This is a genomic window from Oligoflexus sp. (assembly GCF_035712445.1).
Lineage (GTDB): Bacteria > Bdellovibrionota_B > Oligoflexia > Oligoflexales > Oligoflexaceae > Oligoflexus.
The window spans coordinates 57,672-115,342 of sequence record NZ_DASTAT010000097.1; the positions used below are offsets into that span (position 1 = coordinate 57,672).

The window sequence follows — 57,671 nt, forward strand, 5'->3', positions numbered from 1 at the left end:
TTGGATGATGATGATGGAAATCTCATAGAGCAGCCACATGGGGAAGGCCATGATCAGCTGACCCACAGGATCCGGAGTCGGTGTGATGATGGCGGCGACTATGAAGAAGGCCACAAGCACCACCCGACGATTTTTCTTAAGCGATGCCGCGCTGATCACCCCGACCATCGAAAGGACGATCAGGATGATGGGCGTTTCAAAAATAAGTCCAAAGCCCAGCATCAGAAGGGTGAGCAGCGACATGTAGTCGCTGACCGTGATGATGGGCGTGGCCACCGTTTGCCCCAGGCCGATCAGATATTGCAGCGACCACGGCACCATGATGAAGTAGCAGAATCCGACTCCGGTCACGAACAGAAGAACGGCGGATACCAAAAAGGGCAGCGCATATTTCTTTTCGTGGGCGTAAAGAGCGGGCTCGACGAAACGCCAGAGCTGATAGAGCCAGATCGGGCAGCCAAGGACCATGGCGACAAAGAGCGCGAGTTTGCACTGGGCCATGAAAACATCCATGGGGCCGGTAAAGTGCAGGGCATTCGCGCCTTTCGGCAGAACGTCAATCAAAGGCTGTTTTAAAAAATTAAGAATGTGCTCCGAAAAATAAAAAGCGCCGATGAAGAGGAGAAGGATAGCCAGGACGGATTTGAACAGGCGTGAACGCAGTTCGTCCACATGTTCCAAAAGCCCCATGACCTTGAGATTTTCACCGCGGGTAGCCGCTTCCTCGCCGCCGTCCAACTTTCCTTGTTCTGTCATCTTCAGTGCGCCTCTAACCAGTTATCGCCAAATCCGACTTCAACTTTCAAAGGAACGCCGAGGTCCATGGCATGCTCCATCTCGTCCTTGATGAGGCGCATGACCGGCTCGACTTCCGTCCGTGGGCATTCAAAAACCAATTCATCGTGGACCTGAAGAAGCATTTTAGCATGGTATGGTGATTCCTCCAGCTTCTTTTGGACCAGAATCATGGCCTTTTTGATAAGATCAGCGGCACTCCCTTGAACAGGTGAATTCACCGCAATATTTTGCGCATTCGCCAATCCAGCCCCGTCCTGGCTGTTGTTAATTTCCTTTAAAGGCCGGCGACGGCCCAGAAGCGTGCGCGTATACTCATGCTCACGCGCAAAGTGAATGGATTTCTCAATATAACTCCGAATCTTCGGATAGCTCGTAAAATAACGATCAATAAATTCCTTGGCTTCCTTCATGGAAACCCCGGTTTCCCGGGCGAGGCGCTGGGGGCCCATTCCATAAATGATACCGAAGTTGATGGCCTTGGCCTGGGACCTTTGATTCGGGGTCACCTCGGCAGCTGGGACGCCCAGAATTTTGGCAGCCGTGGCCGTGTGAATGTCCAGACCCTGGGCGAAGGCGTCTTTCAGGTTCTCATCCTCGGCAAGCGCAGCCAGAATGCGCAGCTCGATCTGCGAGTAGTCCGCTGAGACAATGACCCAGTCTTTTTGTGAGGGACGGAAGGCCTTGCGGATCTCACGCCCGGCTTCGGAGCGGATCGGAATGTTCTGCATATTGGGGTCGGACGAACTCAGGCGGCCGGTGGCCGTGCCCGTCTGATGAAAGTGGGTATGAATCCGGGTCGTACCGGAATGGATCAGCTGCGGCAGACTGTCGACATAGGTGTTCTTGAGTTTGGTGACCATGCGATAGGTGAGCAGCGCCTTGGGCAAGGGATGGCCTTCCATCTGCTCCAAAACCGAAACGTCGGTGGAATAGCCGGACTTGGTTTTTTTGATCCTTTTCAGGCCCAAAAGCTCATGGATTTTCAGCTTTTCAAAGAGGATGACCTGCAGCTGTTTCGGGGAATTGATGTTAAAGGTCTCGCCGGCCTCTTTGTAAATCTCCTTTTCCAGAGTGGCCGCCTGATCGGCGAGCTTATTGGAAATCTCGCTCAGGATATCGGTATCCACGTTGATGCCGCGATGCTCCATCTTCGCGAGGATGGGTACCAAGGGCATTTCCACCGTTTCGAAGATGGTGGTGAGTTCCATGGCTTCGAGTTTGGGACGCAGGGCTTTGTATAGGCGCAGGGTATAGTCCGCGTCTTCGCATGCATATTCGGTCAGCTTTTCCAAAGGAGCGCTGAGCATCGAGCCCTTGGCATCCAAAAGCTCGGATGTGGGAATCTTGCGGTAATGAAGATAGCGGAGACAGCAGTCGTCAAGACCGTGGCTGCGTTCAATCGGGTCGATCAAATAAGCGGCCATCATCGTGTCGGCCAGGGGGCCTTCCACCGTGATACCGATATTCGCAAGCATCTGCAGATCGAATTTTTGATTGTGGCCGACCTTCAGAACGCCGGGACGATTCAGAACCTCGGAAATCACCGCTTTCACCCGCTCCTCGGGCACGAGCCGATGGGATTCATGCAGCGGCAGGTAATAGGCTTCGCCTGTTTCCACGGAAAAACTCGCGCCGATCGGCACATCGGAGCAGCGGTCGAGGCCCGTGGTTTCCGTATCGAAGGAAATCGCATCAGCCTGGCTCATGATCTCCACGAAATTTTTCAGCTCGGCTTCCGTGCGCACGACCTGGTAGTTCTGGGCGGCGCGCTCGGCTTCCTGGGATGGCGTCAGCAGCGCCGTGGCCGGCAAGCTTTGCAGGCGCTTTCTGACTTTATCGATATACTGCTTGAATTCCAGCTCTTCCATAAGGGCTAAAAGCTCAGGATTGCCAAGCGCCGTATCGGGATTGCAGCGGAGTTCATCCAGTTCGTGATGAAGCTTATGCTCGGTATGGATGGTCACCAGCTGCTTCGACAGGAAGGCCATGTCGCGATTGGTTTCTAGGTTTTCCCGCTGTCTTTTGTTGCTGATCTTGTCAAGGTTCGCGTAGATGCCGTCGAGGGAATGAAATTCCTGGATGAGCTTGGCCGCGCCCTTGTCCCCGATGCCATGGACGCCGGGAACGTTATCGGAGGCATCGCCCATGAGAGCGAGGATGTCGATCACCTGCTCGGGTTTGCAGCCGAATTTTTCAAACACGCCTTGCAGTTCGATGATGGAATTTTCCCCGCCTTTTTTCGGCTGAAGAAGGCTGATGTGTGGTCCGACCAGCTGCATGAAATCCTTGTCGCCCGAGACGATGGTGACATGGAGTTGCGACGAGGCCTTCTGCACAGCCAGTGAGCCGATCAAATCGTCCGCCTCAAGACCGGGTTCTTTCAGAATAGGCGCCTGCATCGCTTGAAACAGCCGGAACAGCAGCGGGATCTGTGCGGCAAGCTCTTCGGGCATCTCTTTGCGGTTGGCTTTATAGGCTTCATAGAGTTTATGGCGGAAGGTTTGCTCCTTGCTATCGGTGGCAAACACCAGGTAGTCTGGTCTTTCCTTTTCAATGAGGCCCCACAGGAAAAGCAGGGAACCGTAGACAGCGTTCACCGGCTGACCGCTGGAGGTGCTGAGGGAACGGATGGCATAAAAGGTTCGAAAGGCCATAGCCATGGTATCTATGATAAAGAGGCGCTGTTTACTCATTTCAGGCAATCCTTCGGGTGAATGTCTTGCACTCGGCAAGCTACAGGTTTATCTGATTTTTGAGCCGTCGGGTAGGCGCCTTTTCTGCATCCAGGAGGTGACTCGCTTTGTCCACTAAATATTGGCTTATGAAAACCGAACCCGAGACATTTTCGTGGCAGGACCTTTTAAAGCGGCCACGCCGCCGGGAATCCTGGGATGGCGTGCGCAATTATCAGGCGCGGAATTTCATGCGCGATGAGTTCGCGGAAGGGCAGGAGGTTTTCATCTATCACAGCAGCACCGGCGAACCGGCGATCGCAGGCGTGGCGCGGGTGGCGCGTGCGGCTTATCCGGATCCGACAGCGCTCAATCCGGATTCGGAATACTTCGATCCCAAATCTGCCAAGGACGGCAAGTCCAGGTGGGTCATGGTGGACGTGGAGGCTGTCGCGAGCTTTGCGGAGCCGATCACGCTCAAGGCTTTGCGGGAGCACCCGAAACTGCAGGAGATGGCGCTTTTGCAAAGGGGGCAGAGACTTTCCATTCAGCCCGTTCGTCCCGAGGAGTGGAAGATCATCTGCAAAATGGCTAAACTCGTTCCCGTAGGGTGAGGATGGTCTGACAGCCAAGGAGTCGGCATGAAAGCGATAATTTCCAAGCATTTTGTGCTTATTCTGAGCCTCGTTTGGGGCGGCTGTCGGCATACGGAAACAGCTTCGACGCCGCTGTCTCAAGGCGAGGCCACCGTTCATGTGAACCCTGAAGTCCTTGCCACGCAGAAGCTTGATTGGACGGCGAAGAGTCAATACGTCGACATGAAAGTGCCTTATGAACCCATCGCGCAGCTGAAGAAAGAGATCGAAGCACGCGAGGGCGTGGTGCTGCAAAGCCGTGGGGAAGCCCATATCACGGTGATTACTCCGCCCGAGATGACTGTTCTGCGCACACGGCTCAGTCTCGAACAGATCAATGGCACCATTGAAAAATCCCGCATTCAGTCGATACCCATTCAGCTGCAATGCGTTGGCCGCGGTCAGTTGAAGCAGGCCGACCGTAAGCTTGCAACTTACTTTATTGTGGTGCAGGCTCCCGGACTTTTGCAGGTGCGCGAAAAATTGCGTCAGCAGTTTATCGCGGCGGGCGGGGAAAAACAGGCTTTCAGCGTGGAACGCTTCCGACCGCATATTACGGTCGGCTTCACCGAGCGTGACCTGCATCCCGAGGATGGCGTGATCAAGGATAGTCGCAGCTGCCTTTACAAAGTGGAATAGACCTTCATCTGCACGCCGATTTTAAAACTCAGCGCCTGATAGTCAGACGACTGAGGCACACGGCCTTCGATATCCGCACCTGTGCCACTGGTCAGAGTCAGTTTGTTACCGGGAGCCACGTCCTCGCGTTCGAGGCGTCCGGCCGCCGCATCCCAGGTCTGCTGAGCGCTATCCCACTGCACACCGGCCAGGAACGAAAGACGCTCGTTCATGCGGCGGGTCACCGAAAATTCGTGACGCAAAGATCTTTGGGACATGCCGGAGAGATGGAGGTTCTGGGCGCTGCTGGCGGTGGAAATATTCCGGTCCTGCTCGCCCTGGCCCATGGAAAAGCCCAAATTGTAGGCCAATTTCCACTGTTCGGTCAGATCGTAGTCTACATTCAGGCCGAGACCGAGGGTCCGGGCCTGGTAGCTGTTCAGATAGGTGGCGCTTTCGTCCTCACGAAAAACCGACCAGCGCTGCTCGACGAATTCGACCCGGGGACTCAGAGCCCAGGCGCCAGCATCGTAGAGTACGACATTGCAGCCTAAACCCACGCCAGTCAACGAATCCAGAGAGCCTTCGCTGCTGGAGCCGCCGCCGATAAAGGGCGCAAGATCACAGGAAACTTCATTCCTCTGCGAAACCTGAGTATTCAATGCGGCCAAAGCCAATGCTGCGATCCAAACCATAAAGTGGTCCTACCCCTTGAATTTCTAGCGAGACTTGGTTTACTAAAGATTCGATGGCGAGTCCAGATCAAAAGGCAGCTTTGGCGCGTCAATATTGAGGAATCGTTCTCAGCCTTATTGACTCAGGTAAGGCAGTTTATCCCAAAGCGCGGATGCCTATGCTAAGATTCGAAATGGAGACGGTTCGGTCTCCCCAGCAATCCACTCTTTTCTCAAATTTGATTGGAGAACCAGCGTTGTTGTGGAAAGTCTATAACATTGAAACCGGAAAAATCATGAAGGCGGGATTCGAGTCCGAGGATGATGCCAAGGACTGGGTCGATACTCGCTTCGAAGACCTTGCCGATGAATATGCGGTCGAAGAAATGGACCAGGACGAGGAAGATGATTGGCGTGAAGCCAATGAAGAGGACGCCGACGAGGTGGTCGCTGCCCCCGTCGCTGAAGACGAAGTTGAATTCGCTGATGATGATGACGAGTATCTGGACGAAGACGACGAGGATTCCGATGAAGAATCCCTCGACGAAGTCTTTGAAGACGATGATGACGAAGACTGAGTGATTCGACAGCCTGGCTCCGCAATCACTCGGCTGATCTTCCCTCATGAAGATCGCCGAGTGTTCGTTCCATCCTGCCCAGCGCATCCCGAACTTCCCAGCTTTGAATGGAAAGCGGTGGCACAAAGTACATCGTATTGCCGAGCGTTCGCATGAGCAGGCCGTGACGTCGTGCGACGCCTGGGACCTTTTGCGCCAACGGATGGAAATAATCCCCGGGCCCCGATCCCGGCAATTCAAAGGCTAAAATGCCCCCGATGGCGCGAGGCGAGACAAGGTCAAAGGCCCGAGCGCGGTTTTCAATCCAAAGAGTGCATTCCTCTTCCATGGCCCGCACGCGATCCAGAATCCTTTCACGCCGATAGATATCAAGGGCTGCCAAGGCCGTGGCACAGGCCAGGGCATTGCCGGTAAAAGTGTGGCCGTGAAGCATGGCTTTGCTGCCGTCCTGATCCAGGAAATATTCAAACATGCTCTCGCTTGTCAGGGTCACTGCCAGCGGTAAGGTGCCGCCGGTCAGGCCTTTGGCTATGCAGACGATATCGGGCTGAAGACCGGCGCGTTCAAACGCGAAGTAGGAGCCGAGGCGTCCCATGCCGGTGAAGACTTCATCCAGAATCAAGGGCAGCTGATACTCACGGCAGAGGCGTCCCAAGGTCTGCAGCCAGGTGATGTCCTGCATGTTCATGCCGGAGGCGCCTTGCACCAATGGCTCGATGATCACACCCGCCAGGTCTTTCCCATGGAGCTGGAACATGTTTTCCAGGGCTTTCAGGCCTTCGGGCAGGGCTGCCGGGCCTTGCGGGCAAAGGCGCGAGGCGTGCGATGTTACGGGGCTGAGGCTTTTGCCTTCGAAGAGATAGGGGGAAAAGGCTTTATGAAAACCCTCGGTCGAGGCCACCGACATCGCGCCGAAGGTATCGCCGTGATAGGCGCCACGGAAGAAGAGAAAATTCTTCCGATGATGTACGCCCCGATTCTGCCAGCTTTGAGCGGCCATCTTCAAGGCGACTTCCACGGCGCAGCTGCCATTATCCGTATAAAAAACCCGCGGCAGCTGACCCTGGGAAAGGTCGACCAGTTCCTTGGCCAGAAGGCTCGCGGGTTCATGGGTCGCGCCTGCAAAAATGCAGTGATCAATCTTTCGATGCTGCCTCGCCAGGGCGGCTCCGATTTTTGGATGGCCGTGACCTGTGGAATTGGTCCACCACGAGGCGCTGGCGTCGATCAGTTTTTCGCCCGTGTGGGTTTTCAGATAGATGCCCTGGGCTTTCACGAGCGGCAAAGGTTCGGGTGCGGTTTGATGTTGGGTATAGGGATGCCAGCAGTGTTTTTTATCGTAGGCATACCAGGCGGAGATATCCACGGGCTTTTGCGTTGCCCCGATCACCGCATCAAAAAGTTCTTCGCAGGCTTTTTGCCATTCGGATCCAGGGGAACTTAAATCCATCCAGGGAAAGGCCACGAAACGGTGATCAGGCCGCATGCGGCGAAGGCTTTGCATATTGGCTTCATGCGGGGGACCATTCACAATGACAGCCAGAACATCAAGTCCGGCTTGATCAAGAGCTTCAAGCGTCAGGAGCGTATGATTCAAAGTGCCGAGCCCGCTGCTGGCCACCAGCACCACAGGCAATTCCATGCGCACTGCGGCGTCGCGCCAGGTTTCATTCTCATCATTCAAGGGAACGAGCAGACCGCCGGCGCCTTCCAGCAAAACAGAGACATCGGAGTGCAGGGCTGCGGCAATCTCTTCCACAGTCGGAGCCTTCATTCCGGCCGCACGAGCCGCCTGATCCGGAGATGCGGGGAGGGGATAGGACCAGACGCGGCCTTCGTAGACTTTCATCTTGGGGCATAGGGCGTGCACCTGATCCCGGTCCAGATGCTGACCACCCGTCTGGACGGGTTTCCAATACTGCAGTGGCTGTCCACGCCGCAGGGCGCCTGTCATCAATGCTGCGGATACTATGGTTTTGCCGACATCCGTGCCGGTTCCCGTTACGAATAGCTTCATCGTAAAATCCTCTGGGCCAGTTCGCTGGCCTTCACCTTAAAATCCTTTGCGCCAGTTCGCTGGCCTTCACCGTAAAATCTTTTGCGCCAATTCACTGGCCTTCACCGTAAAATCTTTTGCGCCAGTTCACTCAGAACTTTTTTCAGCCTCTCCTCATCCGCATCCGTGAGCCCCGCATGCAGCGACAAACGCAGGCGGCAGCTGCCTTCGGGAACTGTAGGGGGGCGAATGGCCCGGGCCAGCACGCCCCGTTCCTGGCAGAAAGCTTCGGCGCGCAAAGCGTCGGCTTCCGGGCCCAAAATAATCGGAATAATATGCGTGGCGCTCGCGCCTTTATTAAAGCCGAGCGCATCCAGATGTTCATGCACGCGCACGATTCTTTTTTGAAAGACCCGGCGCTGTTCGTCCAAGGTCTTCATGGTCCGAACACTTTCCCCAAGAGCCGCAGCGGCCCAGGGCGAGGCTCCGGTCGTGAAGATAAAACTGCGTGCCGTGTTGATCAGATGATCGCGAAGCCAGGAAGGGCCGCAGATAAAAGCGCCGCTGCCGGCCATGGCCTTGCCGCAGGGGTTGACGGAAATATATTCGTCATGCGATACGCCCGCAGCTGCCATCCAGCCCTCGCCTTTCGGACCGTAAACCCCAAGCGCATGGGCTTCATCCACGACCAGCACGGCTTCATACCGCTGCGCGAGGGCCGCAAGTTCCCTGGCCGGACAAAGGTCGCCGTCCATGCTGTAAAGGGATTCCACGACAATAATCTTGAGCCTGGCCCGGCTGTCCTGAAGCAGCTGCTCCAGCTCCTGACAATCATTGTGCCGGAAAATTCGCTTGTGCTCGGGTCTGAGACGGGCCAGCCGCATGCCATCAATGAGGCTCGCGTGGTTCCATTCATCGGAAAAATAAACGGCGTCACCAAGGTGCAGGGCGCTCATGAGAGCTTCGTTGGCTGCATAACCGGATGGAAAATAAAGGGCGCTCTCTGCGCCCTTCCAGGCGGCGAAAGCCTGTTCGACCTCGTCATAAATCAGGTGCTCGCCACCCAGAAGGCGGCTCGCTCCCGATCCAGCGGGCCAGGGAGCCGCCGCGGCCAGAGCCCGCTTTTGAAAAGCAGGATCGCCACGCAGCCCCATGTAATCATTGTGCGTGAGATCAAGACCGCGGCTGTCCGTTAAAGGCCTGAGGCGACGTCTTCGCTGCAGAGCGTCGAGCGTCGCCAGTTTCTCCTGGATCAGACCCGCGAGCGTTTTCATCAGTGAACCGCTTGGCAGGATACCCCGGCGTCACTGCCACTCCTGGCATGTTCGGGGGCGGAAGCATGTTCGGGGGCGGAAGCATATTCGGACGCGGAAGCACCGGCTTCAACAGGTTTTAGACCGAGACGCTGGAAAAGAGCGCGATCGCGATCTTCACCGGGATTGGGCGTCGTCAGAAGTTTCTCGCCGGTGAAGATGGAGCTGGCGCCGGCCATGAAACAAAGGGCCTGAGCCTCGTCACTCATCTGGGTGCGGCCTGCGGAGAGGCGTACACGACTGGCCGGCATGATAATGCAGGCCGTGGCGATGGTGCGAACCATCTCGAAGATGTCGATTTCGTCTTTATCCGCCAAAGGCGTGCCTTCGACTTTGACCAAAAGGTTGACCGGAACCGATTCAGGATGTGGACTCAGGGAATGGAGCTGATGCAGAAGGCCCACGCGATCGCCTTTGGTTTCGCCCATGCCGACGATGCCGCCGCAGCAGACGGTCATGCCCGCTTTGCGTACGTTGTCGAGCGTGTCGAGCCTATCCTGATAGACGCGTGTGCTGATGATGTCGCCGTAGTATTCCGGCGAGGTATCGAGGTTGTGATTATAGGCATAAACGCCGGCTTCCGCGAGCTGCTGCGCCTGCTCTGTGTCGAGCATGCCCAGAGTCGTACAGACTTCCAAGCCTAATTTACGCACTTCACGTACCGCTTCCAGGACCTGATCGAACTGCGGTCCTTTCTTCGGCGGATTGCGCCAGGCCGCTCCCATACAGAAACGGCTCGAACCATTTTCCTTGGCTTCCTTGGCAGCGCTCACGATGGTTTCCACGGGCAGAAGCCCATGCGCGGCCACATTGGTTTCGTAATGGGCGCTCTGCGGGCAGTACGCGCAGTTTTCCTTGCAGCCGCCGGTTTTTATCGACAGCAGTGTGCTCATCTGAATTTCATCCGGAGCGTAGTAGCGTCTATGGACACTTTGCGCCAGATACACCAGGGTGGTGATGGGCAAATCGTAGATCGCCTGGATCTCTTCGCGAGTCAGGTCGTAGCGTGGTTCGCCCAAGGCCAATTGTTCCAGGTCCAACATCCAAAAACCCCCTCTTTTGATCCTCCATTGGGCCTCAGTCTTAGTACAATTCACGGGTGTTTGCGAGAGATATTGGCGAAAACGGTGCAACGTGGTAGCAATCTTAGCTCCTAAGTGATGACAGGTACGAAACGGCGATTGTAGTATAGTAGAAATGTCAAAATTACCAATCGGGAGTCTTGCGCCAGATGTTGAACTTCGCACTGCACCGGATTTTTCGCATCGTAACGGGTTTGAGTTTGATCTTTTTCCTCAGTCTGGGTTCAGGCGCAGCTCTAATGGCGCAGGATGTCCCAGCCAAAGATGCGAGCAAAGCCACAGCCGGTGAGGGCTTGGAGGAGACCGCAACCGAAGTCGCTGATTTTGGTTCGCATTCCATCCTTTCTCAGGCCTGGCGCAGCGGTATCGTGGTCTTCAGCGTGCTGGTGGTGCTGATCGGCTTTTCCATTATCAGTTGGGCCATCTTCATCTGGAAATTGGTCGTCCTGAAGAAACACACGGCCACGAGCGAGGCCTTCATCAAAAATTTCTGGGAAAGCCGCTCGCTGAATGATTTGAACAGCCGCCTTGGCGAATATCCTTACAGCCCGGCCAAGGAAATCTTCCGGACCGGCTACGCGGAACTCGTGCGCGGCAGCCAGATGAAAGAGAACACGACCCAGCACCAGCTGGCGATCAATGCCGCGATCGACAACCTGAATCGCTCGCTCGGCAAAGCCAAACGCCTGGAAAAGAAGAAACTGGAATCCTATCTGTCGCTCCTGGCCATCATCGCGTCGTCGGCGCCTTTTATCGGTCTCTTTGGAACCGTTTGGGGTATCATGGGATCGTTCGAAGGCATCGCGCGCACCGGTTCGGCCAGTCTCGCGGCCGTGGCCCCTGGTATTTCGGAAGCTCTGATCGCGACCGCCTTCGGTCTTCTGGCTGCTATTCCCGCGGTTATCGGCTTCAACGCCGCCAATGCCCGCATCCGCAACTTGATCGGCTCTCTGGATGGTTTCTGCGCGGACTTTCTGAATATAGTCGGCCGCTATCTGGTCAGCGAAAAGAAGGGTGGAGCCGCCACCACTCAATCACCCCTGTGAGGCAGAAGACTCATGGAATTTAAACAGTCGCAGTCTGATGGTGATGACGATAACGGAGCCATGGCCGACATCAATATCGTGCCATTGGTCGACGTGATGCTCGTGCTCCTGATCATTTTCATGGTGACCGCTCCGCTTTCCATTGGCGGAATCAACGTCGATCTTCCCAGCAGCAAGGCCCGCAGTCGGGATATGGCGGAAGACCGCGTGGTGCTCTCGATCAATCAGAAAGGCGAATACTTCATTGAGAAGATGGAAGTTCCCGCCGGTGTCCTCGATATCCGGTTGAAAGAGCTGTATCAGCAGCGTGAAAAGAAAGAACTCTATATTCGCGCGGATAAGACCGTGGTCTATGGTCGCGTGGTGGACGCGATGAGTGCGGCCAAGCTTGCCGGCGTGACCCGGATCAGCATGCTGACCCAGGCTCCGACTAAACCCCAATAATGGACGAGGGACGCCCTTGGCTTCGATGAGTGATTCCGAAAATGAAGTGACGGCCCGCGAATCCCGCTCGCTCATGCTCTTCATCGGTATATCCGTAGCGGCCCACCTTGTGGGCTTCATTCTGAGCATGTTCAATCTTTTCGGTCTTCCGAAGCCCGCTTTGGAAGAGTACAGCATTGATACCGAACTCCTGAGCGAGGTCGATATGGGCTCGGCGCCCAAGACCGTCATTCCCAGTGCGCAAAAAGCCGAGGAAGCCAGCGTTCCGACGAACCAGCTCCCCCAGCTGCCGAAGACCGTGACCATCAAAGAGAAGGTCAAGGAAGAGGAAGGCATCCTGGAGGAGAAAAAAGACGAGAAGATCGAAGAAGGGAAGAACATCACCAAGGATACCGAAGAGGACGGCCAGGCCATCGTGAAACCGGATGCCGCGGTGAAGCTCAAGAAGTCTGAGGCCTTGGAGCGCCTTGTTCGAGAACGGTTGAAAGAGCAGCAGAAAGAAGAGACCAAGGAGCTGAAGACCCAGGAGAAATCGGACCTGGCGCAGATTCGGGATGTTTTGAAGAATGCGGGTGTCACTCAAAATTCGAGTGGCGGTATCGTGGCGATCGCGGAGAACAATCGCTATTCGGCCTATTTGAATTCGACCTTGCGCAGAAACTATGCGCTGCCTACGACCTATCAGCTGACCCGGAAGGATATGTTTACCGTCATTCGAGTGCAGCTCAGTGTGCGTGGCGAGCTTATGGATGTTCAGGTCCAGGAAAGCTCGGGCGACGACACTTTCGATGGATACTGTGTTCAGACGGCGCAAAGGTCCGCGCCGTTCAACCCGCCTCCGAAGGGAATGGCCGGGGTGGAAATTCAGTTAACTTGCAAGCGCTGAACGCTGCAGAGGAGTAAATAGGTTATGAAGCTTTGGTTGATTGCGCTGATGGGATTCTGGTCCCTTTGCGAAAAGGGCGTCGCTGCTGAGAGTACGAGTCCGATCAAGATTAATATCGATAACCCCGCCTTCCGCAAGACCGTCGTGGCCATTCCTAAAATTCAGGTTGCCGGCCAGGTGCAGAGTCCACAGGGTAAGAAGCTGGCCGAGGAAGGCTCGCAGGAACTGATCCGCCTGCTGCAATTCTCAGGCTTTTTCTCGGCTTTGGCAGAAGGCGCTTACCAGGGTGCCTGGGATCAGTATGCCAAGGCCCGCAAGACCACGGAATCGGCGACCTGGATTACCGAGAGCAAAGGTTTGACCGGCGAGGAAGTCGTCCAGTGGCGTGCCCTTGGTGTGGAATCTTTGACTATGGGCGCTCTGACGGAAGATCCGGGCAAGGGTCTCACGCTTTCCTTCAAGACCTTCGATGTGAATCGCAGTCAGGAAATCCTGGCCAAGCAATTCACCCACATCACCGATTACAAGGCGTCCCTGCGCCAGTACGCGGATTTTCTTCTGGAAGCTTACACAGGAAAATCCGGTATCTTCAATTCCAAGGTCGCCTTCGTCGGACGTCGCAGCAAAGCCGCCAGCAAGCAAATCTTCGTGGCCGACTTTGATGGCTCCAACATCACGCAGATCACCGATGGGGATTTTCCGCACCTTTCGCCCGCCTGGAGCGCAGACGGCCGTTACCTCGTCTATACATCCTATGAAACCAAGTCTCCGGACCTCTTCGTTTACGATACGACCACGCGTACCAAGCGCCGCGTGACGACCACGCCAGGACTTGATTCCGGGGGCAGCTTCGCGCCGAATGGCAAGATCCTCGCCCACACCAGTTCGCGCGGTGATGATACCGATATCTTCAGCATCACGCCCGCCGGTACGGATCGTAAGATTCTTCTGGAAGGTTCGGGCCTGGATGTGGATCCGAAATTCTCTCCGGACGGCAAGTGGCTGGCCTGGGTATCAGGACGCTTTGGCAATCCGCATATTTTTGTTGCTTCGCTCAGCTGGAACGGGGACACGCCGAAGATTGTCAGCGATAAGCGCCTCACCTATTCGGGCTGGTATAATGCAACGCCGGCCTGGACGCCGGAATCAGACAAGATCGCCTTTGGTGGCTATGACCGGGATATCGACCGTTGGGATATCTTCATGATGAACCCGGATGGGACGCAGCTGGAACGCTTGACCCTGAAAAGCGGCGACAGCGAAAATCCGAGCTTCTCGCCGAACGGCCAGCTGATCGTCTTTCAATCCAACCGGATCGGCGATTCGAATGCCAAGGGTTTGAATACGCTTTGGATCATGAATCGCGACGGCAGCAATCAGCACAAGCTTGAAATCAGCGGACTCTACGATGCGCAAACGCCGGCCTGGTCGTCGAATCGTAAGTCTTTGTAATACGAAGTCCTCTTAGGCCACCTGTGGCACGAGAGGTACGCGAGCGGCATCGGGGATGGAAATTTCAAAACGGCAGCCCCGATGCCTCTGACTCTTCACCTTGATCTCACCACCCAACTGCTGCACAGCGGCCAGCAACGCGCTCATACCCACACCGCGCCCCGAAATTTCCGAGAGTGTCTGGGTCGTGGAGAAGCCAGGCATAAAGATAAGACGAGCCCTGTCTTCTTCAGAAGCCTGATCAAAGGCTTCAGGCGTGACGAGCCCCTTTTCCACAGCGACTTCGCGAATGCGCTCCCAGTCGAGGCCCTGACCGTCATCCGCCACAGTTATCAGAATCTGGCCCGGATTACGTTCGATCGAAAGATCAAGACGCGCCCGCGATGATTTGTTGGATCTTTGTTCGGGAGTTTCAATGCCATGATCCAAAGCATTGCGAAGCAGATGAGGCATCGTGCTGATCACCGGGCCCAGCAGCTCGGGATTGACCAGCACGTCACCCCCCTGAACGTGAATATCCACGTCCTTGCCGAGTTGCGCCGCAAGGCGACTGGTATGAGTGAGCATGGCGCCGAAGAGAGAACGGATGGGCACCATGCGGGCGTCCTGAACCCAGACCTCAAAGGCCCGCGTGACCTCGTCCAGAGCCCTTGCGCTTTGGAGTGAGACGCTCAGCTGATCCAAGACCTTATTGGAGACGAAAATTCCCTTGGGCGCATCCAATCCGCTGTCCAGCCCAAGAAGATCCTGATGGCGGCTCAGGAAAAAGTCAACCTGCGCGCTTACCCTTTCCAGTTCCTCCCCACCAATCTCATTCTGATCCTCGATCTGATGAATGGACTGCGCGACTTCATCCAGACCATAGATAGCAAAGTTCCCTTTCAGGGTATGAAGGATCATCCGCACGCGTTGACTGTCAGCCTGGGCCTGGGCGTCCATGGCGGCCCGCAGATCGCGCATCGATTCCGCGAGAAAGCTTTGAAAGCCGGCCCTATCCTGCATGATGTTCAAAAGCGTTTGATTGATCTGGGCATCCTTTTCCGCATTCACAAGGCCCGTCACATCCGTGATGGTAAAAAGGATCGCATAGACGGCGTCACCCTGGTCCCGAACTATCGAGCCTTGGAGGGAGACGGCTCTCTGGTCGATCGTGATGCGACCATGAATTTGGCTGAGGCTGACCTCATCGGGAAGCAGGCCCGAGAAAACCTGGGAAACGGCCATTTGAAAGTGCGCGCGCTCGCGCTCTGTCAAATCAAGAAGATCCTGCAGCTTCTGACCGACGGTGATGGTACGGCCAAAAATTTCCTGGCAGGATTTGGTGAAGCCTTCTTTCACGGTCAGATCAGGACCGATCAGTAAGAATCCTGCTTTGACGTTATCAAGAATAATGCGAATCGTTTGGGTGCGGTCTTTGACTTTGCGTTCCAGATCATCATTGAGCTGCCGGATTTCGACCTCGGCTACTTTAAGGCGGCGGAAGGCGCGTGAGAAACGCTTTGAGATCAGGATGGCTTGGACGAGAATGAAGAGAAAGAGTCCGACGTGAGAAAGAGTCACCGTTTTGATGATGTTATGGTTTTTGAGCACATCATTGACGATCGTCAGGATGAAGGCGCCGAAACCAGATGCGATCAGGAGCGAATCATCCTTCTGCTCCTTGGCCAGGGCCAGACACTTCACCAGATAGAGCGAACCCAGGATGATCAGGATTTCAAAGGGTATGAGCAGGACCCCATGGATGCGGAGGGGCAGAACTCCGATGCAAAGTGTATAGAGGGCCGCTATCAGCACGATGCCCTGAACGATGCGGCGCGATATGCTTTTGTGAAAGAGGACATAGATAAAACTGCAGCAGGCGGCCGTAGGAACCGTCACGCCCCAGTATTCAAAGCGATACTGCCAATGAAAATCCGGCTGATCAAAAATTTCGTAAAGAAGCAGGCCTTCCGAGCGGCTGATGGTGCGAAGTCCGATGGACAGGCAGAAGAGTCCAAAGAGCAGAGGATCGAGGCGCTCACGCCGCAGAGCAAAAAGGCTGAAATGATAGAAGGCCATGATGAAGATCGCGCCCACTACAAAGGCATCGCGAATGCGCGCGGCCTCAAGATTATCGTAAATCAAATGGGTGGATCCGATTCTGATCGGTGTGGATGAGCTGATGAACTGATAGTTGCTATAGGCGGAGATCTGCACCACGATATCAAGCGTCTGCTCCGTGCCTTCCAGGTTATAGACCAAAGGCCTGAGAGCCGGTTTTTCATCTGCGACGCTGATCCCGGGACGCCCTGATTCGGACGCCAGCCGACCGTTCATCCATATCCGACTGGCCGAACGCAGTTCGGGAAAGAAGATGGTGTAATGTGAAACCGCTTCGGGCAAGCGCAGCTGCAAGCGAAAGGTTCCATGCCGGATTTCGCCGAGATTCTGTTCGCTGGGATTGATGGCTAACAGGGGCAGGCGTCGCGGTGGAGCTTGACCTTGAATGTCCGCGGGAGTCAGGAATTCGCCCGGATAGAAATCCCAGGCGTTGACGATTTCAAATGCCGCATGATGAAAGGGAAAGTATCGCAGATCGATAGGGTCACGGTTTTCCTCGGCCCGTGCAACGCCGGAGAGGAGAACGAAGAGGCTGATGATAAAGCTGACGATGCGATCCATAGACCCTATCCTGTCCCGATTTCTTAAATAGTATCGGTAAGATAGGGTGAAACATTACGGGTTTCCCCTGGAATTTTAAGCCTTCGGCTTCACAGGGGATCCCGGCGTTTCTTGGGACCTCTCCAAAACCCCAGTCAGGAGCCTTCCGCCTCGCCTATGGCGCTGCGCACCCATTCCTGCATTGCGGGCAATGCGCCCATGGTGTGAACGTATTTTTCGATCGCGCCTGTCAAAGGTATGGAATACGTGGTCAATCGCGTAGTAACCGGCGCATACATCGCATCCGCAATCGTAAAAGAGCCGAAGAGGAAGGGGCCACCGGAGCGGTTCAGACATTCATTCCAAATATCGAAGACACGTTTCAGATCGCTTTGCGTGTCATCGGTCAGATCAGGTGTGGAAAAGCGTTTCGTGACATTCATCGAAAGCTGCTGGCGCATGGCGCCAAAGCCTGAATGCATCTCGGCGCTGACGCTGCGGGCCAGGGCACGGTCGGCCATGTTTTGCGGCCACAGGCCTTTGTCCGGAAAAAGCTCATGGAGATATTCCGCGATGGCCAATGAATCCCAGATGCGAACATCACCATGCAGGAGAACGGGGATTCGTCCCGAAGGGGAATATCTCTTGATCTGCTCACGCGTCGCAACCTGGTTCAAGGGGATCACAACTTCCGTGAACGGGATGTTGGTTTGCTTCAGAACAAGCCAGGGGCGCAGTGACCATGATGAAAAAGTCTTGGAGCCCACAACCAAAGTCATATCCATATCCGCTCTCCTATAGTTGGCTTGGATTTAATAGGGGAAAGCCGGCTTTGTCCAGTCCCGCCTCCGATTTTTTGTCCCCGATTGCGCCCGGGCGCTGGTCTGGAATTGATCATGCTGCGCAGCGCTTTTTATCTATGCCATAGAGGCCAAGTCGGTATTATGCAGGAGTTTTGAATAGATGGGCTCGATTGAACCCGGGTGGCCATAAATCGAAATCTTTACAATAGATTTCGGCTTATTCACCACGGCATGAATATACGCATTTTCACCACGATAGTGATTGACCTCATCAACGAAAAGCGTTATCCCCCGTTGGTCATTTTGACAAAACCGGACAGAGTAGAATCAGGGGAACAGGTCATGAGATCACAACGATTTTTGATGCCGGCTTGCCTTCTAGTCATCGCAAGTTCAGCCCAAGCACAGGTCGAGAAAGCTCCAGTTCAGTCCACCTATCTTGAATATCTGCGATATCAGCAGTATGTCCACAGCGCCTCAGAAAACACCCAGTTGGGTCAGGAAACTCTCTTCGATGCGCTGGTCGGTTATAGGCTCACCGAAGATACCGCCGTCAAATTCCGCCTCGACATCGACCCCAATCGCGGATCGGTCGATAACAAAACCTCGAAGCTCAACTTCCGTCTTCTGCACAAATACGAACAATTCGAATTCCAGGCCGACCTTCTTTTGAATGGCGACGATAATAAGCGCGGCGCGACCACTGTGGGTCTCGACAGCACTTCGAAATATTCGTGGATCTCCTATACCCCGGTTTCCCAGCTCAAAGTCGTTTTCTATCCCTATAACTTCGGTACCGAAATCGGCCGTGAATTCCGCACCTGGGATGTGGCGCGCCTTTACTATATCGAAGGCACACCTGCCTATATCTCGAACCTGCCGATCGAAAATGAAAGCATTGGCACCAAGACCCTGCCTGGTCTTGAAGTCCAGTACAGCCCTATCGAAAACCTTACAGCCTATGCGGGCGTGGGTTCGGCTGGCTTCTTCTATCCCGCCACCCCTGGCTTTACGATCGAAGAAAACGCGGCCTCCGAGCGCTGGAAAGTTAAGGAAGATCGCGGTTATAAGGCCGGTGCCTACTATCGCACGACGGAGACCTTCGCCCTTTTTGAATACGCGACGCATACCAATGCCGAGCAAGGTGGATCCATGCTGGACGCAGCCTGGTCGCTTCAGTTGAATCAAAGGTTCGGCCCTGCGGTGGTCAACTTTGAACGCACCTGGACCAAGGCCGCAAACAATGCCTACCGTCTGAACAACGAAATGAGCTGGTTCCAGGATATCGCCCCCTTCCGCCCTGTTTACAGCGATTACTACGGCAATCGTCAGGACTGGCTGGGCAAAACTGATGCTGCAACCATGCTGAAAGCTGGTTATACTTTCGGCGCGATTACGCCGTTTTTGGCTTATAAATTCATCGGTCAGTACTTTATCGACCGTGAACGTGAATCGGCTCAACGTCTTAGAACAGCAGACGAAACCGCATCCCATGGCGGCCTTCGCATGCTGGTCGTAGGCGCGGACTACACCGCAGGCAAGTTCAACTTCCGTCCCGAAGTTGAATTTCAGGAAGCGAAAAATGCCGTCTTCGGTAACCGGACCGATGTTCGCGAAGACCGCATTTTGAGTGAACTGAACAAAAAAGATACTGTGGTAAAACTGACGACGTCCTACATTTACTGAGACATCGCGAATAGCCGAACAAGGGGCTCCCTATGAAAACGATTCGAGTTATGAGTCTAGCTCTTGCTCTTGTCTGCTCCCCGATTCTGACCAGCTGTTCCGATGACAGTGAAAAGCGTCAGGGACAGGTTGAACAGGTTCAAGCGATCGAAGATCTGCTCGTCGCGGTGCAAACCGTCGAGCAGGATTTGGCTCAGGGCTTTCTTCTGAAGAATGCCAACGAGCGTGATAAAGCTGAGCTGAAGCAGAATGTTTACGACCTCAAGATTTCCGCCTACCGCTTGAAAAATAATCCTTATGATGCTGATGCCCTGGCTCAGCTGTATCAGGCCTTTGTGGTTTATGATGCGCTGAACCTTCTGGAAGACGATCGGGCCCGCCTGGGTGGTCTTGATGAGCAGCTGCGCGCGACCCTGGATACTGTGGCCACGCTGCAGGGCAAGACCCTGGATGGTATCGAGCGTCCTCTGTTCACCAAAGTGTTCAATTACGAACTGGCTCCCTTCGCTACGACCAGGACCTGGCGCATCGATGGGACTCGCGATAAGAAATACGCGATCGGTGACGGCAAGCAGGATGCCTGGCTTCTGTCGCCTCGCATGAATCTGAGTGAAGTCGGCAATCCCGCCTTCATGATCGATCAGGCGATCAACGATCGTGGTCTGCCTTTCCTTGACGGTGTCATGTACCTCGTTTCGCAGGACTACGTGTCCGGTGATCCCGCGAAGGCAACCTGGGAATCCGTCAAGATCAATTCGATGCCAGACGGCAGCAGCTTTAACTATCGCAAGAGCGAGGCTGTCAGCCTGAAAGCCTATCAGGGTAAATCCATCGTCGTGGCGTTCAAGCTCGATGGTGAGAAGCTGAAGTTCATGCCTGCGAACGCTCGTTCCGCCTGGCAGATTGCCAGCTTCACGCTTCTGGGAACTGGCAAGGTTACCTATGAGCAGCTGAGTCTCACGGGTGCTGGTTCGGGTTCGGGTAACGCCAACACCGGAACGGAAGTCGCTGGTCCCGCCCGCGATCTGCCGCTGCCCTACGTGAAGAGTTTCCGGAATAATGCCTTTACGAACTTCTCGGTGACTTCGACCGATCCCAAGACTGGCTGGACGATCTTCAAGTATCCGAACTCGTCTGACTCCTGCTGTTCGAAAGTGGGCGGCAGCAATTCGACCAGCTGGCTCGTCAGTCCTCGTTATGATCTGAGCAATGTGCAGAATCCCCAGTTCTTCATTCGCCAGACCATCAACAAGGCTCCTGAAAATGATGCTGTGATCAGCGTCCTGATCACGACCGATGAATCCGTTGCGGATCTTTCCAAAGCGAACTGGGAAAAGGTGAAGTTCAGCAAAGAGCCAACCTACAGCCCCAAGTTCGTCTTTGAAGATTCGGAAAAAGTCGATCTGAGCAAATACGCGGGCAAGAAAATCGTGATCGCTTTCAAATACCAGCAGGGTGAAGCTACGAGCTACCCGACCTGGGAGATTGATTCGATGCAGATCCTTGGGACAGGGACTCTCAGTTTTGATCCTGTGACCGTGGATACCATGGGTTCGGCTCCTGTAACCCCGACTCCTGCTCCTACGACCCCGCCAGCTCCGGTCGTGCCGCAGCTTTATAAGAAGAGCTTCAAGGAAACGGCCCTGACGGATTTCCTTGTGGAAACTCAAGGGAATGCTGCGAACGGTTGGAATGTTTATACGATTCCCAATCAGTCGAAGCCTTGCTGCCTCAAGGTGGAAGGCAGCGACCTGACGAGTTGGTTCGCGACGCCTCGTTTTGATTTGACGGATGTGAAAGATCCACAGTTCTGGTTCCGCCAGGCTGTGCTGAAGGCATCCGACAATCCAGACATCCTGACGATTTGGGTCACGACCGATGAGACCATCGCAAGTCTCGCCACGGCGAACTGGGAACAGATTCCCATCACCAAAAGACCGGCGTTCAGCACACGCTTTGTGTGGGAAAACTCCGAGACCTTTAATCTCAGCAAATATGCGGGCAAGAAGATCGTCATCGGCTTCCGTTACAAGACGCCAGTGATGGAAAAAGATTGGCCCGTCTGGGAAGTGGATTCGCTCCAGCTCGAAGGCAATGGCACCTTGAAAATGGAGCCGGTGGTTTTAACTCCATCGGCCGGCTGAAAAGGGGTCCAACATGAACATGTCCAAGCATCTGACCGCGATACTTCTGCTGCTTGGATCCTTCTCCTGCGTGAAGCAGGCGGATCCACGCGAAGACGCGCCCATACTGATTGATACCAGTGATCGTTTCGAAGGCTCGAACCTGGCCGGGAATTTGATCACGACCGCGATGCAAAAAGAGCTGGAAGTGGACATCGTGTTCTATCCCAGCGATTTTCTGCCATCGAATGGCTATGCGATTTTGAGTAAAGACCTGACCGAAGAGGACATCGATCAGAAAATTCTGCCGATCTATCCTTCCGGTGACAAGGACACCTTCCGCGTGGGTACGCTGCGGGGGTCGGAGATCCGGGATTTTATTCTGAATCGGAGCAATAAGTATTACCGGGTCGACCTGCAGGTCGCCGGGGTGGAATACGATATTCAGTACGAGGGCGGTCTGCCCACGATCTATCACGCGACCAGGCAGCACGGTCTGCCGCTGGAAGATCGCAAGAATTATCGTGTGGCCATCAGTAACGAAGCCTTTTTCAGTCCGTTCCCGGGTTATCGCTATGGCAACAGCTTTGAAAATAACTTTGAGTTCGAGCCTGGTGATTATTCCGCCAAGGAACTTCTGAAGCGTTATCTTTCCAAGCTCAGCAGCCTGCCTCTTCTGAACGAAGAGCGCGCGACCATCCGTATGCACAATACGGGTCTTGTCGGCGGTACTCTTTCGATTCCTGAGATCCAGGGTGAAGCGCACTTCTCGCCTTATCGCGGTAAAATCGTCACCACCGAAGGTGTTGTGACGGCTGTGGCCGAGATCGAGGAAGGCGGCACGGAACTTTACATTCAAACGGAAAATGATGACGGCAACCCACTGACGTCGAATGCGATCAACGTTTACTTAAGCGGATCCCGTACGGATCTTGCGGCGGGCGTTCGCGTTCAGGTCACGGGGACTGTTTATGAAGTCATGACGGCTCAGGGTTTGACCCGTACGGCGATTCGTGAGGTGTCCAATCTTTCGATTCTGGCGACCGGACTTCCTTTGCCCACTCCGGTTCTGATCGGACCCGGTGGACTTCAGGTGCCGAATGCTGTGGTGTCGAGCTATCGTGGAAACGTCAACCAAAAGCCCCGGCTCAATCCCCTTGACGGCATGGATTTCTGGGAAGCCCTCGAAGGCATGAGGATTCGTCTGGTGCGTCCAGAGGTGGTCGGCTTCCGCGGTGGTAAAGAGAAGTTTGATGATAACAAGCGTTATCTGACCCTCTTCGTTCGCCCCGAAGGCGCGAGCCCGATCGAGCAGCAGTCGGCTTCCAAAGGCCTTTTGGTGGATCAGCTGAACGGTGACTTCAACCCCGAGGTCGTCCGGATTTCCGCCAGTGAGCTTGCCCCGAACGTGAAGGCTGAGTATGTCTTCAACGTGGGTGACAAGTTTTCTTTCGATCTGGAAGGCATCCTGAGCTTCCAAACCAACACCTTTGGTGACGGTGAATTCGCGATGTTCGTGACGGGCAGCTTTGCAGCGACCTCGACCATCAAGGATCTGGATCAAAGGGCCAAGGCTCGCTTTCAAGGCGACCAGGATCATGTGACAGTTGCGACCTTCAACGTGGAAAACCTTTCCGGTATTCTGGACAAACGCATCAAGCGATTGGCCGAAGCCATCAGCACGAACCTCCTCTGCCCCGACGTTGTGAACCTGCCTGAGATTCAGGATAACAATGGCGTCGATTTCGGTGAGGGTTCCGCGGCGGATATCACCCTCGGTTCGATCGTGAAGAACATCAACTGCCCCGGCTCGGACTATCGGTATCTGAACATAGATCCCATTCCGAACTCCGATGGCGGTGAACCAGGCGGCAACATCCGTGTGGCGATGCTCTATAACGCGGCCCGCTTGCAGTTTGAAAAAGTCGGCAATGCCGGCGCCAAGGATGAAACTTACGTGCTCCCAGGCGGGCGTTTGAATCAGAATCCTGGCCGACTTTTCGCGAACGATCCCGCCTATACGGGCACGCGGAAACCTCTGGTCGCGGAATTCTCGTTCAAGGGCGAGCGTTTCTATGTGGTCGGCGTTCACTTGAATTCGAAACTAGGTGATACGAGTCCCTGGTCCATCAATCAACCTGTGATCTTCCGCTCTGATAATCAGCGCGCGAAACTCACCGGTCGGATCAACCGCTTTATCGCGGATCTGATGGCTCAGGACTCGAATGCCAAAGTTATCGTTGCCGGTGACTTTAACGCCTACTGGCACGAGTCTTCCATGAAGGTTCTGGCTGGTGACTTCATGCAGAACCTCATGACTTACGGTGACCTTGTGCCGCGTAATCAGTGGTACACGAGTAACTATGATGGCAACGCGGCCGCGATTGACCATATTCTGGCAAGCAAGGCTCTCCTTTTGAATCATGAACCTGAGCTGAATATCGTCCATCTGAACTCGGACTTCATGGACAAGCTCTCGGATCATGATCCTGTGGTCGCCCGCTTCCGCTTCTGATTCGTTTTTCCTCGATGGCTGACGCTCACCGTGAAGGTGGGTGCTCAGCCATCGTTATTTTAGGGTTTTAAGCCTTTCAGCTGGCCGCCTGAGCGGATCCCAGAAGGCCTGGGGTGAGCAGGGTTTTATTGAGATAGAGATGGAAGGTCGTTCCATGCGCGGACGGGTTGATCTCGGCTGATGTGCTTTCCACCTGAATGCGCCCACCGTATTTTTCCACGAATGATTTGACGATAGGCATGCCGAAACCTGTGCCCTTCTCGCCGGCAGTGCCGGGGCGGGTGGTCTGGCGCGTGGGATCGAAGATGGCCTGGGCTATTTCTGCAGACATGCCGACGCCGGTGTCGATGATGGTGACATGGACTTGATCGCCTTCTTCACAGGCTACAATACGGACTGTCGAGCCTGGGAAGGAGAATTTCAAGGCATTGGATACGAGGTTGTTGAAGACGTGATTGCTGAGTGAGACAGGATCGGCTAGGACGCCGGTGCCGTCAGGCAACTGGTTGTCGATTTCCAGAGATATCTGCTTTTCGTTGAGACGATCGCGGAAGATCAGGTTGAGATCATCGAACATGCGGTCAAGGTTCACGGGGGTGATGGCGATCGTGCGCTTGCCGGAGTCGACCGCTTCCATCTCGCGGACGTTCGAGAGGATATCGGCCATGAGCTGGGCGGCGCGGGAGAGAGTCTTGTATTTGGCCTGTTTCTTTTCTTCCGGTATGCGGTTATTGGCGAAGAGTTCCAGAAGGCCGGTGATCAGTACGAGTGGGTTGGAAAGGTCATGGCAGAGGACGCGGAGAAGAGTGGCCTTGGTTTCCGCAGTCTTGCTCAGGGCCTGAGTCTTCTCATCCACAGTGTTCTGCAGCTCGACCTTATGGTTTTCGATCGTTTGAATCTTTTCCTGGATCTCGCGGTTTTTATTGTTGATGCTCTGAACCATCACATCAAGTTCATCTTCGCGCTTCTGTCGCCGCTCCAGCTTTAAAGGCTGCGATTGGTCCTTGGATTCGAGATAGCGCACGATATGAATGAGATGCCGTGTGATGCGCCCGCGCAGAAGGAAGACGACGTAAACGGCAAGCAGCAAGGTTTTTAGGATATTCGTGATCAGGATGTTCAATGACAGGCCATAGGTCCTGGAAATCACGGCATCCAGAGTCAGGCTGATGGTCAGAGTGCCGATGACCACAGGCTTATGATCCTGATTGCTGTAGGAAACCTCGACCTCGCGCGTCATGTAACGGGATCCAATCTTTTCCCCAAGGGACGCGAAGAAGTCTGAATCCTTGGATTTGATTTCGACGTAAGCCACGTCGGGTAAGCTTTTGATGCCAGCCAGGATCAGTCGGGCCTGGTCTTCATCAATTTGCCAAAGCGAGGCGGCGACCGCGGGAATATAACTGCTCTCGATCAGTTCGAAACGTGAGGCAACCCGATGCACATCCTTGTCATATTCGATATAAATTTGAATGGCACTGGCCAGAACAGCAATGAGTCCGCTGACTACGAAGATGTAGACGGCAGTGCTGTTACCAAGGCTCTTCAGAATCTTCCCGGCCATGCCCATTCCCAAGCGATCGGCGTAATGCGACACCCTCTGTTCGGCTTAACTCGTGGATATTTTAGAATACAGGACGTCAGAACTTGCGGGGGCGAGGTTTAACGTCTGCATTTTTTTAAAGGAATAAGATGAAATTGGGCAAGAAACCAAGCGCAGGAACCCATGCCGCGGGACGGCATGGGCGATGGATTCAAAGATTCTTCGTAGGCGTACGCATGGGGGAAGCCTGGTACATGGCCAGGGCCTTCGGCATGTGCTTGCTCAGTTCCTTGGCGCGACGTGCGGGATCGGGGTGCGTTGAGAGGATCTCGGGTGGACGCCCGCCGCCCATGGATCCCATCCGCTCCCAAAGTCCCACCGCTTCCCGAGGATCATAACCAGCCTTGGCCATATATTCGAGGCCCACGCGATCGGCTTCCGATTCGTGATAACGGCTGAAAGGCAGGACGACTCCGAATTGCGTGCCGATCCCCAAAAGGCCGGCGATCATGTTGCGATTCTTGGAATCAGAGAAGGTGATGGAGGCGACAGTCAATCCCATCTGCATCACCAGCTGCTGGCTCATGCGTTCCGCAGAATGGCGAAGCGTGGCATGCGCGACCTCGTGACCCATGACCGCGGCCAGAGCCGCATTGTTCTTCGCAACGGGAATGATGCCGGTATAAACAGCGACCTTGCCGCCTGGCAGGCAGAAGGCGTTCACGGTCTGCGGCTCGTCGATGACGGTGAATTCCCAATCGTAATCCACGCCGCTGGCCTGAGCAATGCGCCGACCGATCGAGGTCACTTCATTGTTCAAGGCGGTATTGCGCGAGATCTTGGCTTTCGCGAGCGTTTCCTCATAAGCCTGCGCGCCCAGGGAATTCATCTGGCTGTCCGAGACGAGGCTGAGCTGCGTGCGTCCCGTTTCAGGAGAGGTGACGCACGCTGCGACGCCGATCGCGATCGCCGCGGCGGACACAAGTCCGTACACGATGTTTGTTGGTTTGCCCATAGTGTGTGTTTCCTTGCTGCATCAAATTTTTTGTAAGAGTGCAGATCCCCAGGTCAACCCACTGCCGACCACGGCGAGAACGATCTTATCGCCGGATTTAAAACGATCCCAATGCATCGACAGCACGGAAGGCGCGCCCGCCGCACCCTGATTGCCCAGGGCTTCGACGTTGTGCAGATGCTGGTTGTCGCTAAAACCGAGACGTTCCGCGGCCGAAGTCACCATGCGGAGGTTGGCCTGGTGACCGGTGAAATACGTGATATCCTTGGCGGTCAAACCATTGCGTTCCAGAATGCTGTGTGTGGCTTCCAGCGTTTTGGAGATCGCGAATTTTTGAACGGCTTTGCCGTTTTGCGAGAAGCATTCGCCGTCCGGAATTTTCACAAGGTCATACCCACTCGGATCGGAGACGATGACGGTATCAATCACCTTGAGCGAACCCGGTTTGGGCTGGCCCGAAACGATCGCCGCCGAGCAGCCGTCGCCGAAGAGGATGCAGGAGTTGCGATCCGTGAAATTCATCCGCAGCGAATAACGCTCGGGATTGAAGACGGCGACTTTCTTATGCGCGCCGGAGCGAATCAGATTCCGGGCCAGATGCAGATTCAGGACGAAGGAACTGCAGGCTGAGTTGGCATCAAAGCTGAGGCAGCTGAGTCCCAGCTTCGCAGCGATGGTGCTGGCGTTGGCAGGAATGTCAAAGTCCGGAATCGAAGTGCCGCAGATCACAGCGTCGATCGCCGCGGGATTCAATTCGGGATAACGTTCCCGCAATACGGCCCAGGCCGGTTCCGACATCGATGCGATAGTCATCACCCGACCTTCGTCACGCAGCTGGTTCAACGTTTTCTCGCCGCTGCGCAGGGACCTGATATCGTCCTTGTGCAGCACGCTGCGGCGAGCCTGGATGCCGGTTCGCTCCACGACCCAGGCGGAGTCCGAACCGATATCAAGTTCTTCAAAGAACGCGTTATCGACCACAGTCTCGGGATGATAGTGTCCGAGGGCGTGGATATATACGGCTGAATCTGTCATCGGTCACCGTCCCTTTTCAGTTGGTATACATCCCGCCGTTCACATGCAGGGTCGAGCCTGTGATGTACGAGGCGCCTTCGGAGGCAAGGAAGGTGACGCAGGCCGCGACTTCATCAGGGCTGCCAAGACGTTTCAAAGGCACCTTGCCCAGAATCGCTTCCTTGGCTTCGTTCGGCAAGGCATCGGTCATGTCCGTTTTGATGAAGCCAGGAGCCACGCAGTTCGCAAGAATGCCGAAGCCGGCGAGGTCGGCGGCGATGCTCTTGGTGAAAGCGGTGATCGCGCCTTTGGAGGCCGCGTACATGCTCTGGCCGGCATTTCCGGTGTGACCCACGACCGAGGTGAGGTTGATGATGCGGCCGCTTTTTTGTTTGATCATGTGCTTCGAAACGGATTTCGTGAGATTGAAAACCGACTTCAGATTCACATCCAGAATCTGATCAAAATCGCTGGGCTTGGCGAAGGTGATCAGCTGGTCGATGCTCATGCCCGCATTGTTGACGAGAACATCTATACGCCCAAAGGCTTCTTTCACCTTTTTGGCGAGTTCCTTGCACTGCTCTTCACTGCTCAGATCCGCTTGGAAGATTTTTGCGCCGGGCATGGCGTCAGCGGCTTCCTTCGCGAGGTGTTCCTGCGAGCGGTAATGAATAGCGACCAAATAACCCTGCTTCGCAAGGGCTTCGGCGCAGGCGCGGCCAATACCACGCGACGCTCCGGTCACAAGAGCTACCTTTTGTTCCATAATGACATCCTTCAGATGAGTCAAAAGTCAAAAAATCCCCATTTTTTGCAAGGATTAGTTAGCATTTTTCTTGTGGTTGGACAACAGGGATGCGTAAAGCCTGCGTCTGACAGGCTTTTCCATGAGGCTGGGAGGATGATCAGGAGGCCGTTTTGTGCGTATTCGACGTGAGCTGCAGGGCTACAACTGTGTTCTTGCCTTGCTCCTTGGCGCGCAGAAGACCATTGTCGGCTGTTCGCGTCAGCTCTTCCACGTTTTGCATGTTTTTCGAGCTGCCTTCAAAGGTCGCGATGCCCAGCGAGATGGTGACCTGAACGCTGTGATGGCCGTTATCGTAGCTGCGTTCGGCAACCTTGGCCCGCAAACGGTCCGCCACGATCCAGGCGCCCTGAAGATCGGTTTCGGGCAAGACGATAATGAATTCATCGCCGCCGTAACGGGCCGCGTAGTCGATGTCGAGGCGGATGGAATCGCTGATCTCCTGGCCGATCTGGGCGATCACATAAGAACCTGTAAGATGATCGTAGGCATCATTCACGCGTTTGAAATTATCAATGTCGAGCATGATCATCGACAAAGGTTTCTGATAACGCTCGGCGCGTTTGAATTCGTTCCTGATCTGCCGGGCCATGAAACGCATATTGTAGAGTCCGGTCAGCTCGTCGGTGAGCGAAAGCTTTTTCAGGCGTTCATTGGCTCTCTGCAGCTTGGTGTTGACGTCGTTCAGTTCCTTCATCGTCGAACGGATGCGCAGGGCTGATTTCACGAGGGCTTTGATCTGGAAGATGACCTGGGCTTTGGAGCCGAAGGCATCGGCGCCGAAAAAAAGACTCTTTTCGATCGACTCGGGATCCTGGCTCGCGGTGATCATGACGATACCAATATAGTCCTTGAGCGGACGGGTCCTTAAGACTTTGCAGATGTCATAGCCCGAGATGCCGGGCAGGTTGATGTCAAGGACCACGACATCCGGTTTGAGGTGCTCGATCACGCCGAGCGCTTCGTCCCCCGACAGCAGCGTTTCCAGTTGAAAACTGCGACCCAGACATTTCTTATAGGTTAGGACGTCCGCAGGGTTATCCTCGACGATCAGAACCACTGGTTTTTCTTTGCTATTCATAGGAGTCTGGGTTCTCCACCAAGCACGGTTTTGTCATTAGCCAATTTTTCTTATCGAACCCTTGGCTGTCTGCCCTTCCAATCCATCGGAAATGATGAACATCCCTTGAATGATGGCGGCCGTACTCTTCCAGATGCTATCGAGATTATTACTGGCGTCCGGGTGAAATCCCTCATGAGCCGCACGGTTACGGAAGTCCTGGAACACGTGCAGTTCCTTGCAGAAGTGCAGGAGCTGGTCCTGGTTCATGCTCGTGATGTTGAAGAGCTTGCCCAAACCATAGCGGCACTCATGCCGGGAAAAGCAGATGAAGAAAATGGCAAAGGCCTTCAGGCCGTCCAGGGTGAAACGCTTGCCGGGCCGGAACTGGCAGATGGCCCGCAGCATCTTCCTGAGTTTGAAGCGGCTGAAGAAAGGAATCGTATTGATGATGGGCAGGTGCTCGATGTAGCCCTCGAAGTCATCCATGGCCGAGGGAATGGGACGGGCATAGCCGATGACATCGAGCTTGCGCTGCAGGATGCCCTGCTTGATGATGTCGCTGCAGTGCTGCTCGAATTTCTCCCGGAAGCTCAGTTCGAGCGCCTTATACTGCATATCGATCGCGGGGCTCAGGTCGATCGTGCCGAGGCTGTTGCCGGCCTGCTCAACCTGCAGATGAAAGAACTGAGCGGTTCGAAGCGCGCGTTTGACTTCGCTCGAAAGCTGCTCATAGCGATCGATTTTCTGCGCCAGCATCTTATCCAGGTCGATGGTCGTCGGCTGCTGCGGCAGGTTCGAGCTGCTGGGGCTCGGTTTGATGTGATCTTCGACCACCAGGAGGCTTGAGATGGCATCGCGAAGCTCAATCAGCATGCTATCGCGCATCGTGCGATAGTTCAGGTCATTCAGAGCGGAACGCAGCTCGGCCTGCAGGTGACTCACGTCGAGTTCATGCAGAAGCTGGGTGATTTCCAGCTGCAGGTTTGCGCTGACGTTGGGGCGGGTCAGGAAGGCGACCAGCTCCTGCGAGGCGCGGACGGTGCCGATGCCCTGCAGCGCGTGAATCACGGAACGCAGCACGGGTTCTTCGGAACTGCGGATGAAATCCAGAAGTTTCAGCGCCGCAGCATCCGATCCATGAAAGCGGCCAAGGGTATCGATGAAGCAGATCTGGAACAGATCGGGAGCCTGACGCGCCTTGGTGGACAAGGCTTCGATGCGATCGGGCGAAGGGTTTTTCCAGGCCGCGATCAAGGACGTCCAGAAATCATCGCCCTTGGGCTCCGCGAGTTTTTTATCATGATAGGCGATGGCGAAGAAGGTGTGACGGCTCACGTCCTGCGGCGGGAACTCCTTTTCCCAAAGACCCAGGCCTTTGACTTCTCCTGATTTATCCTTGTTGAAGGCGGCCAGCATCTGCTGACGCTCTTCGAAGACCTTGCCGAAGACGCTCGTGCCACCGGCTTCCGCGTTTAAAAGAGCTGAATAGCGCGGCAGAAGACTGGTAAGGACTTCCACCGCGTTCGGAATCGAGGTCAAAAGTTTTTTCAGATGGTCGAGGACTTTGAGCTGCGCATTGTAATCGAGGAAGGGGCCGACGACGTTGAGCGCCAGGACCAGGACCTCGGGTCGGGTGTGCGTCAGCAGCATGGTCTGCAGAATCTGCGGCTGCACGCCGGCGAAGAATTCCCAGCTCTGTTCGGCGATGATGGGGAACTTTTTTTCCGCCAGCTGCTCAAAGAGCCAGCCGAGGATCGGGGCTTCAATATGATGGCGGTCCCAGATGCTCGGCCAGTTCTCAAGGATCGTGGCCTCGTCCTTGGCATCCGGTTTCCGGCCCACGAGTTTATTCAGAATCGTGAGTTCTTTTTCCCAGCGCTTGCCTTCCTGATTCGCATTCATGAATTGCGACCAGATGCCGCTGAACGATTGATTCACCTTCTGCGCTTTGGCCCACTGCGGATCGAAGCGGAAGACATAGGCCAGGAAATAAGGCAGCGTTTTGTCCGCAACGGACGAAGCGTGATAGCTGCCCTCGATGCCGCGCTTGGCGAAGTTCAGGACGCGATCGGAAGGAACACCGAACTGCAGGGCGCGGAAGCAGAGCAGGGAAATGAAGGCGGCCGACATATCCTCAAGGCCGTCCATGTCCACCAGCTTTTGGATCAGGGGAAATCCACCGCCGAACCAGGCGAGATCCAAAAGGGTATAGCGCATGCGCTGAGGCGTCAGCGGGGAAAGACTGAGCGGCAGCGTGCGATGCCACATGATGCAGTCGGTGCGCAGAGCCCATTCCCAGAGCGCAGCCGAGGCCACGTTCTGATCCCAGCGCATGAGCTGGCTCGTCAGATAGTCCTCGAAAGCCAGACGCTGCTTGGCCGAAGTGCTGCGCAGGATCGCGATATGTTCATCAGGATTCAATTTTAATTTGAGCAGATCCGCGCTCAATGAAATCGGCATCCACATATTCTTTTCACGCATCGTGTGCAGAATGCGCAGACGATCGTCGGCGTGGGCGCTATGGAGGTAACTGTCGACCAATTGGGCTTCTTCCATCGGAGAACTCCCTGTCCGTGACACGGCTGAATACTATACAGTGCGGCTCCATCCATCTTATCATGAAAATATAGCTCCATTAAGGGTGGCATATGGAATTCCCGCAACTCCCGCGCCTCATGATTGGCCTTGTGCTGCTCCTGGGATCTCCGGCTCTCCCGGCTTTGGCTGGAGACAAAAAAACGGCCCTGACGCTGCCGTTTGACCAGCTTAGGCATTTTCAGGTTTCGCTGGAAAATGGCCTCTTCGCTGTGCATCGTGATAAGGATCTGGTTTTAACCAGTGGCCGAAGTGGAAAGTTTTATATCTTGTCCCAATATGATGAGAACGCCAAGGAACAGGACCTGGGCTTTGGCAGTCTGCACACACCCACTGATAGAAGTGAGCGCGTGCCCTTTCCCGAGAAGGAAGGGGAAAAACGCATCCGCGGGATACTGCCGCTTGGCTCCCTTTTGTTTTTCCTGGATGCGAGGGCGAGGCAGTTTGCGATTTGGCAGAAGGAGAAGAAGATCTGGCTCCGACCTGCGGATATCGTTTTGGATCTGGTGCGGCCTCCCAGTGATCCGCGCGGCGAACCCACACGAAGCGAAGTGGCGGAGTTGAGGCAGGGCTTTACGCGCTCTTTCAATAAAGTTCAATTGGACAACAATGAGCTCTTTGGAGGCATTACGGCTCTCCCCACATTCTGGAAGGATAGGGATAAAAGTCAGTTTTTACTGCTGCTTCGCGTGCCAGGCACACCTTTGATGACGGTCCGTTGCCAGGGACGCACCATGGGCAACTGCCAGGCGATGCGTGCCTGCTTTGTGCACGGACTGCCGAGCCATCTGGTCGAGGAACTTTATGGACTCGCTGTGGATCCTGTGCGCAAGGAACTGCTGATCGGCAGTCCTGGTGAGCGCAGGATTATGCGCTTCAAAGCGCCCAGCTGCTATCATATTGCTCATCTCAAGGATCAGGACGACATCGGATTGCCTGAGCAGCTGAAAGATCTTAGCAATCTCTTCGTGGATGAGGGTCGCAATCTTTGGCTCACAACTCAGAGGCCCGATCTTTATAAAAGCGGTTCACTTTTTCGCTTCGATGCCAAGGTGTGGGCTCCATCGCCTTGAACCCCAGAATCCAAGCGAAAGAGCTGAGCTGATCCTGAGGTCCATTTGAAATTTCTCAAGCGAATGAATGATTTGCCCATGAATTTGATCTTGCAATGGTTGAGCGGATCTGCTCTACTGAACCCATAAATCAAAAAAAATATCCAGCTTGGTACGCTGCGAGCGTGACCTTTATGGTCTTGTGGTGTGGGGCGAAGGATGGGGGACTTCGGGTCCGGTCTCTTTCTCGATAGGAGAAAGAGGCCAGGCCTGCAGGTGAGCGGGGGACTTGCGTGCTCCGTTGATCAGAAGGTGGCGCCCACGTTGATCCCGATCACAGCGCCGCGCAGTTGCCGGTAATTGCTGTTGCCGCGCGGATAGGGGCAATCTTCGGCATTGTTGAGGCAGCGCCGCCACGGCCAGCCCACCGAGATATTCGCGGAACCCAGCGGCGTGAGCATATTGCCGGAAATGCCATAGGACAGATAGTTCTTCGTCCAAAGGTACTGCGGATGACGGAACAGATCGTCGAGTTGATAAGGCTCGTTGTCGTAAAGTTCAGGCGGCGTGACTTCACCTTCGGCGGGTGAGTTGGCAAAGTTCTGGCGAATCAGGCGCTCTTCCGTCGGCGAGAAAAAGCTGTTGTTGGCATCGAAAAAGCTCGTGAGCGCGAAGGTGTCCTGGATCAGCTGATAGCGAAATTCGAGACGCTGCGAAGCCCGGCGCGAACCCCCATAAAAGTTGTCCGTTTTCTTGCCGTCTTCGGTGTAGGTCAGCACCGGGCCCAGGCTGTTTTCGCGAAAACCGCGATTGGTATCCGGTCCTCCGCTCAGAAGACGTTCGGATGTGGGAAGGACGTTCGGGGCATCGCGACGCTTGATATTATTGTAGCTCGTGTAACTCGTCCCCACCGCCATCACGAAATTCTCGAAGAGTTCATGATAGACGTTGAAGCTGAACGCCCACTTATTGTATTTGATATCACCACCGAACACAAAATCAGCAAGACTGACTTCAGTGGAAAGACGGAAACCCTTCGTCGGCCAGCCGAGATTGTTACGACCATCGGTCACATGCCTGAGGCCGATTTCACGAACCTGAAGGATCCCTGATTCAGTAAGCGTGGCCCGCTTAACGCCTTCCTCGGCTTCGACGCTGACTTCCTTATAAAGAGTGAATAGAGACAAATCGGTGCGCGGAAGGAAACCGCGCAGACGGTGACTGGCGATCGCTTCCGCAGCCCGACTGACTTCCCATGAGGTGTCACGGGCCATCCCTTTATGGTTGAAGGTCAGCGTGCCATCGACGGGATAATCGAAAAGCCAGGGTTCGATATAGCCGACGCCCACGTAACGACCGAGAAGAGTCTTATCAGCCAGCGGCGTCTGCGTTTTCTCTTCGTTCAGAGTACCCTTGCTGAAGATCTTACGACCGCGGCCCCCGATATTGTTGTAGGCGCTTTCAATGGAAAAACGCATGCCATCATTCAAACTCCAACCTGGACCGAAGCTGACTGTTCCCGAGCGGGCTTCTCTTACGATCACGGTATAGGGAACCGCGTGATCCCCTGAGCTGGCCGTGCTTTCACTGGGTGTAATGCTCACGGAGCTGAAGAGTCCGAGGTCGACCAGGGCCTGGCGGCTTTCCTCGACCTGCGCGGGGTCAAACCAGCTGCCGGGGGTGAAACGAATTTCCCGGCGCACGACGTCTTCATCAGTTTTCACAAGGCCGCGGATCGTGATGTCGCCGAATTTGGAACGGGGTCCTTCGCGCACATTCAGGATGACTTTGGTTTCGATATCCCGGAACTGACGATTCTGCACCAGTTCCAGATTCATTTCGACCTGCAGGTAACCAAGGTTACGATAGGCCTGGCGCATGGCCTTTTCAAAATCGATCAGATGCTGCCACGCCAGCGGCTCTTTGTCATCGACATTGAGCATCGCTTCGATATCATCAGTCGGCAGGGCCCGGTTGCCGGTCACGACCATCCCATCGAAAAGCCTTCTTTTACCCTCTTTGACGACATATACCAGCTTCACTTCGCCGGTCGCGGGGTTTTTGATGACGCGGGGATCGAAGACTTTCGCATCCCAAAAACCACGTTCCTTATAGACACCCTGCAAGGCTTCGCGGGCTTTTTGCGTCAGATCCTGGCTGAAGATGGGCCGGTTGCTTAAGCCAGCCGTGAGTCCCATGACATCGGTGGCCTCTTCCTGAGTCAGAGCTGTCAGGCCTTCGAACTGCACTTCGGTGACGAGATATTCAGGGCCGGGGCGGACATCGAATTGATATTCAATAGTCTCTGCATCGGGTGTGCGCGGGGGCAGCTGGCGAATTTCGACGTCATCATAGCCCTGGGCCTTATACTGGCGCGTGATTTCCGAGGCCATGGCATCGGGATCGGTGATGGAAGGATCCACGGCATTCAGATCATCACCGAAAATCGCCGAGACGAGTCCCGCGGATTTGATGGGGCTATTGATGCGAACCTGAATCTTCTTTCCCAGCGTGCCCATGATCTTGATGGTCGCAGTATTGGTCGCGGGATCAAAGATGATTTCAGGGCTTTGGATGCGCTGCTGATTGTATCCGGCTTCGACCAGCTCGGTCTCAAGTTCGATGAGCCGGCTACGGATTTCATCCACCTCGCAGTACATGCCTATTTCATAGGGGTTTTCAATCCCGGGAGGCAAGCGGAAGCCATAGTCGATATGCTTGATGGTGCAGGGATAGTCTTCATCAATCGCCGCCTCATAGAGGATACCGCCCCGATGCGGACGCTGCGCGATCTGCACTTTGGCCAGATAATAGCCGTGATCCTTCAGGACTTTGAAGATTTCATCGCTCAGCTGCTTTCTGACTTCCTGGGATGCTGTGTTGCCCACATACTTACTGACTTTGCTTTCGACGGCGAGGCGGATGCTGCGGGTCAAACTATAGATGCGCACTTCGCTGACAGTATCCGCCGTCACGAGCTTGATGACGATGCGCTCGCCTTCATCCTCGGCGGTGACCTCGGCCATGGGTTCGGCCAGGTTGATGGCCTTCAGAAGATTGCTGAGGTCCTCGGGGGTTTTGATGTCGGGAAAATTCCTGCGCAGTTCGTCTTCATTCAAACGCTGAGGCCGGGCTCCGGGCGCGAAATCCCAGGGCTTCGCGAGGCCGGGAAGGGCCAGGAGGCTTAAGATCAGGCTGAGGCTCATCAGAGCAAAAAATCGCAAGCGCCCCTCCTTAGTCGAAGCCAAAACGGAATTTTAGATCAAAACCCGAGTCGGCTGGAAGGGCCTTCTGATCATTTGTCTGCCGGTTCGTCGTTTGGTCCAAGCTGCCGGAAACCGTGATGCCTTCGTGCAGCACGTATTCCAGTGAGACCTTGGTGTTCGCGGCGTCGTCCACCTGCAGGACGGCGCTGATATTTTCGCCCAGGCGTATAGGAAAGTTGATGCGGGTCACCGGACGCTGGCCCGATTCCGGCAGATACGAGTCAAAATACACTTCCCGGATGACTGTCTGTCCTGACATGTCAAAGAGTTTTTCGATCGGTTCCTCGGCAAAGGCCGCAAAGAAACTCACAAGCTCATTGATCGAAGCGCTTTCCGCGCTTTGAGCCGTCGTTTTGTTGACCTGATCAGGAATGCGGCCGGTACTGATGAGAATCAGGATATCAAGGTTACTGATGGGCGAGCCGTCATCCCGCAGAGCCGGATCAATGCTCAGCTGGATGCGCGGCGTTTTCAGACTGCCATCGACCATGACTTCGACCTTATAGGGATTCACCGTCGCTTCACCGATGATATCGAGTCGTGGATTCGGAGGCGACACGGCCTCATCGAAGGAAATGACAGCCTGAGTGATCTTGAAGGTACGGCGGTAGTTGAAAGTGCCCCGCTCGGCTATGATCTGGCCCAAAAGCAGGGGCTGCACGTCCGTGCCGCGGACGCGCATGTCGGCGGACAGCACGGCTTCAAGGCTTTTGTTTTTGATGGTGATGGAGCTGTCTGCCACGACGCCGATATCGAGATTGACGAAAGGCGTTTGCTCGACGCCGCCAGCGGCCGATGAACTGAGCCTTGTTTCATAGAGCGAGGCGACGATCTGCTTTCTTAAATCAAAGTTGCCGATGGACTGGAGACGGTCGATTTCCAGATTGCCGCTCAGATTGAGAGGAAGCTTATGGCCCGTGACGGCCAGGTTTCCACTCAGGGTCAGGTCCGCGGATTTTAGGACGGGAACCGTGAGTCGATTGAATTCCATGCGATCGAGTTCAATGTTGAGTTTGGACGCATTCGAGGGGCTATCGTTGAAACTGAGCTGGCCCGATACGGTCATGCTGCCTTCACGTCCTTTGTTGGCCTTGAACTTATTGACGATCACGCGGTCGTCTTTGATCTCAACGTCCATGGCTATGCTGGTCAGCGCCGGTCCATAGTCGACAAGGCCGATGGAGACCGGATGCCAGTCTTTGACATTGAAGGGATCCAGGCGCTTTTCCCGCAGTTTGATGGACAGATCCGGCTTGCTCAAGGCGCCACGCAGATAGCCATCGATCAGGACTTCACCGCGCGCGGTTTCCACGACGTTGCTGAAGTTTTTCAGTATATCGAGTTTCACCGAACCATGGACCGAAAGATCCAGCTGATTCGGCAGGCGATTGTTCCCGGATTCAAAGCTGAGATCGAAGTATTCACCCTGAAGTTTGAGCGGCCTCTTGTCCGCCAGGAGCCAGCCCTGGGGGCTGATCTTCAACTTGATCGGCTCGTCGCTGTTGAGTTCCACCGATGAGGTGCGGCTGCCGAGGTTGCGAAAGAGTTTGGAACGGACGCGACTCAGCACCAGATCCCCTTTCGATCCCCAGAAATTGCTGAGTTCCCCTTGCATGGTCCATTCAGCGGTGAGGTAGGCGAAGTTTCGCGGATCCTCGGCAAAGAACTGGCCGATGAGGGCACGAATATCCATCTGGTTGAAATAGAAGTACCAGTCGTAAGGCATCGAGGCCTTGCCGAAGTCGATATTGAGGCGCCCGACCAGAGCATTTCCTGAATGCCGCAGCTCGGGGATATGAAGTTTCCAGCCATCGACGAAGCCGGAAAGATTGAACGAGGAAATCGGAATGCCCCAGACATAGGGCTGTTCCAGGGAGCCTTCCACCTTGCCCTGCAGATGATCGATCGGGCCCTCCAGATCGGCTTCCAGCTGAATCTGTCCGCCGAATTTTTGTTCGGCGAAGAAGCTTCCGATATAAGGAAGACTTGTGAGGTGATTGATCTCCTGCGCGACTTCATTGGTGCGATAGTTATTCAGATTCTGATTGATGGTTTTGATGCTGATCCGCACGCGATCCGCAGGGCGAATCCCGAGCTCATGCAGGACATGCTCGCGGCTGGTCGGCCCTCCGCGTCTTTGGATGTCGAACGTCGCGCGGGCTTCGAGCTGATCAAGACGCGCATAGGCTTTGGAGAGCGACCAGTTTTTTTCATCACTGCTGATCGTGCCGGCCGCTTCGCTCAAAAGCTCCTCGTCCCCCAGGGTCAGCTCGCTCACGGTGAAATCAAGGTCGCCGCGCCAGGCAAAAGGTTGCAGCAGGGGGCCACTGATGGAACCACGCAGGGAAGGAAATCCGAAGCTGAGATTGTCGATCTGAAAGGATTGCTTCAGACCTTCCGCAATGAAATTCGACGGAATTTTCTGCGCGTTCACCTGGGCTTTGAAGTTGAATGGGGCGGCGATTTCCATTTCAAAGCCATCGACGGCCAGCGCGCCCCGCTCGGCAAGGCCGGCGTAAAGATCGTCCACATGCAGAAGATTCCGGTTGATGTCGAGCTTATAGGACGATTCCAGCTGCTTCAGATCAAAACCGCCGACCACAAGATTCTGACCGCTGGCGTTGCCGCCTATGATGAGATGATTATAGGGGCCTTTGATGCGGGTCTGAACTTTGGCCACGCCCTTGGCCGGCAGCTTGGTAAAATGTTCGAGCAGCGCCGTGTCGAGGCCGGGTGAATCCACGGTGAAGTCCATGCCCTTTTCGTTGTTGAAAAAGAACCTGCCGCCCAGCTTCACCGGCGAGCCGCCTTCCGCGGGAATATCCTGATCGCGTCGCAGCGATTTCCAGCACTGGCCATCGCCTTCCTTGATGGTCAAGGCATCGGCATTGATCAGGAGCGAGGTTTGGATGAGGCAGGTGGGCGCCTCCTGATAGCGCTTCGGAAGATCGGCCACAAAAGGGAAGGAGAGCTGCGAGAAGCGGGCCGGCCCGTTGATGTGCATCGCAAAAGGCACGGACTCGCCATAGAGCTTGATTTCCGGGGAATCCAGCCAGGCGCTGAAGGCTTTGAATTCATCAATGCCGAGCACGGACATGAGTTCGCCGAAGGGCAGATCCTTCGGATGAATGTTAAAACGGAACGGGGCTTCCTTGGTGAAGCCGATGAAACCCGAGCCCTGGGCCAGCGTCGCCTTGTCCTTTTTCACCAGGGCGTCTTCAAAGGTCATGCCCTGCTCGGTGATGTTGAAGTCGAGCTGTGAATTGAGCAGTTTAAAGCCGAAGAGTTTCGCGCCTTGCGATTCGCCTTTGCCATCCAGGCGCCAGGACGGTGCGCGCGCTTCATCGAAAGGAATGTGCAGCTGCAGCTCCGTCGATCCGAAAATGCGCCCTTCCGTTTGGTCGATCGCCAGATAGCGTCCGAGTATGCCGATATCCGCCTGGCTGATCTTATTATCCACACGAATCAGAAGGCCTTTGAGCTGACGCGCATTCTTATCCTGCAGCGCGCCTTTGCGTTTTTTCAACTCCGTTTCATAAACCACGCGGGCTTCGCCGGTGGCCGTGAGGTCATCCGATTCGATCACGAATTTCTGTGAAACCAGCTGATCCTTGTCCTGCCTGAGGTCCAGCTGCAGCCTGAGATCGCGCAGAAGACTGGCGCCTTCGACTCGCAGGTTGCCACGTTTCAGCTGCAGAGCCAGATCAAACTTCTGCCAGGTGCTGAAGGTGAAGTCCACATCCAGACCTTCCAATTGCAAAGACAGGAGGTCGGGCTTGTCGGGCTTGGCGTCGGGGATTTTTACGTTGATCGTGGCATTGCCGATGCGCACGTGTTTGAGCGGCATCGGAAAATTCAAAGGCCAGTCAGGAAGTTCCGATTTTTTATTCCAGTCGGGAAACTGCTCGACTTTCACCAGCTGTTCGATCGGCGGCAGGGGAAGACTGATACGGGGTTCATTGATTTCGAGGTCGAAGACTTCCGGCTGGCTCAGCACCAAAGCCAGAAGCGAGACACGCAGCTGCAGATGGGAAAGCTGGGCGAGGGTCTGCTCGGTTCCATCCGGTTTTTGATAGCGGACTTCGACGCCATAGATATCAAAGCCCGGCGGCACGAACTTGGCGTTGATCGCCTCGAATTTGACCGAGAGATGCGTATACTGTTCCAGCTTTTCATTGATCGTGCGGCGCAAGAGGCCATGAACGTATGGGTTGTCGATCAGCAAATTGCCAAGGTAGGCCAGTGCCACCAGCACACCGACTACGATCATCAGCTTTTTCAAAGCTTGAAACACAGTTGCTTCGATTTATAAAAGCAGCCTGGGCCGGGAGCCCACGCTGTGGTCGTTATTAGATCCTGGTCATGGTTCAGGATTCCTCCGGATCATGACCTCCGCCTGACTTATAGTAAAGAGAATTCAGGTCCAGCGTGGGCGCCGCGCCTCCGCCAGATTTTCCGGTCTGCGGAGCAGGCTGCTTGCGGCGTCCGGGTGTCGGCTTCGTCGCTTTCGGCAGCTCCGTGCTCGGTTCATCAGCCAGACCCTTGGACAGGCCAAAGTATTGAGCCGCTGTCTGGATGGTCTCTGCGCTGATCACCCGCTGATCACGCAGGAAAGCTTCCATCAAGGCACCTTCCAAGAGACTTTCAATCCAGGCGAAACTGAGCGGTGCCTGCGCCATCAGATAGCTGTGCGCGTCGGCCCCGACAACTTTGGCTGGCAATCCTATCTGATCCAGACGCCAGTTCAAATAGGGAATGATGTCATTGCGCGAAAGACCCTGCATGTCGGCGCTCATTGCCAATCTATGTTGGCAGCCTTCCGTCATCTGTACGATGGCGCTGAGTCGAGTATTACCAATCAAGATGAAATTGAGATGATTCGCCGCGATGGATTGCACCTGAATCAAAGCCAAAATTTCATCCAGCGCTTCGGGCTCTTTCAGCTTATGGGCGTCATCAATAATAACGGTCAGAATTTTTCCATGCAGGCGTGACTGCTGAAGGCGCTCCAACACATGACGGTTGGTGCTCGACGCCGGATCGAGTCCCAGATACTGGGCGAGTTTCGGCAGGAGCCAGCCGCTGTGCTGCTCGCTTTGAAGGAGCGAAAAGAAAGCGACATCATGTCTTTGCTGATCCATCGTGTGATAGAGCCAGCGCGCCAAGGTACTCTTACCATGACCAGGAGGAGCGGTGATCACGAAGAGCGAGGCCGCTCTTTGCAGCGTCAGAAGAAGACGCGAGCAGATGATCTGGGTCGATTCCTGCCAGTAAAGGCGGTCCAGGGCGATGGGCTCGTTCCATGGCAGGCTTTTCCAGCCCCAGAAAGCGAGAAATTTTTTACTGTCCATATCCGCCCCTCAGCTCGCAGCTTGTTTCCATTTATTTTGAAACTCTTCGATCAAGGGCACCTGGTGCGAGACCGCTCTTTGGAAACGATCCTTGTGGCCTTCGGCATAAAGACAGCGGGCCAAAAACTGCGACGCCTGCTTGCGGCAGTAGTCCTCGCGCACCAGGGCTTCCAACAGCGGGATGCAATCGTTGATTTGATTCAGCATCAGATGGGCCTGAATCTGATCCGCAAAGAGCATGCGGGGATTGCCGTGATTCTTACGGGTGGCCGCGATGATTTTGAGCGCGGTCTCGGGCATGGCCGCCCGCATATAGAATTCCACGAGGTTGACGATGATGCCGATGTTCCGCGGATGCTCTTTGAGTGAAGTCAGAAGGAGTTTCTCCACGGTCTTGAAGTCGGACTGTTTCATCAGGATCTGGGCCATGCAGGGCGTGACGAGAGGCTGCAGATCCGGTTCCTCTTTCAGGTTGCCGATGAGTTTGGAAAAGAGCAGGTACTGTTTTTCCAAAAAGAGCCGGCGCGCTTGATAGAGTTTACGCAGGCTGCCCTGACTCCAGCGGCGGATGAGCCATTCAAAGCTGCCGATGAAAGCTGCGGGATTCAATGGGCTCTCGACGATTTCCGGAGCGCCGATGTCTTTGATCAGAGCGGTTTCCTGCTTATGATCCTGATGCGTCACGACTATGGTCGGAGTGATGATGGCGATCGGTTCGACGATCTGAGCGCGCAAAACGAAACTCGCCGGAAGCTCGGGAGTATCATGAATGATAAGGACCGAGCACTTGCCGCTGGAGATGGCGCGAAAAGCATCGACGATCTTCGCCGTCTTCACGGGGAAGGCCCAGTTGCGCCGCTCCAGACGCGAGGTCACCTCCTCGGAAAACGAGGCCGGGTTTGACGAAAGCAAAGCAATTTTTTGATTGTCCCAAGATGCCTGCTGCATCTGCACCATGGTGAAACCTGTCCATTTTGTGAGAAACCGCGCGCTTCATCCCATTATACCATTGGCCGGGTGAAGCTTGTGAGTGTTGACAGAGGAGGGCCTGGCCGCTAAAAGTGTGGACGCATCCGCAAAAAACCCAATTGAGGAAAACATATCATGAAAGTACTGCTAGTTGGCTCAGGCGCTCGCGAGCACGCTCTGGCTTGGAAATTACGTCAATCCAAGCTGGTTGATGACCTCCTCATCTGGCCAGGCTCCCCGACCATGGATCCGCTCGGCACACGCCTCGCTATGGGTTTGGACGCTGGAATGGCTGATGTTGCCCGCCTGGCGCGGAATCAGGGCGTTGATTTTGTGGTGGTTGGTCCCGAACAGCCCCTGGCTGATGGTTTTGCGGATGCCTGTGCGGATCTGAAGCTGCCCTGCTTTGGACCCGTAGCTGCCGCGGCTCAGCTGGAATCATCCAAGGCGTTCGCCAAGGATGTGATGAAGGCGGCTGGAATTCCGACCGCAGGTTTTGCGGTGGTTCAAGGGGAAGCAGCCTGCCGTAAAACCGCAGAGCAGTATCTGGCCAACTCAGGTGGCGCAGTCATTAAAGCCAGTGGTCTGGCGTCCGGCAAGGGCGTGTTTGTCTGTAAATCCCAAGCCGACATCGATGAAGGAATTGAAAGGCTCTACCGCTCCGGTATGGCCAAGGCCGCAGAAACCGTCGTGATCGAAGAGGTCCTGGTTGGACGCGAATGTTCCTTCTTTGTTTTCCTGGGGGCCGGGGAACCCACGCCGCTGGGCTTTGCCGTGGATCATAAACGACTGAAGGATGGGGATGAAGGTCCCAATACCGGCGGCATGGGCTGCTATACACCCGTGCCCTGGCTGCCTTCGGATGCCGGTGAAACGGTGATGAAAAAGGTGGTGCATCCCTTGCTCGTGGAATTGACAAAACGCGGGATGAATTACACGGGCTGCCTTTACGTAGGCCTTATGTGGAGTGAAAAAGGTCCTTCTGTTGTCGAATTCAACGTCCGCCTGGGTGATCCCGAAGCCGAAGTCCTGGCGCTGCATGATAAGCGCGACTGGGCTCGGCTGATCGCGGCCAAGGTGGGTTTGATCGAGGAAAATAGGGAATTCGTAGCGGCGGCGGCCCAGAATGCGGGAGCCTCGGTATGCGTGGTGCTCGCTTCGCCCTGCTATCCTTATGGGGAAGGCGCGCCGCAGCGTTTTGAAGTGCCGCGCGATGTCTTTGAAAACGGCGCACAGGACGTTCAGGTCTTTGCAGCCGCTGTTCGGGAAGAACAGGGCCGGCTCATGACAGGTCGTGGACGGCTATTAACCGTATGTTCGCATGGCAAGGATTTTACCGAAGCCCGGCGTCATGCCTATGCGCACATTAAAAAAATCGCTGCGCACTGGCACGGGGTCCAGTATCGTCATGATATCGGATCAGGCCTCGTGGAGGGATGAGTTGTGCAAAAAGTTTTGATTCTGCTGGCCTCGCATGAGGACGAATCCCTGACGGCGGAAGGCCAAAAACTCTTGCGGGATTTTCGCCTTTCCTATCAATTAAGGGTGAGTTCGGCTCAGGTGTCCCCGGATTTCGTTCGGGAGATCATCGCGAGCTTTCACAAGGATGGTGGCCAGGTCATCATCTGCGTGGCCGCACCGCAGGATCAACTGGCTTCCTTGGCCTCAGCATCGAGTTCTTTGCCTGTTTTGAATGTGCTTGTGAGTTCGCATCCTGTCAGTCTCATGACCGGAGCCGCACCTGTGGCGACGATGGGGCAAGGGGCTGAGGGTTTTACCAGAGCGGCGCTTTTCGTACTGCAGATGCTCGCGCTTCAGGATGCGGAACTTTCGCAGAATGTGCAGCGTCATCGCCACAGTCTCGCCGCGCGCGTTATCGCCGCGGATCACAAGCATCGGGTGATTTTTGATGTCTAAGAAAACTCAGAGTGTGTTTGAAAATTTTCCGTGGCAGCTCGTCCTTGCCAGTTCCTCACCAAGACGCCAGGAGCTTTTGCGCTACCTGGGACTCCCCTTCACCACCCGTGTGCCGGATATTGAAGAAAAACGCCGTGCCGCGGAAACGCCGCTCGATTACGTGCAACGAAATTCCCGTGAGAAGGCTCATATCATCTATCAGAGTCTGCCGCATGATCAGCCCTGGGCCGTGATCGGATCGGATACGATCGGTGTGCTGGATGATGACGTGCTGGAAAAGCCTCTGGATGCAAAGGATGCACAGAAGATGCTCGCGCGCATGTCGGGCCGTTCGCATAAGGTGCTCACGGGGCTGGCTGTGGTGTATGGCCGCGGGCCCGAAGCCAAGGTGCAGCAGCGGGTGATTGAAACGGATGTTTTTTTCAAGCAGCTCACGCCGCAGGAGATTGCCTATTACGTGGGAACGGGCGAGCCTTTGGATAAGGCCGGGTCCTATGGAATTCAGGGAATTGGTGGATTTTTAGTGGAGCGGATCAGCGGATCCTATTCCAATGTCGTCGGTCTTCCCCTGGTCGAACTCACAGACATTCTGCGCGGCCTGCCCCTGCCCTCGTGACGGAAAACCCGGCGCTGTCAGCCTTTGTCTGTCGGGTCTGTCTAAATTTTCTACAGTTTTCCTTTGGTCTTTCCAATAATTTCAATATGTTAGTATTGCGCCTTTCTGGCAAGGCCCTTGCAACCCAAGGGCCTGTGGAAACTGTTGCTCTTATTCTGGAATGGAAGGACCTCTGTTATGTCAAAGAAGAAAAACCCCAATCCCATGGCCAAGGCTCCCTTGCCAGTGGCGGCTCCGAAAAAAGCCGCAGCGCGGAAACCGAAAGCCAAAGTGAATAGTCAATTGAAGGCGACGATCCTCAGCGCGCCGCGCTCCATGAAGCTGGACGCTGCTCAAAGTTTTATGCGTACGACTGCTTTCACCCTTCAAAACAAGGTAAGAACAGCCATGACGGAACTGAGCAAAGTCGAAAAATCAAGCAAGACTCCCAGCGCTCGTCTTGGTCTGAGCTATGACTCCTCGATTCAACCGACATCGAGCAGTTCGTTTTTCTCGAACCCTTTCAATCGCTTTAAAATCGCCTTCCTGACTGTTGTCGTGGTGGGTGGTATCAGCGGTTATTTTTATTCGGATCGCGTGATTGATGGCTTCAAAAGCCTGGGTGATGCGGTGACCAACGTGTCGAGCGACAAGACCTGGGTTGAAGGCATGATGACCCAGACTAATGGTGTTCCGGATGAAGAGAAGGACGGAACCCTTATGCCTCCGCGCATGATGGAAGAGACGGTGATGCCGGTTGCGGATGAAGCGCCCGCGGCCCAGGCGGGTGCGACGGATGTGCTCCCAACGGAACCTGTTCCGGCACCCGCTGCAGCTGTTCCTGCACCTGCGGTAGCGGCCCCTGCGGCCAAGGCTGTGGCTCCGGAAGTGAAAGCTCCGAAGGCGACCAAGGCCAAGGCGAAGAGCAAGGCCAAGGTTACGAAGGCCAAGGCGAAGACCAAGGCCAAGACGAAAAAATCCGCTCAGAAGTAATCTAGTCCTGGGACTCCTTGACTGTAAGCCTATGACCCGGCCGCCTTCCCGGACGCTCGCAGAATCGAGCGCCGGGGAATGCGGCCTTAATTTTTTGTCCTCATTTCCACCTTTTCCTTATCCTTCCTTCGCAGGCCTCGTATAATCATCGTCTTGATTGCAAAGAGGTGGACTTTGAAAGAACGCTGGACATACCTTCTGAAGCTGGCCTGGCCTTTGATTATCGCCAACAGTTTTTGGAACCTGCAGTTGACCATCGACCGCGTTTTCCTGGGTCAATATTCGACCGAAGCCCTGGCCGCGGCGATGGCCGTCATGGGCGTTTTCTGGACACCGATGGCTCTTTTGCAGCAAACCGCAGCCTATGTGATGACCTTTGTCGCGCAGTACTTTGGGGCTCAGGAAAAGAAAATGATCGGGCCCGCGGTGTGGCAGGCGCTTTATTTGAGCGTCATCGGCGGGATTTTGTTTCTGGGCTTCATCCCCGCGGCGGATTCCATCTTCAGGATGATGGGCCATTCGCCGGAGGTGAGCGCCCTGGAGACGGAATACTTTCAAGCGCTTTGCTACTCGGCTTTGCCGACGGCCGTGGTGGCTGCAGTCAGCAGCTTTTTTTCCGGGCTCGGCAGGACCCGCATGGTGATGGGAATCAACTGCGTGGGCCTCGTCGCGAATGTGATCCTCGATTATCTTTTGATTTTCGGTCGACTGGGCTTTCCTGCCCTCGGTGTGGCGGGTGCCGGTTATGCGACCGCGCTGGCTACGGTCTGCTCGGCGATTTATGCGCTCTGGCTCCTCTTTCAAAAAGAGCATGAACGGGATTTCGCTGTGCGCTCCGCCTTTCACATGCGCTGGGACCTCATGAAACGCTATCTGCGTTTCGGACTTCCGAGCGGTCTTCAGTGGGCCTTGGAAGGTCTGGCCTTCACGGTCTTTTTGATTTTCGTGGGTCGCATGACGAACGGCGACGCGGCGCTGGCCAGCAGTGGCATCGTCGTGACGGTCATGATGCTCGCGGTGCTGCCGGCCATGGGGATGGCGCAGGCCGTTTCCATTCAGCTGGGTCAGAACCTGGGAGAAGGCCGGCCGGATCTGGCGGAGGCTTACACCTGGAGCGGTCTGCAGCTTTCGCTGATGTATATCATCACAGTGGGCTTCAGCTTTTTATTGATCCCGGAGTTTTATCTCGGCTGGTTTCATAACCCTTCGCAGGCCTCGCTTTGGAGTGAAGTCTCGGTGATCGTGCCCTATCTTTTGATGTACGTGGCGCTCTTCACCTCGTTTGACAGCATGAATCTGATTTTCTCGTTCGCTTTGAAGGGCGCAGGGGACACGCGCTTTGTCACTCTTGTGGCCTTGACCGTTCCCTGGCCTTTGATGGTGGCCCCGACATGGTTTGTCAAGGATTGGAACGGCGCCGTATACTGGGCCTGGGGCGCGGCCAGCTTTTTTATTATTTTTCAGTCCTTTATTTTCCTCGTGCGTTTTCGCGGCGGGAAGTGGAAGACGATGAGCGTGATCCACGGCTGAATTTTTCATAGCTTGAAGCGCATGATGCGACAGGGGACGCTCTTTTTGAAAGAGCGGGCCGTGCTGCTATCGCCTCCGATCATGGAAGCGGCTCGGTGGAAGCTTCGATGGTGCCATTCACAGAGATGACCGTGATCTCAAGATCGTCAGGGTCTTCCTTATAATCCGTCTTGTATTTCCATTTGATGTGAATGACCTTGTCGCCGATCTTCAGATCCGCCTCGCCATAAACCCAAAGGCGCATCAAAAGGCGGCGGACCATGTCCGTGTCGAGCTTGATAGGATTTTTCAGGATGGCCTGGATCTCTTCTGTGATCTCCTGGATCAGTCCACCGATTCCCGTGCCTCCCGACATGCCTCCGGTATAGGCAGGACTGGAAGTGGAGAGCAGCAGTGCGCACACGATCGCCCACATGTATCGCATTCTATACCTCATCATTCCGGGACATAACCCTGGTTGCTACGTAGCTGGCGGCAATCATAACATCCCCTTCATGGGTACGGGCGATGTGGTCGCATTCCATATAGCAATCGAGGATTTTATTCTTAATCCGTTCATAGCTTTCGCTATTCACATTGTAAACCATATAACGCTTGATCGTCTGATCATTTGGAGGCAACTCGGCGATATATTTGGCGGCTTCACTGCCTATGCGCTTGCTTTCCACATAAAGAACGCTCTGGTTGATATTCACCCGGTATACACCTGGGGTTTTTTCGATCAGAACGCCTTCCTCGATCATCATTTCAAATTCAGCCAGCCCGAACGCGCCCAGAAGCTGCTCGACGCGGGCCTTGGTCGCGCCGATGGTCAGACCCAGCGCCATGATCCAGAAACTTTCGCGGCCGATCAAACGAGCCATGATATCCTGGCCAGCCAGGGATGATTTATCGGTCACACGCTTATAGAAGGCTTTGATGGATTCATTTTCTTCGAAGTAGGCAACCGTCTCGTCCAAAGTGGACACAAGATTGAGAATGGCCATGGCATTTTCAACAGACGGCACCGACTCCCTCTGGAGGATGCGCCGTAGAGTTGGATACGGCACTCCAGAAAGACGTGTGAGAAGCTGAATTGTCCGGCGCGAACTGCTGGAAAGCCATCGTTCGATGTAGTCGACCAAAAGATCCGCTTTAGACATAATTCCCACCATTATTTTTGCGAAGCGGCCTTCCGTATGCATCGTAAAAACGCCGTGGGGAAAGGCTCGGGCAAAAATTCATCTCATTTGGTATACAGGCAACTTACCTGATTGATAAAACGAAGGGAAGTTCAAGTCTTCTCATTCGCCCCAAACTCTCACAGGGCAGCCCTTCTCTTCAAAAAAGATTATTCCACTCTTTCCGAATTCTTTTTTCTTCGGAAGGCTCCGTCATATATACTTTGATCATAGTTAAATCAGATTATCAGCCGGGGGAAGAGCGTGGTCTTCAAACTCAGTATGATCGCTATGGTCTCGATTCTGAGCGGTGCCGCCGCTGCTGCCGATCTTGTCACCTTGAAAAAGGATGCTTTCACGCTCACCTATGACTGCGATCTGCGGAGTGCCGTCCGCTATGAATATACCCTCGGCAAAGACAGGGGCTCGGCATCGCGGCCTGGCTCGTTTCATCTGGATCCCGATCTGCCTGACGGCTGCGAGGGACAGTTCAGCACCCAGGCCTATGCCGCTATCGTTCCCGGTTGGGATCGCGGGCATCTCGTCACGTCCAATCATATGGATATGAACAGCACGACGATCAAACAGGCCAACCTGATGAGCAACATCGCACCCCAGGCCTCACACTTCAATCAGGGTATTTGGGTGCAGGCGGAAAACCTTGTGGAATGCTACAGAGACCTCGCGCCGGTGCAGGTGGTCGGCGGTTTGGTTTACGAAGACGATGCCAATGATTATTTCCTGGAATCCCATGGCATCCCCACGCCGGAATATTTTTGGAAAGTTGTGATCACGAGCGAACCCAAAACAGGTGCGCCCAAGGCCATTGCCTGGCTGATTCCCAACAGTGATGACGTGGGTGCCTTGGATGAATACATCCTGAGTATCAGCGAGCTGGAAGATCGCATCGGCGCTCGTTCCGTGCAGATTGATGCCAGCCCTTCCGTGAAGGCGATGAAACCGACCCGCACCTGGAGTATGCCGGGAAGCTGTCAGCCAGGTTAATTCGTGGGGGCTTTTCGGCCCACGCGGGTTTTGCCTACGCGTTCGATGATGGTGGCATGAAGCTCCGGCCGGCCGCCCATGAGAAAGACGAGTTCCGCCGCGACGAAAAGCGGGCCGATAATCAGTCCCATCAGATCATCAAGGAACGCGGGTTTTTTCCCTTCCCAAATATGACCGATGGTTTGAAGAATCCAGCCGACCACGAAAAGCCCGATGCCCCAGGCCAGCCAGCTGTTAGTGGCGCCCAGAGCCAACGGAGCTGCGATCTTCAGCATGCTCACCAGAATGATGCACATGAAAAGTCCGAGCGGAATATCGAGCCGCAGATAGTAGATTCCCAGCACAATTGAAAGTATGAGGGCCGGGGTCACGGGCAGGATGTCATGCGCGAGCCACACGGGGCGTGACAAAAGAAGGACTATGGAGAAAAGTATCATGGGAATGCCGATAAAGTGGGTACCAATATTACGGCGGTCGCGATGATACGAGGCGTAGGTGGCGAGTTGCTCCGTCAGGCTTTTCATAAATCAATCCCCTGTTTGATGGTGTCCCTCTTACGCTCATAGCATTCCGCTTCCAGGCCCACTATTGAAAATTTTCGCGAAAAAACTGTTGCTTTTCGGCCGGTAACCGAGCAGTTTAGGCGCGGCCATGGAAAGGATACGCGCTTGAATCAAGATGCTCATTCGATCGGACTTTACCTGCACATCCCCTTTTGCAGTCGGCTCTGTCACTACTGTGACTTTGTGAAAACGGCCCGCTTCGCAGCGGATGATCCCGCAAGCTATGTGCGCATGCTGAAGGCCTATGCGGATGCCTGGCTCCCTGTGCTCGGTTTGAAGCTTCGCACCGTGTTTTTGGGAGGTGGCACGCCTTCCCTTTTGGATGAGGCGTATGGTCCCCTCATGGAAAGTCTCAGGTCCTGGCTTCTGCCCGAAGCTGAAATCACCATGGAAGCCAATCCCGAGCATGTGACGCCCGAACGGGTGAAAATATGGGCGGACCTTGGCATCAATCGTCTGTCCCTCGGCGTCCAGTCTTTTCAGGCGCGCGGGCTCAAATTCCTCACCCGCGAGCATAGTCCCGAGCGAGCCCGTGACGCGGCGCAGCTGGCTCGATCCCTGATTCCCAATGTGAATTTGGATCTGATTTACGGCTGGCAGGGCCAGGAACTCAGCGACTGGGAGGCCGATTTACACGCGGCGACAGCGCTGGACATTCAGCATTTGAGCCTTTATACCCTGACCTACGAAGGCCGCACCCCACTTGCCCGCATGCATAGGCGCGGCGTGGTGGATGCTTTGACCGATGAACGCCTGGAAAGTATGTACCTTATGGCCTGTGACACCTTGCGGGCCAAGGGCTTTGAACATGAAGAGGTTTCCAACTGGCATAAGCCAGGGTTTGCCAGTGTTCATAACAGTATCTATTGGCACGCGGGCAGTTACATCGGACTCGGCAACGGGGCGCATAGTTTTCTCGCGGAGCACGGCGGACCCTTTGGAACCCGCTGGTCCCAGGATCCGAATCTGCGTCTGATGCAGGACGGCCAAAGTCAGCTTGTGACCAGGGCCTCCTTGGATGACCTGCTGCGTATGCCAGGTGTACACGTAGAGACGGAACGAGGAGCGTCTGAATGGCTTCTTGAGACAGTTTCCTCGGGCCTGCGCACCGGAAAAGGCATCAATGTGAATGCAATATGCGCGAGAACTGGATATAATTTCCGCCCAAGACCCTCCCTGGACCAAGCCCTGCGGCAAGGACTTATGCAAGTTGATGCGGCTGGAATCCTGACCCTGAGGGAAGAGGAATGGTATCGGGAAACCGGATGGGCACTTGAGGTGTCTCTCTCCTTTGTGGCTCCCTAAGCCTATAATATGGGTAAGGAATCAAAAGACCAGGAAGGTTGGTCGTTCCGCTGTCGATAGTGAACAGGGCCGCCCGGCGATCGCGGCCATCAGATAAGTGAAGGAGTAGTCATGGAGCCTATGAAAAAACTGCAGGAGATGCGCCGCGAGACGGGCGACAAGCAGACCAAGGGTCTGGATGATAAAGTCATCGAAGCCTTTTTGCGCACGGACAAGCGACTCGCAGAAGCGATCGAGGACGCGTACACCGAATTTCAAGCTTTGAAAAAAGAGTTCGGCACCAGGCTGCAGATGAACGAACGGGAATTGATTGACTACATCCAAAGCGATTTCGTGAACTTTTACGAAGCCGATGCAGTGAATCCTTATGTGGCGCTCGCCGCCGCAGGCCCCTGGCTCATCACCACCCACGGTGCGGTGCTGCATGATTCGGGCGGATACGGCATGATCGGCTTCGGTCAGACCCCGAAGAAAATTCTGGAAGCCATGAGCCAGCACCATGTGATGGCCAACATCATGACGCCGAACTTCAGCCAGAAACGTTTGACAGAACGCCTGAACAAGGAAATCGGTCACAACCGGAAAGATAATAAGCCGGTCTTCGCCCGTTACCTCTGTTTGAACAGCGGTTCGGAATCAGTGACTGTCGCGGCGCGACTCGCCGACCTGAATGCCAAGAACCTGACCGATCCCGGCGCGCGCTATGCGGGCCGCAAAATCTATATGCTGTCGATGAAGGGCAGCTTCCACGGCCGGACCGAACGCCCTGCCCAGGCTTCTGATTCCTCGGCGAAGAACTATCAAAAGCTGGCCACGTTCCGTGAGCAAAAGCTGATGACGGTCGAGCCGAATAATGTCGAGCAGCTGCGCGCCGCCTTCGCGGAAGCGGATAAAAAAGGCATTTTCATCGAAATGATGCTGCTCGAACCTGTGATGGGTGAAGGCAATCCCGGCGTCGGCGTGACCCCTGCGTTTTATGATGAAGCACGCCGCTTGACCCGTGAGCACGGCTCCCTTTTCATGATCGACTCGATCCAGGCTGGTCTTCGGGCCCAAGGCTGCCTCAGCATCTGCGATTATCCTGGTTTTGAAACCTGTGAAGCGCCGGATATGGAAACCTATTCGAAGGCGGTGAATGCCGGGCAGTATCCGCTGTCGATTCTTGCTTTGAATCGCCATGCTGCTGAACTTTATCAGCGCGGGATCTATGGCAACACCATGACGACCAACCCTCGCGCCCTGGATGTGGCCTGTGCGGTCTTGGATTCAGTGACGCCGGAGCTGCGGAAGAACATCCGCGATCGCGGGCAGGAATTTTTGGATCGCTTCAATCAGCTGCGTGAAGAATTCCCGGGCGTCGTGACTGGCGCTACCGGCACGGGCCTTCTCTGTGCCCTTCATCTGAACCCTGAAGGCTATAAAGTTGTCGGCAAGCACGGCGTCGAAACCTGGCTGCGCGAGCAGGGCATCGGTGTGATCCACGGCGGCAAGAACGCTCTGCGCTTTACGCCTCACTTTTTGATCACGCCGGCGGAAATCGACCTTGTGATCGGCAAGATTCGTGAAGCCCTGAAACGTGGGCCCGTCTACAGCTGATCATCCTCAATAAAGGCCTTTCTTACCTTGAGTAAGAAAGGCCTTTAAATACCCGCCTAATCTTCCAAATTTCACCCTGTCCACATCATGCGTCCCCTTCTGCCGATAACGAGGCATACCCAAGGGGGGATGAAGATCGTGAGATGTCCGACTCTCTTTCTCATCGTCAGTATTGTCATCATCAGCGTTTGATCGCCCGAGGTTGGCCATGATGGACAGGTTTTTCGCCCTGGTTTTGCTGAGCCTTTCCGCCTTCTGGATGACGCCGCTCTACGGCGCGATGCTGGAAAAAGGCGTCATGGACGCTGCGGCATGGGATCCTGATCAGCAGTCGCGACTCAAGCTCCAGGGAGAATGGCGCTTCTATCCCGATCGTTTTGTGAACGCTGAAGATATGACGAATCTCGAAAGCCTGCCCCATATGCTGATTAAAATGCCCGGACAAAGCTGGGAGGAGGCGGGCTATCGGAACCAGGGGCACGGGACGCTGGCCGTTCGCCTGGAGCATCTGCCTGCGGGACGCCTGGGTCTTCTGATCGATCAGTTCTTCAACAACTACCGCAGTTTTTTTGCTTACACCGACGGGGATGGCGCCTGGCGCGTGCAGCCGCTGATGTCTGTGGGGAAGGTTGGGACGGATAGAGACAGCAGCATTCCGCAGAGCCGCAAGAAAGTGACGAGCCTGCCTGCTGTGAAAGACGGCTGGCTTTTGATTCACGTCAGTGAATATACGATAGATGCGACCTACCGTTCGACGCCCAGTCTCGGACGCTTCCCGGCGATCTTCCGCGACGAGATCACTCACACCCGCTGGGAGTCGTTTTTTGTCCTGGGCGCTTTCTTTATGCTGCTCGTTTCCAACCTCGCCCTTTTCCTGCAAAGAAGGGATGACCGCGGCAGCCTTCATATGGCGGCCTTTGCCCTGGTCATGGGCGTGCGTTTCACCTCGACCGAGGGGCTCTGGGGTGAAGCGTTCACAGCTCCGAATACTTTCGTTTGGCTCTTCGGCGTTTTCAATATCCTAATGGATCTGCCTCTTGGTCTTCTTTGCATCATGCTTTTTCTGCATCACAGTTTTCCCAAGTATATCGTGCCCTGGATGGTGCGCAGCAATCAGGTGTTCGTGGCTGGCTGCGTGGCGCTTGCCGTATTCTCCTTTCCCAGCGTTCCTCAGGTCCTGATGATCCTTGTCAATGGGATCTTCCTCGTGGTCCCACCGCTACTCATGGTGCAGACCATTCGTGCGGCTTGGAAAGGGCAAAGGGGAGCGGGCCTTTCCGCGCTGGGCCTTGGCCTTATGATCATCGCCATGCTGAATGATATCCTGGTGGCCGTGAATAATGCCTATGATGCGCCTTACCTTGGGCAATACGGAATGCTGGCCTTTATCATCACCCAATCGCAGGTGGTCGGCAAGAATTTCGCGCACGCCTTCCGCACAGCCGAGCGTCTGAGCCGGGATCTGCGCGTGGAAGTGGAGCGGCAGACCCGGGATGCCAAGACCATTCTTCACAGCGTGCAGCAGGGTCTTATGACCATCAATGCCGACGGAGCCATCAATGATGATTACTCCCGCTTTGTGACCCAGATCCTGGGGGACAAGGCGCCCGAGCGGCAGAATATTCGCAAGATATTTTTGGATCGCAGTGATCTGACGCGCGAGGCCAAGGATATGACCATGACCATCCTCGAAACCAGCGTCGGTGAGGATGCCATGAACTTTGAAACGAATGCCGGGAATCTGCCGAACACCCTGCGTTTCGAAGGCGGTCGGATCCTGGAGTTGGATTGGCAGCCCGTGGTGAACGAGAAGACGGATCTGGTCGAGAAGATTCTTCTGGCCATCAAGGACGTCACCGCATTGAAGGCGCTCGAAGCGAAGAACCAGAAAACCCAGCGCGAGATTGATATCATCACCCGTCTTCTGGAGATTTCGACCGAACGCTTCATGCTCTTCTATAAGTCATCGCGGGAGCTGCTCGAAGAAAGCCGCAGGCTGGCCGGGCAGACCAGCGGGCACAATGAGGAGACGCTGCGCCTCCTTTTTGTAAACATGCACACCATCAAAGGCGCGGCGCGGACCTATCACTTCTCGGAAATCACCAACTCGGCCCACGAATGCGAGCAGTATTATGCCGATGTCCAGAAAGGGATCATGAGCTGGGATCGGCAGAAGGCGCTGGCCCTGCTTTCCGATGTGGAGGCCCCGGTGGATGAATACTTCGCGATCAATCGCTATAAGCTGAAGCGCGAACCGGAAGAAAACATGGCCCGCATCGATTTGAAGCTGGTGCGTGATCATATTCTGGAACTGCAGAAATTAAAGCGCATGGACCTGGACGCGGATCTGATGCCCTTTGTCACGCGGGTCAAGGATACCTTCTTCAACATTTATTTCTCGGACGCGCGCACCTTCTTCGAAGACATGACATCCAAGCTGCCGTCGCTTGCCCGTGATCTGGGCAAGGAACCCCCTGAGGTGGTGATTCGCGGCGCGCATGTGGGTTTTACCGTTGATGGGGCCGAGATTCTGCGGAAGACTTTTGTGCACCTTCTGCGCAATGCCGTCGATCATGGTCTTGAGCCGGCCGATGTGCGGGTGGCCAAAGGCAAAAAACCCTCGGGCACGATATTCATCGATCTGCGTGAACATCCCGATGGGTATTTGGAGATTGATCTGAGCGATGACGGGGCCGGCCTCCGCCTCGATCGCATTCATGATAAGGCCAAGGGCATGAAGCTTTTCCATGCGGACCATAAGCCGAGCATTGAAGAGATCGCCAACTTCATCTTTGTGCCGGGATTTTCCACGGCCTCCAGTGTTTCGGAAATTTCAGGGCGGGGCGTGGGCATGGACGCCGTGCGGAAAGTCCTGGCCGATGCCGGGGGCCAGATCTTTATTCAGCTTTTGGAGCAGCCGCAGGCAATCAAGCCGGTGGCCTTTGCCTTCCGGATCTTCCTGCCGCATGAGCATTGGGCGGAATTGAATGCAGCGCCACCCAGCTCAGGTTCAGAATCCGCTGCTTGATTCAGGCCAGGATGCTAGTCCGCCATCATCCTGCCTGAGCCTCCCATTTCTTTGGGCATATCCATTAACTTGGAAAGCCCATCATGCATGTGAAGAACAGTCTCACCATAGTTGACATGAACCTCGGGCTTGAAGGGAAACCTGGGGATGACCGCCGCGTAGACGTCAGTCAAACCAAGGCCTGGATGTTCCGTCAGAACATGCCCGCCGCATACCTTGCACCATTTGCGGGTGCTTCGATCGGTCTTGTTATACGAGGCCAGCTGATCGCTTCCTTGGGTGAGGCGCACCGCCTGCGGCGACCAAAGTGTAAAGGCATTCACCGGGCTTGCGGACCAGGCGCGACATGACTCGCAATGGCAATATCCCATGGCCACAGGGCTGCCTGTCACGCGAAGCTCAATCGTGCCACAGAAACAATGTCCCACATACTCATTATTATCCATGGATTTTCCCCCTCATTCCCGGGTTCGGGCTGTTCCCTGCACTGTATGCGAAAGCATTGTTTGCAGGAAGGCGGGGGTATTATGCAGCGAAAGGGGTTCACGAACCGCTGCTTGTTTCCTTGGATGGATTCTCGTCACCGTTGAGAGCGGTGTAGATATTCATGGCAACTTTTTCGCTCACGCCTTTGACATGCATCAGGCGTTCGAGGCTGCTGCCACGGAGCGCCTGCAGGCTACCGAACTCCTGCAGAAGCCTTTTTTTCAAGGTCGGACCCACACCCGCGATATCATCCAGCACCGAAGCATGCGAGATCTTCGAGCGCTTTTTCCGGTGATAGGTGATCGCAAAACGGTGGGCTTCATCCCGAATCCGTGTCACGAGACGAAAGACCGGCGTGCCTTCTTCAAGCTCAATGGGATCCTCGCGATCCGGTAAAACGAGGCGTTCCTTGGAATAACGCACGGCCGCCGAATCATCGCGCAGTCCCGTATCAATCCGGGCCTTGGCGAGGCCCACGAGCGGCAGGCCGAGCTGCGGAAAGCGGACGAGCACATCCATTGCGGCCCGGACCTGGGGTTTGCCGCCGTCGATGATCATAAGGTCAGGCAGATCATCATCCCGAATGCCGCGTTCGATGCGCCGCTCCATGACCTCGCGAATGCTCGCGAAATCATCCGGCGCGCCGGTCACGGTTTTGATTTCGTAGCGGCGATAGAAATTCTTCGCCGCCTTGCCATCGATGAAACAAACATCCGAGGCCACGATCGCCGTGCCCTGAAGGTTCGAGATGTCGATGCATTCAATGCGTTTCGGAGGATTCTTGAGTTCCAGCGTTTCCTGGAGCATCTGCAGGGCCACCTGGCTTTGATCATTCAGCTGACTGTTCTGCTCCCACTGA

General features: G+C 55.1%; 43 protein-coding genes (2 of these 43 cut by a window edge). 20 read left to right on the plus strand and 23 right to left on the minus strand.

Annotation, left to right across the window (positions count from 1 at the left end; genetic code table 11):
- Both tatC and polA read right to left on the minus strand, forming a co-directional pair.
- Positions 1–756 carry the 5' portion of a twin-arginine translocase subunit TatC gene (tatC, locus tag VFO10_RS21230; protein WP_325143970.1) on the minus strand. Its footprint begins 39 nt before the window's first position, so the window shows 756 of its 795 coding nt (coding positions 1–756); its start codon is at positions 754–756; the stop codon falls past the left edge of the window.
- A gap of 2 nt (positions 757–758) precedes the next feature.
- Positions 759–3,491 carry a DNA polymerase I gene (polA, locus tag VFO10_RS21235; protein ID WP_325143972.1) on the minus strand — a complete coding sequence of 911 codons (2,733 nt, stop codon included), beginning with the start codon at positions 3,489–3,491 and terminating at the stop codon, positions 759–761.
- A 107-nt stretch (positions 3,492–3,598) separates the two neighbouring features.
- Here polA and VFO10_RS21240 point away from each other — a divergent pair, with 107 nt between their 5' ends.
- A complete protein-coding gene (locus VFO10_RS21240) occupies positions 3,599–4,084 on the plus strand; it encodes an EVE domain-containing protein (RefSeq protein ID WP_325143974.1) in 486 nt (161 codons plus the stop codon).
- A 27-nt stretch (positions 4,085–4,111) separates the two neighbouring features.
- On the plus strand, positions 4,112–4,744 hold the full coding sequence (locus VFO10_RS21245) for a 2'-5' RNA ligase family protein (RefSeq protein ID WP_325143976.1): 633 nt from the start codon (positions 4,112–4,114) through the stop codon (positions 4,742–4,744).
- Here VFO10_RS21245 and VFO10_RS21250 read toward each other — a convergent pair.
- Complete coding sequence (locus VFO10_RS21250) at positions 4,729–5,418, minus strand: hypothetical protein (RefSeq protein WP_325143978.1); 690 nt, start codon at positions 5,416–5,418, stop codon at positions 4,729–4,731. The two genes, VFO10_RS21245 and VFO10_RS21250, sit on opposite strands and share 16 nt — an antisense overlap.
- Positions 5,419–5,654: 236 nt before the next feature.
- Between VFO10_RS21250 and VFO10_RS21255 the strand changes: the two genes are divergently transcribed.
- Positions 5,655–5,975: a hypothetical protein gene (locus VFO10_RS21255; protein WP_325143981.1), complete on the plus strand. Its 321-nt coding sequence runs from the start codon at positions 5,655–5,657 to the stop codon at positions 5,973–5,975.
- Positions 5,976–6,000: 25 nt separating this feature from the next.
- Here VFO10_RS21255 and bioA read toward each other — a convergent pair whose 3' ends face one another.
- The 3 genes from bioA to bioB all read right to left on the minus strand — a co-directional run bounded on the left by bioA (position 6,001) and on the right by bioB (position 10,303).
- Entirely contained in the window at positions 6,001–7,992 is a 1,992-nt protein-coding gene (gene bioA / locus VFO10_RS21260) for an adenosylmethionine--8-amino-7-oxononanoate transaminase (RefSeq protein ID WP_325143982.1), read from the minus strand.
- 101 nt (positions 7,993–8,093) lie between these two features.
- Positions 8,094–9,245: an 8-amino-7-oxononanoate synthase gene (locus VFO10_RS21265; protein ID WP_325143983.1), complete on the minus strand. Its 1,152-nt coding sequence runs from the start codon at positions 9,243–9,245 to the stop codon at positions 8,094–8,096.
- Entirely contained in the window at positions 9,245–10,303 is a 1,059-nt protein-coding gene (gene bioB / locus VFO10_RS21270; RefSeq protein ID WP_349259381.1) for a biotin synthase BioB, read from the minus strand. Before bioB ends, VFO10_RS21265 begins: the two co-directional genes overlap by 1 nt.
- 212 nt (positions 10,304–10,515) lie before the next feature.
- Between bioB and VFO10_RS21275 the strand changes: the two genes are divergently transcribed.
- From VFO10_RS21275 to VFO10_RS21290, 4 genes are read left to right on the plus strand one after another with little or no spacing between them, the layout of a single operon-like run.
- Positions 10,516–11,412, plus strand: a complete 897-nt coding sequence (locus VFO10_RS21275; RefSeq protein ID WP_325143988.1) for a MotA/TolQ/ExbB proton channel family protein — start codon at positions 10,516–10,518, stop codon at positions 11,410–11,412.
- 12 nt (positions 11,413–11,424) lie between these two features.
- Positions 11,425–11,856, plus strand: a complete 432-nt coding sequence (locus tag VFO10_RS21280) for an ExbD/TolR family protein (RefSeq protein ID WP_325143991.1) — start codon at positions 11,425–11,427, stop codon at positions 11,854–11,856.
- Between the two features lie 25 nt (positions 11,857–11,881).
- A complete protein-coding gene (locus tag VFO10_RS21285) occupies positions 11,882–12,742 on the plus strand; it encodes a TonB family protein (RefSeq protein ID WP_325144061.1) in 861 nt (286 codons plus the stop codon).
- 24 nt (positions 12,743–12,766) lie between these two features.
- A complete protein-coding gene (locus VFO10_RS21290) occupies positions 12,767–14,194 on the plus strand; it encodes a hypothetical protein (protein WP_325143993.1) in 1,428 nt (475 codons plus the stop codon).
- 12 nt (positions 14,195–14,206) lie between these two features.
- On the opposite strand, the gene VFO10_RS21295 is transcribed toward VFO10_RS21290, so the two are convergent.
- A complete protein-coding gene (locus VFO10_RS21295) occupies positions 14,207–16,855 on the minus strand; it encodes a 7TM diverse intracellular signaling domain-containing protein (protein ID WP_325143994.1) in 2,649 nt (882 codons plus the stop codon).
- A gap of 134 nt (positions 16,856–16,989) precedes the next feature.
- Positions 16,990–17,619: a glutathione S-transferase family protein gene (locus tag VFO10_RS21300; RefSeq protein WP_325143996.1), complete on the minus strand. Its 630-nt coding sequence runs from the start codon at positions 17,617–17,619 to the stop codon at positions 16,990–16,992.
- Positions 17,620–17,979: 360 nt separating this feature from the next.
- On the opposite strand from VFO10_RS21300, the gene VFO10_RS21305 reads away from it, so the two are divergent.
- From VFO10_RS21305 to VFO10_RS21315, 3 genes are read left to right on the plus strand one after another with little or no spacing between them, the layout of a single operon-like run.
- A complete protein-coding gene (locus VFO10_RS21305; protein ID WP_325143998.1) occupies positions 17,980–19,323 on the plus strand; it encodes a hypothetical protein in 1,344 nt (447 codons plus the stop codon).
- Positions 19,324–19,355: 32 nt separating this feature from the next.
- Entirely contained in the window at positions 19,356–21,467 is a 2,112-nt protein-coding gene (locus VFO10_RS21310) for a choice-of-anchor J domain-containing protein (protein ID WP_325143999.1), read from the plus strand.
- A gap of 13 nt (positions 21,468–21,480) precedes the next feature.
- The gene (locus VFO10_RS21315) at positions 21,481–23,961 is read left to right on the plus strand and encodes an endonuclease/exonuclease/phosphatase family protein (RefSeq protein WP_325144000.1); all 2,481 of its coding nucleotides are present in this window, start codon (positions 21,481–21,483) and stop codon (positions 23,959–23,961) included.
- A 76-nt stretch (positions 23,962–24,037) separates the two neighbouring features.
- Here VFO10_RS21315 and VFO10_RS21320 read toward each other — a convergent pair whose 3' ends face one another.
- From VFO10_RS21320 to VFO10_RS21345, 6 genes are all read right to left on the minus strand, one after another.
- The gene (locus tag VFO10_RS21320; RefSeq protein WP_325144001.1) at positions 24,038–25,525 is read right to left on the minus strand and encodes an ATP-binding protein; all 1,488 of its coding nucleotides are present in this window, start codon (positions 25,523–25,525) and stop codon (positions 24,038–24,040) included.
- Positions 25,526–25,715: 190 nt separating this feature from the next.
- On the minus strand, positions 25,716–26,519 hold the full coding sequence (locus tag VFO10_RS21325) for a M48 family metallopeptidase (protein ID WP_325144002.1): 804 nt from the start codon (positions 26,517–26,519) through the stop codon (positions 25,716–25,718).
- A gap of 21 nt (positions 26,520–26,540) precedes the next feature.
- Entirely contained in the window at positions 26,541–27,554 is a 1,014-nt protein-coding gene (locus VFO10_RS21330; RefSeq protein ID WP_325144003.1) for a ketoacyl-ACP synthase III, read from the minus strand.
- A gap of 16 nt (positions 27,555–27,570) precedes the next feature.
- Positions 27,571–28,299 carry a 3-oxoacyl-[acyl-carrier-protein] reductase gene (fabG, locus tag VFO10_RS21335; RefSeq protein WP_325144004.1) on the minus strand — a complete coding sequence of 243 codons (729 nt, stop codon included), beginning with the start codon at positions 28,297–28,299 and terminating at the stop codon, positions 27,571–27,573.
- A 139-nt stretch (positions 28,300–28,438) separates the two neighbouring features.
- Positions 28,439–29,419: a diguanylate cyclase gene (locus VFO10_RS21340; protein WP_325144005.1), complete on the minus strand. Its 981-nt coding sequence runs from the start codon at positions 29,417–29,419 to the stop codon at positions 28,439–28,441.
- 36 nt (positions 29,420–29,455) lie between these two features.
- On the minus strand, positions 29,456–31,957 hold the full coding sequence (locus VFO10_RS21345; protein WP_325144006.1) for a hypothetical protein: 2,502 nt from the start codon (positions 31,955–31,957) through the stop codon (positions 29,456–29,458).
- A 92-nt stretch (positions 31,958–32,049) separates the two neighbouring features.
- On the opposite strand from VFO10_RS21345, the gene VFO10_RS21350 reads away from it, so the two are divergent.
- Positions 32,050–33,069: a hypothetical protein gene (locus tag VFO10_RS21350; RefSeq protein WP_325144007.1), complete on the plus strand. Its 1,020-nt coding sequence runs from the start codon at positions 32,050–32,052 to the stop codon at positions 33,067–33,069.
- Positions 33,070–33,353: 284 nt separating this feature from the next.
- On the opposite strand, the gene VFO10_RS21355 is transcribed toward VFO10_RS21350, so the two are convergent.
- From VFO10_RS21355 to VFO10_RS21370, 4 genes are all read right to left on the minus strand, one after another.
- Complete coding sequence (locus VFO10_RS21355) at positions 33,354–36,272, minus strand: BamA/OMP85 family outer membrane protein (protein WP_325144008.1); 2,919 nt, start codon at positions 36,270–36,272, stop codon at positions 33,354–33,356.
- Between the two features lie 10 nt (positions 36,273–36,282).
- The gene (locus tag VFO10_RS21360) at positions 36,283–40,608 is read right to left on the minus strand and encodes a translocation/assembly module TamB domain-containing protein (RefSeq protein WP_325144009.1); all 4,326 of its coding nucleotides are present in this window, start codon (positions 40,606–40,608) and stop codon (positions 36,283–36,285) included.
- Between the two features lie 73 nt (positions 40,609–40,681).
- Positions 40,682–41,665, minus strand: coding sequence for an ATP-binding protein (locus tag VFO10_RS21365; RefSeq protein ID WP_325144010.1), 984 nt, complete (start codon positions 41,663–41,665; stop codon positions 40,682–40,684).
- 9 nt (positions 41,666–41,674) lie between these two features.
- Positions 41,675–42,622 carry a hypothetical protein gene (locus VFO10_RS21370; protein WP_325144011.1) on the minus strand — a complete coding sequence of 316 codons (948 nt, stop codon included), beginning with the start codon at positions 42,620–42,622 and terminating at the stop codon, positions 41,675–41,677.
- A 147-nt stretch (positions 42,623–42,769) separates the two neighbouring features.
- On the opposite strand from VFO10_RS21370, the gene purD reads away from it, so the two are divergent.
- The 5 genes from purD to VFO10_RS21395 all read left to right on the plus strand — a co-directional run bounded on the left by purD (position 42,770) and on the right by VFO10_RS21395 (position 47,669).
- Positions 42,770–44,074 carry a phosphoribosylamine--glycine ligase gene (gene purD / locus VFO10_RS21375; protein WP_325144012.1) on the plus strand — a complete coding sequence of 435 codons (1,305 nt, stop codon included), beginning with the start codon at positions 42,770–42,772 and terminating at the stop codon, positions 44,072–44,074.
- A gap of 3 nt (positions 44,075–44,077) precedes the next feature.
- The gene (locus tag VFO10_RS21380; protein ID WP_325144013.1) at positions 44,078–44,551 is read left to right on the plus strand and encodes an AIR carboxylase family protein; all 474 of its coding nucleotides are present in this window, start codon (positions 44,078–44,080) and stop codon (positions 44,549–44,551) included.
- The gene (locus VFO10_RS21385; protein WP_325144014.1) at positions 44,544–45,167 is read left to right on the plus strand and encodes a Maf family protein; all 624 of its coding nucleotides are present in this window, start codon (positions 44,544–44,546) and stop codon (positions 45,165–45,167) included. The genes VFO10_RS21380 and VFO10_RS21385 overlap by 8 nt, the downstream gene beginning before the upstream one ends.
- Before the next feature lie 177 nt (positions 45,168–45,344).
- Positions 45,345–46,139 carry a hypothetical protein gene (locus VFO10_RS21390; RefSeq protein WP_325144015.1) on the plus strand — a complete coding sequence of 265 codons (795 nt, stop codon included), beginning with the start codon at positions 45,345–45,347 and terminating at the stop codon, positions 46,137–46,139.
- A 174-nt stretch (positions 46,140–46,313) separates the two neighbouring features.
- On the plus strand, positions 46,314–47,669 hold the full coding sequence (locus tag VFO10_RS21395) for an MATE family efflux transporter (protein WP_325144016.1): 1,356 nt from the start codon (positions 46,314–46,316) through the stop codon (positions 47,667–47,669).
- A gap of 79 nt (positions 47,670–47,748) precedes the next feature.
- On the opposite strand, the gene VFO10_RS21400 is transcribed toward VFO10_RS21395, so the two are convergent.
- Together VFO10_RS21400 and VFO10_RS21405 are read right to left on the minus strand one after the other, a co-directional pair.
- The gene (locus VFO10_RS21400) at positions 47,749–48,093 is read right to left on the minus strand and encodes a hypothetical protein (RefSeq protein WP_325144017.1); all 345 of its coding nucleotides are present in this window, start codon (positions 48,091–48,093) and stop codon (positions 47,749–47,751) included.
- A gap of 1 nt (position 48,094) precedes the next feature.
- Positions 48,095–48,811 carry a hypothetical protein gene (locus VFO10_RS21405; RefSeq protein ID WP_325144018.1) on the minus strand — a complete coding sequence of 239 codons (717 nt, stop codon included), beginning with the start codon at positions 48,809–48,811 and terminating at the stop codon, positions 48,095–48,097.
- Between the two features lie 282 nt (positions 48,812–49,093).
- On the opposite strand from VFO10_RS21405, the gene VFO10_RS21410 reads away from it, so the two are divergent.
- Positions 49,094–49,834 (plus strand): DNA/RNA non-specific endonuclease, encoded by a 741-nt coding sequence (locus tag VFO10_RS21410; protein ID WP_325144019.1) that lies wholly within the window; start codon positions 49,094–49,096, stop codon positions 49,832–49,834.
- Here VFO10_RS21410 and VFO10_RS21415 read toward each other — a convergent pair.
- Complete coding sequence (locus tag VFO10_RS21415; protein WP_325144020.1) at positions 49,831–50,358, minus strand: DUF962 domain-containing protein; 528 nt, start codon at positions 50,356–50,358, stop codon at positions 49,831–49,833. The two genes, VFO10_RS21410 and VFO10_RS21415, sit on opposite strands and share 4 nt — an antisense overlap.
- 144 nt (positions 50,359–50,502) lie before the next feature.
- Here VFO10_RS21415 and hemW point away from each other — a divergent pair, with 144 nt between their 5' ends.
- The 3 genes from hemW (at position 50,503) to VFO10_RS21430 (ending at position 56,326) form a co-directional block, all read left to right on the plus strand.
- The gene (hemW, locus tag VFO10_RS21420) at positions 50,503–51,702 is read left to right on the plus strand and encodes a radical SAM family heme chaperone HemW (RefSeq protein WP_325144021.1); all 1,200 of its coding nucleotides are present in this window, start codon (positions 50,503–50,505) and stop codon (positions 51,700–51,702) included.
- Positions 51,703–51,813: 111 nt separating this feature from the next.
- Positions 51,814–53,298, plus strand: a complete 1,485-nt coding sequence (locus VFO10_RS21425) for an aminotransferase class III-fold pyridoxal phosphate-dependent enzyme (RefSeq protein WP_325144022.1) — start codon at positions 51,814–51,816, stop codon at positions 53,296–53,298.
- A 208-nt stretch (positions 53,299–53,506) separates the two neighbouring features.
- Complete coding sequence (locus VFO10_RS21430) at positions 53,507–56,326, plus strand: 7TM diverse intracellular signaling domain-containing protein (protein WP_325144023.1); 2,820 nt, start codon at positions 53,507–53,509, stop codon at positions 56,324–56,326.
- A gap of 14 nt (positions 56,327–56,340) precedes the next feature.
- Here VFO10_RS21430 and VFO10_RS21435 read toward each other — a convergent pair whose 3' ends face one another.
- Together VFO10_RS21435 and uvrC are read right to left on the minus strand one after the other, a co-directional pair.
- Positions 56,341–56,772, minus strand: a complete 432-nt coding sequence (locus VFO10_RS21435; RefSeq protein WP_325144024.1) for a GFA family protein — start codon at positions 56,770–56,772, stop codon at positions 56,341–56,343.
- A gap of 97 nt (positions 56,773–56,869) precedes the next feature.
- Positions 56,870–57,671: the end of an excinuclease ABC subunit UvrC gene (uvrC, locus tag VFO10_RS21440; RefSeq protein WP_325144025.1), read on the minus strand. 1,073 nt of this gene lie beyond the right edge of the window; only the last 802 of its 1,875 coding nucleotides appear in the window; its start codon lies beyond the right edge, outside the window — the gene reads right to left on this strand; its stop codon occupies positions 56,870–56,872.

Excerpts from the sequence above, each read along its gene's own strand:
- VFO10_RS21430 (WP_325144023.1), top strand. The coding sequence starts at position 53,507 with ATGATGGACAGGTTTTTCGCCCTGGTTTTGCTGAGCCTTTCCGCCTTC.
- VFO10_RS21415 (WP_325144020.1), bottom strand. The coding sequence starts at position 50,358 with ATGAAAAGCCTGACGGAGCAACTCGCCACCTACGCCTCGTATCATCGC.
- VFO10_RS21390 (WP_325144015.1), top strand. The coding sequence starts at position 45,345 with ATGTCAAAGAAGAAAAACCCCAATCCCATGGCCAAGGCTCCCTTGCCA.
- VFO10_RS21385 (WP_325144014.1), top strand. The coding sequence starts at position 44,544 with ATGTCTAAGAAAACTCAGAGTGTGTTTGAAAATTTTCCGTGGCAGCTC.
- VFO10_RS21330 (WP_325144003.1), bottom strand. The coding sequence starts at position 27,554 with ATGACAGATTCAGCCGTATATATCCACGCCCTCGGACACTATCATCCC.
- VFO10_RS21300 (WP_325143996.1), bottom strand. The coding sequence starts at position 17,619 with ATGGATATGACTTTGGTTGTGGGCTCCAAGACTTTTTCATCATGGTCA.
- VFO10_RS21315 (WP_325144000.1), top strand. The coding sequence starts at position 21,481 with ATGAACATGTCCAAGCATCTGACCGCGATACTTCTGCTGCTTGGATCC.
- bioA (WP_325143982.1), bottom strand. The coding sequence starts at position 7,992 with ATGAAGCTATTCGTAACGGGAACCGGCACGGATGTCGGCAAAACCATA.
- VFO10_RS21325 (WP_325144002.1), bottom strand. The coding sequence starts at position 26,519 with ATGGGCAAACCAACAAACATCGTGTACGGACTTGTGTCCGCCGCGGCG.
- VFO10_RS21340 (WP_325144005.1), bottom strand. The coding sequence starts at position 29,419 with ATGAATAGCAAAGAAAAACCAGTGGTTCTGATCGTCGAGGATAACCCT.
- fabG (WP_325144004.1), bottom strand. The coding sequence starts at position 28,299 with ATGGAACAAAAGGTAGCTCTTGTGACCGGAGCGTCGCGTGGTATTGGC.
- VFO10_RS21290 (WP_325143993.1), top strand. The coding sequence starts at position 12,767 with ATGAAGCTTTGGTTGATTGCGCTGATGGGATTCTGGTCCCTTTGCGAA.
- VFO10_RS21350 (WP_325144007.1), top strand. The coding sequence starts at position 32,050 with ATGGAATTCCCGCAACTCCCGCGCCTCATGATTGGCCTTGTGCTGCTC.
- VFO10_RS21295 (WP_325143994.1), bottom strand. The coding sequence starts at position 16,855 with ATGGATCGCATCGTCAGCTTTATCATCAGCCTCTTCGTTCTCCTCTCC.
- VFO10_RS21310 (WP_325143999.1), top strand. The coding sequence starts at position 19,356 with ATGAAAACGATTCGAGTTATGAGTCTAGCTCTTGCTCTTGTCTGCTCC.
- VFO10_RS21405 (WP_325144018.1), bottom strand. The coding sequence starts at position 48,811 with ATGTCTAAAGCGGATCTTTTGGTCGACTACATCGAACGATGGCTTTCC.
- VFO10_RS21265 (WP_325143983.1), bottom strand. The coding sequence starts at position 9,245 with ATGAAAACGCTCGCGGGTCTGATCCAGGAGAAACTGGCGACGCTCGAC.
- VFO10_RS21345 (WP_325144006.1), bottom strand. The coding sequence starts at position 31,957 with ATGGAAGAAGCCCAATTGGTCGACAGTTACCTCCATAGCGCCCACGCC.
- VFO10_RS21400 (WP_325144017.1), bottom strand. The coding sequence starts at position 48,093 with ATGCGATACATGTGGGCGATCGTGTGCGCACTGCTGCTCTCCACTTCC.
- VFO10_RS21275 (WP_325143988.1), top strand. The coding sequence starts at position 10,516 with ATGTTGAACTTCGCACTGCACCGGATTTTTCGCATCGTAACGGGTTTG.
- VFO10_RS21435 (WP_325144024.1), bottom strand. The coding sequence starts at position 56,772 with ATGGATAATAATGAGTATGTGGGACATTGTTTCTGTGGCACGATTGAG.
- VFO10_RS21245 (WP_325143976.1), top strand. The coding sequence starts at position 4,112 with ATGAAAGCGATAATTTCCAAGCATTTTGTGCTTATTCTGAGCCTCGTT.
- VFO10_RS21250 (WP_325143978.1), bottom strand. The coding sequence starts at position 5,418 with ATGGTTTGGATCGCAGCATTGGCTTTGGCCGCATTGAATACTCAGGTT.
- VFO10_RS21425 (WP_325144022.1), top strand. The coding sequence starts at position 51,814 with ATGGAGCCTATGAAAAAACTGCAGGAGATGCGCCGCGAGACGGGCGAC.
- VFO10_RS21320 (WP_325144001.1), bottom strand. The coding sequence starts at position 25,525 with ATGGCCGGGAAGATTCTGAAGAGCCTTGGTAACAGCACTGCCGTCTAC.
- VFO10_RS21285 (WP_325144061.1), top strand. The coding sequence starts at position 11,882 with ATGAGTGATTCCGAAAATGAAGTGACGGCCCGCGAATCCCGCTCGCTC.
- VFO10_RS21305 (WP_325143998.1), top strand. The coding sequence starts at position 17,980 with ATGAGATCACAACGATTTTTGATGCCGGCTTGCCTTCTAGTCATCGCA.
- polA (WP_325143972.1), bottom strand. The coding sequence starts at position 3,491 with ATGAGTAAACAGCGCCTCTTTATCATAGATACCATGGCTATGGCCTTT.
- VFO10_RS21365 (WP_325144010.1), bottom strand. The coding sequence starts at position 41,665 with ATGGACAGTAAAAAATTTCTCGCTTTCTGGGGCTGGAAAAGCCTGCCA.
- VFO10_RS21280 (WP_325143991.1), top strand. The coding sequence starts at position 11,425 with ATGGAATTTAAACAGTCGCAGTCTGATGGTGATGACGATAACGGAGCC.
- purD (WP_325144012.1), top strand. The coding sequence starts at position 42,770 with ATGAAAGTACTGCTAGTTGGCTCAGGCGCTCGCGAGCACGCTCTGGCT.
- VFO10_RS21370 (WP_325144011.1), bottom strand. The coding sequence starts at position 42,622 with ATGGTGCAGATGCAGCAGGCATCTTGGGACAATCAAAAAATTGCTTTG.